47 protein-coding genes, 1 tRNA gene and 2 pseudogenes (2 of these 50 cut by a window edge) are annotated in these 57,074 nt (G+C 73.4%); 20 read left to right on the top strand and 30 right to left on the bottom strand.

The genetic code is table 11. The annotated features are described in order from the left end of the window. Together ACF09K_RS08235 and ACF09K_RS08240 are read right to left on the bottom strand one after the other, a co-directional pair. Window positions 1-1,037, bottom strand: partial view of a hypothetical protein gene (locus ACF09K_RS08235; RefSeq protein WP_392241703.1) — the 5' portion only. Its footprint begins 451 nt before the window's first position; 1,037 of the gene's 1,488 nt are visible here — the first part of the coding sequence; its start codon is at window positions 1,035-1,037; the stop codon falls past the left edge of the window. 122 nt (window positions 1,038-1,159) lie between these two features. Further along, complete coding sequence (locus ACF09K_RS08240) at window positions 1,160-2,314, bottom strand: alpha/beta hydrolase (RefSeq protein WP_392241704.1); 1,155 nt, start codon at window positions 2,312-2,314, stop codon at window positions 1,160-1,162. Window positions 2,315-2,543: 229 nt separating this feature from the next. Here ACF09K_RS08240 and ACF09K_RS08245 point away from each other — a divergent pair, with 229 nt between their 5' ends. The 6 genes and pseudogenes from ACF09K_RS08245 (at window position 2,544) to ACF09K_RS08270 (ending at window position 8,032) form a co-directional block, all read left to right on the top strand. Further along, complete coding sequence (locus ACF09K_RS08245; RefSeq protein ID WP_392241705.1) at window positions 2,544-4,370, top strand: phosphatidylglycerol lysyltransferase domain-containing protein; 1,827 nt, start codon at window positions 2,544-2,546, stop codon at window positions 4,368-4,370. Window positions 4,371-4,575: 205 nt separating this feature from the next. Next, window positions 4,576-5,436, top strand: a pseudogene (folP, locus tag ACF09K_RS08250) (dihydropteroate synthase); the annotation flags it as partial. 236 nt (window positions 5,437-5,672) lie between these two features. Continuing rightward, a complete protein-coding gene (locus tag ACF09K_RS08255; protein WP_392241706.1) occupies window positions 5,673-6,221 on the top strand; it encodes a nuclear transport factor 2 family protein in 549 nt (182 codons plus the stop codon). Between the two features lie 264 nt (window positions 6,222-6,485). Continuing rightward, window positions 6,486-6,845: a dihydroneopterin aldolase gene (gene folB, locus ACF09K_RS08260; protein WP_392241707.1), complete on the top strand. Its 360-nt coding sequence runs from the start codon at window positions 6,486-6,488 to the stop codon at window positions 6,843-6,845. Beyond that, window positions 6,842-7,453: a 2-amino-4-hydroxy-6-hydroxymethyldihydropteridine diphosphokinase gene (gene folK / locus ACF09K_RS08265; RefSeq protein WP_392241708.1), complete on the top strand. Its 612-nt coding sequence runs from the start codon at window positions 6,842-6,844 to the stop codon at window positions 7,451-7,453. Before folB ends, folK begins: the two co-directional genes overlap by 4 nt. A gap of 93 nt (window positions 7,454-7,546) precedes the next feature. Beyond that, complete coding sequence (locus ACF09K_RS08270) at window positions 7,547-8,032, top strand: DUF3180 domain-containing protein (RefSeq protein ID WP_392241709.1); 486 nt, start codon at window positions 7,547-7,549, stop codon at window positions 8,030-8,032. Between the two features lie 86 nt (window positions 8,033-8,118). Here ACF09K_RS08270 and folE read toward each other — a convergent pair whose 3' ends face one another. The 6 genes from folE to dacB all read right to left on the bottom strand — a co-directional run bounded on the left by folE (window position 8,119) and on the right by dacB (window position 15,896). Beyond that, on the bottom strand, window positions 8,119-8,724 hold the full coding sequence (gene folE / locus ACF09K_RS08275; RefSeq protein WP_392241710.1) for a GTP cyclohydrolase I FolE: 606 nt from the start codon (window positions 8,722-8,724) through the stop codon (window positions 8,119-8,121). Between the two features lie 143 nt (window positions 8,725-8,867). Further along, complete coding sequence (gene ftsH / locus ACF09K_RS08280) at window positions 8,868-10,907, bottom strand: ATP-dependent zinc metalloprotease FtsH (protein WP_392241711.1); 2,040 nt, start codon at window positions 10,905-10,907, stop codon at window positions 8,868-8,870. A gap of 183 nt (window positions 10,908-11,090) precedes the next feature. After that, entirely contained in the window at window positions 11,091-11,651 is a 561-nt protein-coding gene (gene hpt / locus ACF09K_RS08285; protein WP_363092831.1) for a hypoxanthine phosphoribosyltransferase, read from the bottom strand. Between the two features lie 51 nt (window positions 11,652-11,702). Then, window positions 11,703-12,728, bottom strand: a complete 1,026-nt coding sequence (gene tilS, locus ACF09K_RS08290) for a tRNA lysidine(34) synthetase TilS (protein ID WP_392241712.1) — start codon at window positions 12,726-12,728, stop codon at window positions 11,703-11,705. Between the two features lie 235 nt (window positions 12,729-12,963). Then, complete coding sequence (locus tag ACF09K_RS08295) at window positions 12,964-14,055, bottom strand: zinc-dependent metalloprotease (RefSeq protein ID WP_392242411.1); 1,092 nt, start codon at window positions 14,053-14,055, stop codon at window positions 12,964-12,966. Window positions 14,056-14,240: 185 nt separating this feature from the next. After that, window positions 14,241-15,896 carry a D-alanyl-D-alanine carboxypeptidase/D-alanyl-D-alanine-endopeptidase gene (gene dacB, locus ACF09K_RS08300; protein ID WP_392241713.1) on the bottom strand — a complete coding sequence of 552 codons (1,656 nt, stop codon included), beginning with the start codon at window positions 15,894-15,896 and terminating at the stop codon, window positions 14,241-14,243. A gap of 79 nt (window positions 15,897-15,975) precedes the next feature. Here dacB and ACF09K_RS08305 point away from each other — a divergent pair, with 79 nt between their 5' ends. Continuing rightward, complete coding sequence (locus ACF09K_RS08305) at window positions 15,976-16,467, top strand: inorganic diphosphatase (RefSeq protein ID WP_007452023.1); 492 nt, start codon at window positions 15,976-15,978, stop codon at window positions 16,465-16,467. Window positions 16,468-16,674: 207 nt separating this feature from the next. Next, window positions 16,675-18,336, top strand: coding sequence for a threonine/serine exporter ThrE family protein (locus tag ACF09K_RS08310; RefSeq protein WP_392241714.1), 1,662 nt, complete (start codon window positions 16,675-16,677; stop codon window positions 18,334-18,336). Window positions 18,337-18,381: 45 nt separating this feature from the next. On the opposite strand, the gene ACF09K_RS08315 is transcribed toward ACF09K_RS08310, so the two are convergent. Continuing rightward, a complete protein-coding gene (locus ACF09K_RS08315) occupies window positions 18,382-19,422 on the bottom strand; it encodes a DedA family protein (protein ID WP_392241715.1) in 1,041 nt (346 codons plus the stop codon). Window positions 19,423-19,561: 139 nt separating this feature from the next. On the opposite strand from ACF09K_RS08315, the gene ACF09K_RS08320 reads away from it, so the two are divergent. The 3 genes from ACF09K_RS08320 to ACF09K_RS08330 all read left to right on the top strand — a co-directional run bounded on the left by ACF09K_RS08320 (window position 19,562) and on the right by ACF09K_RS08330 (window position 23,025). Beyond that, window positions 19,562-19,927, top strand: a complete 366-nt coding sequence (locus tag ACF09K_RS08320; RefSeq protein ID WP_392241716.1) for a YbjQ family protein — start codon at window positions 19,562-19,564, stop codon at window positions 19,925-19,927. Between the two features lie 231 nt (window positions 19,928-20,158). Next, window positions 20,159-21,442 carry an ion channel protein gene (locus ACF09K_RS08325; protein WP_392241717.1) on the top strand — a complete coding sequence of 428 codons (1,284 nt, stop codon included), beginning with the start codon at window positions 20,159-20,161 and terminating at the stop codon, window positions 21,440-21,442. A 182-nt stretch (window positions 21,443-21,624) separates the two neighbouring features. Beyond that, the gene (locus ACF09K_RS08330) at window positions 21,625-23,025 is read left to right on the top strand and encodes a glutamate decarboxylase (protein WP_392241718.1); all 1,401 of its coding nucleotides are present in this window, start codon (window positions 21,625-21,627) and stop codon (window positions 23,023-23,025) included. Between the two features lies 1 nt (window position 23,026). Here the strand turns inward: ACF09K_RS08330 and ACF09K_RS08335 are convergent, their stop codons facing one another. From ACF09K_RS08335 to ACF09K_RS08355, 5 genes are all read right to left on the bottom strand, one after another. Then, window positions 23,027-23,785, bottom strand: coding sequence for an ABC transporter permease (locus tag ACF09K_RS08335; protein ID WP_392241719.1), 759 nt, complete (start codon window positions 23,783-23,785; stop codon window positions 23,027-23,029). After that, complete coding sequence (locus ACF09K_RS08340) at window positions 23,782-24,738, bottom strand: ATP-binding cassette domain-containing protein (RefSeq protein WP_392241720.1); 957 nt, start codon at window positions 24,736-24,738, stop codon at window positions 23,782-23,784. The genes ACF09K_RS08335 and ACF09K_RS08340 overlap by 4 nt, the downstream gene beginning before the upstream one ends. Window positions 24,739-24,821: 83 nt before the next feature. Further along, window positions 24,822-25,463: a PadR family transcriptional regulator gene (locus tag ACF09K_RS08345; RefSeq protein ID WP_392241721.1), complete on the bottom strand. Its 642-nt coding sequence runs from the start codon at window positions 25,461-25,463 to the stop codon at window positions 24,822-24,824. A 170-nt stretch (window positions 25,464-25,633) separates the two neighbouring features. Further along, on the bottom strand, window positions 25,634-27,094 hold the full coding sequence (locus tag ACF09K_RS08350; protein ID WP_392241722.1) for an aldehyde dehydrogenase family protein: 1,461 nt from the start codon (window positions 27,092-27,094) through the stop codon (window positions 25,634-25,636). Between the two features lie 148 nt (window positions 27,095-27,242). Then, window positions 27,243-28,067, bottom strand: coding sequence for a helix-turn-helix domain-containing protein (locus ACF09K_RS08355; RefSeq protein WP_392242413.1), 825 nt, complete (start codon window positions 28,065-28,067; stop codon window positions 27,243-27,245). A 375-nt stretch (window positions 28,068-28,442) separates the two neighbouring features. Between ACF09K_RS08355 and ACF09K_RS08360 the strand changes: the two genes are divergently transcribed. After that, entirely contained in the window at window positions 28,443-28,925 is a 483-nt protein-coding gene (locus ACF09K_RS08360) for an ATP-binding protein (protein WP_392241723.1), read from the top strand. 96 nt (window positions 28,926-29,021) lie between these two features. Here the strand turns inward: ACF09K_RS08360 and ACF09K_RS08365 are convergent, their stop codons facing one another. From ACF09K_RS08365 to rpmG, 5 genes are all read right to left on the bottom strand, one after another. Beyond that, on the bottom strand, window positions 29,022-29,282 hold the full coding sequence (locus ACF09K_RS08365) for a DUF397 domain-containing protein (RefSeq protein ID WP_392241724.1): 261 nt from the start codon (window positions 29,280-29,282) through the stop codon (window positions 29,022-29,024). 796 nt (window positions 29,283-30,078) lie between these two features. Further along, on the bottom strand, window positions 30,079-30,312 hold the full coding sequence (rpsR, locus tag ACF09K_RS08370; protein ID WP_392241725.1) for a 30S ribosomal protein S18: 234 nt from the start codon (window positions 30,310-30,312) through the stop codon (window positions 30,079-30,081). Window positions 30,313-30,316: 4 nt separating this feature from the next. Beyond that, on the bottom strand, window positions 30,317-31,561 hold the full coding sequence (locus ACF09K_RS08375; RefSeq protein ID WP_392241726.1) for a CobW family GTP-binding protein: 1,245 nt from the start codon (window positions 31,559-31,561) through the stop codon (window positions 30,317-30,319). Further along, window positions 31,558-31,812 (bottom strand): type B 50S ribosomal protein L31, encoded by a 255-nt coding sequence (locus tag ACF09K_RS08380; RefSeq protein ID WP_392241727.1) that lies wholly within the window; start codon window positions 31,810-31,812, stop codon window positions 31,558-31,560. The genes ACF09K_RS08375 and ACF09K_RS08380 overlap by 4 nt, the downstream gene beginning before the upstream one ends. 6 nt (window positions 31,813-31,818) lie before the next feature. Further along, window positions 31,819-31,983, bottom strand: a complete 165-nt coding sequence (rpmG, locus tag ACF09K_RS08385) for a 50S ribosomal protein L33 (RefSeq protein ID WP_030573688.1) — start codon at window positions 31,981-31,983, stop codon at window positions 31,819-31,821. A gap of 62 nt (window positions 31,984-32,045) precedes the next feature. Here rpmG and rpmB point away from each other — a divergent pair, with 62 nt between their 5' ends. From rpmB to ACF09K_RS08405, 4 genes are all read left to right on the top strand, one after another. Beyond that, a complete protein-coding gene (gene rpmB, locus ACF09K_RS08390; RefSeq protein WP_392241728.1) occupies window positions 32,046-32,282 on the top strand; it encodes a 50S ribosomal protein L28 in 237 nt (78 codons plus the stop codon). Then, window positions 32,282-32,587, top strand: a complete 306-nt coding sequence (gene rpsN, locus ACF09K_RS08395) for a 30S ribosomal protein S14 (RefSeq protein ID WP_392241729.1) — start codon at window positions 32,282-32,284, stop codon at window positions 32,585-32,587. The genes rpmB and rpsN overlap by 1 nt, the downstream gene beginning before the upstream one ends. Before the next feature lie 258 nt (window positions 32,588-32,845). After that, entirely contained in the window at window positions 32,846-33,391 is a 546-nt protein-coding gene (locus tag ACF09K_RS08400) for a hypothetical protein (protein WP_392241730.1), read from the top strand. A gap of 95 nt (window positions 33,392-33,486) precedes the next feature. Continuing rightward, a complete protein-coding gene (locus tag ACF09K_RS08405) occupies window positions 33,487-34,020 on the top strand; it encodes a DUF4232 domain-containing protein (protein ID WP_392241731.1) in 534 nt (177 codons plus the stop codon). 82 nt (window positions 34,021-34,102) lie between these two features. Here ACF09K_RS08405 and ACF09K_RS08410 read toward each other — a convergent pair whose 3' ends face one another. Then, window positions 34,103-35,209 (bottom strand): DUF2786 domain-containing protein, encoded by a 1,107-nt coding sequence (locus tag ACF09K_RS08410; protein ID WP_392241732.1) that lies wholly within the window; start codon window positions 35,207-35,209, stop codon window positions 34,103-34,105. Window positions 35,210-35,294: 85 nt separating this feature from the next. Here ACF09K_RS08410 and ACF09K_RS08415 point away from each other — a divergent pair, with 85 nt between their 5' ends. Together ACF09K_RS08415 and ACF09K_RS08420 are read left to right on the top strand one after the other, a co-directional pair. Further along, window positions 35,295-36,059 carry a Clp protease N-terminal domain-containing protein gene (locus tag ACF09K_RS08415; protein ID WP_392241733.1) on the top strand — a complete coding sequence of 255 codons (765 nt, stop codon included), beginning with the start codon at window positions 35,295-35,297 and terminating at the stop codon, window positions 36,057-36,059. Window positions 36,060-36,194: 135 nt separating this feature from the next. After that, complete coding sequence (locus ACF09K_RS08420) at window positions 36,195-37,883, top strand: bifunctional 3'-5' exonuclease/DNA polymerase (protein WP_392241734.1); 1,689 nt, start codon at window positions 36,195-36,197, stop codon at window positions 37,881-37,883. Window positions 37,884-38,029: 146 nt separating this feature from the next. Here the strand turns inward: ACF09K_RS08420 and ACF09K_RS08425 are convergent. After that, window positions 38,030-40,171, bottom strand: a pseudogene (locus ACF09K_RS08425) (BTAD domain-containing putative transcriptional regulator); the annotation flags it as partial. Between the two features lie 542 nt (window positions 40,172-40,713). Here ACF09K_RS08425 and ACF09K_RS08430 point away from each other — a divergent pair. Continuing rightward, window positions 40,714-41,118 (top strand): hypothetical protein, encoded by a 405-nt coding sequence (locus ACF09K_RS08430; protein WP_392242414.1) that lies wholly within the window; start codon window positions 40,714-40,716, stop codon window positions 41,116-41,118. Between the two features lie 92 nt (window positions 41,119-41,210). Here ACF09K_RS08430 and ACF09K_RS08435 read toward each other — a convergent pair whose 3' ends face one another. After that, complete coding sequence (locus ACF09K_RS08435; RefSeq protein WP_392241735.1) at window positions 41,211-41,885, bottom strand: response regulator; 675 nt, start codon at window positions 41,883-41,885, stop codon at window positions 41,211-41,213. Further along, window positions 41,882-44,254 carry a histidine kinase gene (locus ACF09K_RS08440; protein WP_392241736.1) on the bottom strand — a complete coding sequence of 791 codons (2,373 nt, stop codon included), beginning with the start codon at window positions 44,252-44,254 and terminating at the stop codon, window positions 41,882-41,884. Before ACF09K_RS08440 ends, ACF09K_RS08435 begins: the two co-directional genes overlap by 4 nt. Window positions 44,255-44,520: 266 nt before the next feature. On the opposite strand from ACF09K_RS08440, the gene ACF09K_RS08445 reads away from it, so the two are divergent. Further along, window positions 44,521-44,973: a DUF5707 domain-containing protein gene (locus ACF09K_RS08445; protein ID WP_392241737.1), complete on the top strand. Its 453-nt coding sequence runs from the start codon at window positions 44,521-44,523 to the stop codon at window positions 44,971-44,973. A gap of 324 nt (window positions 44,974-45,297) precedes the next feature. On the opposite strand, the gene ACF09K_RS08450 is transcribed toward ACF09K_RS08445, so the two are convergent. The 7 genes from ACF09K_RS08450 to ACF09K_RS08480 form a co-directional block, all read right to left on the bottom strand. Continuing rightward, window positions 45,298-45,371 (bottom strand) — tRNA-Thr (locus ACF09K_RS08450). A gap of 118 nt (window positions 45,372-45,489) precedes the next feature. Then, a complete protein-coding gene (locus ACF09K_RS08455) occupies window positions 45,490-47,061 on the bottom strand; it encodes an alpha/beta hydrolase (RefSeq protein WP_392241738.1) in 1,572 nt (523 codons plus the stop codon). Window positions 47,062-47,315: 254 nt separating this feature from the next. Further along, a complete protein-coding gene (locus tag ACF09K_RS08460; RefSeq protein WP_392241739.1) occupies window positions 47,316-48,521 on the bottom strand; it encodes a DNA polymerase III subunit delta' in 1,206 nt (401 codons plus the stop codon). Between the two features lie 191 nt (window positions 48,522-48,712). Then, window positions 48,713-51,925, bottom strand: a complete 3,213-nt coding sequence (tmk, locus tag ACF09K_RS08465; RefSeq protein ID WP_392241740.1) for a dTMP kinase — start codon at window positions 51,923-51,925, stop codon at window positions 48,713-48,715. A gap of 124 nt (window positions 51,926-52,049) precedes the next feature. Next, on the bottom strand, window positions 52,050-54,908 hold the full coding sequence (gene topA / locus ACF09K_RS08470; RefSeq protein WP_392241741.1) for a type I DNA topoisomerase: 2,859 nt from the start codon (window positions 54,906-54,908) through the stop codon (window positions 52,050-52,052). A 279-nt stretch (window positions 54,909-55,187) separates the two neighbouring features. Next, window positions 55,188-55,385, bottom strand: a complete 198-nt coding sequence (locus tag ACF09K_RS08475; protein WP_392241742.1) for a hypothetical protein — start codon at window positions 55,383-55,385, stop codon at window positions 55,188-55,190. Between the two features lie 553 nt (window positions 55,386-55,938). Next, on the bottom strand, window positions 55,939-57,074 hold the 3' portion of the coding sequence (locus ACF09K_RS08480) for a methyltransferase (RefSeq protein ID WP_392241743.1). It continues 382 nt past the right edge of the window; 1,136 of the gene's 1,518 nt are visible here — the last part of the coding sequence; its start codon lies off the right edge, out of view; the stop codon is at window positions 55,939-55,941.

The following is a 57,074-nucleotide window of genomic DNA, read 5'->3' on the forward strand; positions in this document are numbered from 1 at the left end:
GTCGCGGTCGCCTCGTTCGTCCCGGTCGCCTCGGTGGGCGTGGCGTCCCCGGTCCTCGTCCGTGCGGCGGGCTCCTGCGGGGCGGCTTCCCGCGAGGCGGCCTCCGTTCCCTCCGGGGTGCCGTTCGCCTCGGCGGTCGAGTGGGCGGCGGTCGCGCGCGCGTGCTCGTCGACCGCCTCGGGCTTCCCCTCGGCCTCGTCCTCCCGCGCGGCCTCCGCGTCGCCGCCGGACTCGGCGGGAGCGGCGGCCGGGGCGGGTCCGGCCCCGGCGGGCCCGTCGTCGGTGGCCGCGCTCCTCACCGGCTCCGGCCCCTCGGCGCCGAAGCGGTCCAGCGCCGCCTGTGCCCGCAGGAACAGCCGGGACCCGGACGGGGAGAAGACCGCGGGGGCCTGCGGCTCGTCCTCGACGGAGCCGGCGTCCGCGCGCGCGGTCCCGGACGCCTCGGACGCCTCGGTCTCCGCGGCCTTCGCGGCCTTCGCGGCGTCGTCCTCGGCGGCCCCGGGCGTCTCGACGGCGGCCTCGCGCGCCTTTGCCGTGTCGTCCTGCGCGGCCCGCGCGGGCGGCAGCGCCAGCGACGGGACGGATCCCTCTATCTCGAGCAGGCGGCGGCCCTCCAGGGCGCTCGCCCGCTCGGTCTCCGCGGTGGCGTAACGGCGCAGCAAGGACGCGTGCTCGTTGCGCAGGCCCGCCAGTTCGGCGCGCTTGGCCCGCAGCCGCTGCTCCAGTTTGACGCGCAGCTCGCGCGACTCCTCGAGGTCGCTCTCCAGTTCGGCGACCCGCTCCTCGTGGCGCCACTCGTCGCCGGCACGCGCGCGCGTGAGGTCGGCCACCTGCTTGCCGGCCTGGATGTCCCAGCGGCGCATGACGAACGCGCTCGCGACCGCCGTCGCCGCCGCGGCAGCGGCCAGACCTCGGAGCACCAGCGGCTCCGTGAACACCCAGGGGCCGAGCGCGCAGACGAGGGACACCCCTGCGATCGCCGAGGGAGGCAGCAGCCGGTGCAAAGGTGGGGAATGGCGGTGACGTCCACGTGGCATGGCCAGAAACTTACCGCGCGTAGGGGATTGTTGGCGCCCCGCCCCGTAAAAACACGGCCATAGCGAAGTCTTCACGGGACATCAGGAAACCGGCCGCTCGTCGAATTCCCCGGGAATCAAGATCATTTTTGGTCGACCGGGTGGTCCGCCGACGTCACCGGCCGCTCGGCGCCGCCCAGCCTCCCACTGATCCACTCGAGGGTCGGCGGGATCTCGCGCCGCCAGGTGTTGAAGTTGTGCCCGCCGCTTTCGAGGATGATCGACGAGATCCTCGTCCTGTGCGTGGCCTTCGCCAGTTCGATGAACTCCAGCGTGGCCTTGTAGTTGGATTCCCCCACCTTGCTGCTGGTGACGAGCAGCGAGGTCGCGGGAGCGGGCCGGTTTTTCAGGAACCACCGCAGATCGGCCTCGTCGCGCCGCGTCGCGTCGCCGTGGAAGAGGTCACCGGTCGTCGGGTCGCTCGGCGCCTTGTAGTACGCCGACAGGCCCGCGCCCGCCCCGTAGACCTCGGGGTGGTGCATCGCCAGTTTCAGCGCGCAGTAGCCGCCCGTGGAATCCCCTATGACGCCCCAGCCGCCCGGCCCCCTGTTCACCCGGTAGTGGGACGCCACGGCGGCGGGCAGGTCCTCGGCGAAGAAGGACTCGGTCTGCGGCCCCCCGGGGACGTCCACGCACTCCGTGTCCCGCGGCGGCGCCACCGTCGGCCGCATCATCACCAGGATCATCGGCTGCATACGGCCGTCCTCGGCGAGCCCGCGCGCGGTGCGCGGATAGTCCAGCTTGTCCACGAGCGCCTCCGCCGTGCCCGGGTAGCCCGTGAGGACGACGGCCGCCGGGAACGTGCGCCCGCGGTGAGCCGGGTCGAAGTACTCCGGCGGCAGGTACACGAAGGCGGGCGAGGCGAGGCGCGTCGTACGGCCGTCGACGACGACCTTCTGGATCCGGCCGCCGAACTCCGGCCGCCCGCCGCCGCCCTCCACGCGCCGGGTGTCGACCACCCGCAGCGGCCCACCGCCCGCGTGGTCGACGACGACGCCCTGCTCGGTCTCCTGGCCGAACAGGTCCGCCCAGCTGGCGTAGAACCCGAAGGCCCGGTTCGCGGCCAGCCCCACGGACGCGAAGAGGGCCAGCTGGGTGGCCAGCAGCAGGGCGACGCGCGCGCCGACGGCCCGCCGGCCCGGTCCGGCCAGACGCGGCCACTTCCACACGGTGCCGACGAACAGCAGTACGGCGGACAGGACCGCCAGCAGCAGCACGGTCGTACTCGTGAGACCCATCGGTGTTCCTGCCTGCGCTCTCCGTCCGGGTTCCCGTGGCCCCCGCTCCCCGCGAGGGCTTGTCCCGGACTTTCCCTGGCCTTTCCGGCGGCTTTGAAGAGATGAGTGAACCTCTCCCCCCGAGACATCGTCCTAGAGGGCGCAATGTCGCCGGATGCCCGATCGGCACCGGATTTCAAGGTCTCTCGCGGAACTACGGGATGCGATGTCTGTCAGGGAAGATGGGGAAATGTCGATCGGGGTTCCGAATCGATCAAGCCGGGTGCGGCAGCTGGTCAGGGGGCCTCGCCCCGAGGCCGTGCCCGTCCTCATCGGACGGGCCTGCGCCCTGGTGGGCCTGCTGGACGTGGCCGCCGGGGTCTTCCCGCGGTTCCGCCACAGCCGCATGCACACCATGGCCGAGGTGCTGCCCGGCGCGTTCGGTCCGTTCGCCGCGGCGCTGTCGCTGAGCGCCGGCGTCCTGCTGCTGCTCCTCGCGCACGGCCTCAAGCGCAGCAAGCGGCGGGCGTGGCGCGCGGCGGTCGCCCTCCTCCCCGCGGGCGCCGTCGCCCAGTTCACCTACCGGCACTCGCTCGTCGGCGTGCTGATCTCCGTCGCCCTCCTGGTGCCGCTGCTGCGCCACCGGAACCAGTTCGCGGCCCTGCCCGACCCGCGCAGCCGCTGGCGCGCACTGGCCAACTTCGTCCTCATGGGCGCCGGTTCCCTCGGCCTGGGCCTCGTCATCGTCAGCGCCCACCCGCGGCGCATGGTCGGCGACCCGAGCCTCGCCGACCGCATCACCCACGTCCTGTACGGCCTCTTCGGCTTCGAGGGCCCGGTCGACTACCAGGGCAACACCTCCTGGACGGTCGCCTTCTCCCTCGGGGCCCTCGGCCTGCTCACCGCCATCACCACCGTCTACCTCGCCTTCCGCCCGGAGCATCCGGCCGCGCGCCTCACCGAGGAGGACGAGGTCCGGCTGCGCGCCCTGCTGGCCAGGCACGGCCGCCGGGACTCGCTCGGCCACTTCGCGCTGCGCCGCGACAAGGCCGTCGTCTTCTCGCCCAGCGGCAAGGCGGCCGTGACCTACCGCGTCGTCTCCGGCGTGATGCTCGCCAGCGGCGACCCCATCGGCGACGTCGAGGCCTGGCCCGGCGCCATCGAGCGCTTCATGGACGAGGCCAGGGCCCACTCCTGGACGCCCGCCGTCATGGGCTGCTCGGAGACCGGCGGCGAGGTGTGGACCCGCGAGACCGGACTGGACGCCCTGGAACTGGGCGACGAGGCGGTGGTGGACGTCGCGGATTTCTCGCTGGCCGGCCGCGCGATGCGCAACGTGCGCCAGATGGTCAAGCGCATCGAACGCGCCGGTTACGAGACCCGGGTCCGACGTGTCCGTGACCTCGGCGAAGGCGAACTGGAGCGGATCCGGCGCGCCGCCGAGGACTGGCGCGGCACCGACACCGAACGCGGCTTCTCCATGGCACTCGGCCGCATCGGCGATCCCACCGACGGGGACTGCCTGATCGCCACCGCCCACAAGGCCGACGTCGAACCGGGTCCCTACGGCGACCTCAAGGCGATCCTGCACTTCGTCCCCTGGGGCCCGGACGGCGCCTCCCTGGACCTGATGCGGCGCGACCGCTCGGCCGACCCGGGCATGAACGAACTCCTGATCGTCGCCGCCCTCCAGGCCGCCCCCAAGTTCGACATCGCGCGCGTGTCGCTCAACTTCGCGATGTTCCGCTCGGCGCTGGCCCGCGGCGAGAAGATCGGCGCCGGCCCGGTGCTGCGCGCCTGGCGCGGACTGCTGGTCTTCCTCTCCCGCTGGTTCCAGATCGAGTCCCTGTACAAGTTCAACGCCAAGTTCCAGCCCCGCTGGGAACCCCGGTTCGTCGTCTACCGCGCCTCCGCCGACCTGCCCCGCATCGGCTTCGCCGCCATGCAGGCGGAGGGCTTCGTCACCCTCGCCCTGCCCCTGCCGCGCTTCCTGCGCGGCCGTACGTCCGCGGCACGCGCGTGTGCCCACAGGGTGGCCGAGCGCGCGGTGGCCGACAGGGACGTACGGGCCGCGTAGCCGGGCCTCCGGCGACGGGAACGGACCGGAGCGGAGAGGACCGGAGCGGAGAGGACCGGAGCGGAGGGGGCCGGAGCCCCGCGGAGACCGGCCCGGGCGGCGGCCCCGCCCCCCTCGGCCGAGGGGCCGCCCGGGCCACCCGGGCCACCCGGGCCACCCGGGCCACCCGGCAGGCCGGTCCCCCCACTGGGCCTACGCTGAACGTATGAGCAAGCAGAGCGGACGAGGGCGCGTCGCCGGCCTTCCGGACTGGGACCGCTGCGCGGTCATGGGGGTCGTCAACGTGACCCCCGACTCCTTCTCGGACGGCGGCCGCTGGTTCGACACGACGGCCGCCGTCAAACACGGGCTCGCGCTGGTCGCCGAGGGGGCCGACCTGGTCGATGTGGGCGGCGAGTCCACTCGTCCGGGCGCCACCCGCGTCGACGAGGCCGAGGAACTCCGGCGTGTCGTCCCCGTCGTCCGCGGCCTCGCCTCCGAGGGCGTCGTCGTCTCCGTCGACACCATGCGCGCCTCCGTCGCCGCCCGGGCCCTCGCCGCGGGCGCCGCCCTCGTCAACGACGTCAGCGGCGGCCTCGCCGACCCCGAGATGATCCCGGTCGTCGCCGACGCCGGCGCCCCCTTCGTCGTCATGCACTGGCGCGGCTTCCTCGAGGGCGGCAACGTCAAGGGCGTCTACGACGACGTCGTGCGCGAAGTCGTCGAGGAACTGCGCGAGCGCGTGGACGCCGTCCTGGCGGGCGGCATCGCCCCCGACCGGGTGGTCGTCGACCCGGGACTCGGCTTCTCCAAGGAGGCCGGCCACGACCTCTCCCTGCTCGCCCGCCTCGACCTGCTGCACGGCCTGGGCCACCCCCTGCTCGTCGCCGCCTCCCGCAAGCGGTTCCTCGGCCGGGTGCTGGCGGGGCCGGAGGGCGCGCCCCCACCCGCGCGGGAGCGGGACGCCGCCACGGCCGCCGTCTCCGCGCTCGCGGCGCAGGCCGGCGCATGGGCGGTGCGCGTGCACGAGGTGCGCGCGACGGCGGACGCGGTGCGCGTCGCGCGCGCCGTGGAAGGAGCACGCGAGGACCGTCACGCGCCGGACGCGGCCGCACCGGACGCGGTCGCACCGGCCCGGACGTCTTCCGCCACGGCCGCACCGGCCGCGCACGCACCCGCCACGCACCCGCCCGTGACGCCGGCACCCGGCGCGGGCGGGACAGCAGGGGCACGCGAAACGCCCGATGCGCCCGTCCATCAGGACACGCGCCCCCCACGCACCTCGCACACCCCGTATCCCCCGCACGGCGCAGAAGGAGCCCGGTGAGCGCCCCCCACACGGACGTCGAGCAGGTCGAGGCCGCCAACACCGCCTTCTACGAAGCGCTCGAACGGGGCGACTTCGACGAGGTGTCCTCGCTCTGGCTCACGCCCGCCGACCTGGGCGTCGACGAGGAGTTCCACGACCCGGCGGACGCGGGCGTGATCTCCTGCGTGCATCCGGGATGGCCGGTGCTCACCGGGCGCGGCGAGGTACTGCGGTCGTACGCGCTGATCATGGCGAACACCGACTACATCCAGTTCTTCCTCACCGACGTGCACGTGTCCGTGACCGGCGACACGGCCCTGGTGACCTGCACCGAGAACATCCTCAGCGGCGGTCCCGCCCCGGAGGCCGGCGAGGAACTGGGGCCTCTCGTGGGCCAGCTGGTGGTCGCCACGAACGTGTTCCGCCGCACCCCCGACGGCTGGAAGCTCTGGTCGCACCACGCGTCCCCGGTCATGGCCGAGAACTCCACGGACGACGAGAACGGCGAGAACGGTGAGAACGGCGAGAACGGCGAGGACCGGGACGAGGAGAACCCCTCCTGAGCGGGTAGGAGGCAGGGGCACCGGGCGGGCCGCCTGACCCGGGGCGTGGCGGGGATCACGGACGCGGGGGCGAGAACGGCCGCCGGCCCGTGAGCCACCGGGTTCCCCAGGGGGAAACACCCGGTGAATCCTCCCGTCCCCGGCCCGGCCGGCGCCCCCGCGACCCGGCCGGGCCGGTGCTCGCGGGTAGATTCGTCCGAGGCCGGTGTGCCGTCCGCACACGGTAGGGACCGGCCGTTCCCGACGACTGCAGGAGTGATTCGCGTGGATCGTGTCGCGCTGCGCGGCCTCAAGGCCCGCGGGTACCACGGTGTGTTCCCCCGGGAGCGCGAGGAGGGCCAGACCTTCCTCGTGGACCTCGTCCTGGGGCTGGACACCCGACCGGCCGCGGCCGACGACGACTTGACGAAGACCGTGCACTACGGCGTCGTGGCGGAGGAGGTCGTGGCCGTCGTCCAGGGCGATCCGGTCGATCTCGTCGAGACGCTCGCCGAGCGCATCGCCGAGACCTGTCTGAAGCACGAAGTGGTCCAGGAGGTCGAGGTCTGCGTCCACAAGCCCGACGCGCCGATCACCGTCCCCTTCGACGACGTGACCGTCACCATCACCCGGAGCCGAGTATGACCGCGTTCTTCACCGGGGGTCAGAGCGACCCGACCGTACAGCCGGTGCCCGCCTCCGTCGTCGAGCAGGTCGACGCCGCCGACACCACGCTCCACAACCCCGAGCGGGCCGTGATCTCCCTCGGCTCCAACCTGGGCAACCGTCTGGAGACCCTCCAGGGCGCCATCGACGCGCTGGAGGACACCCCCGGCGTGCGCGTCAAGGCGGTCTCCCCGGTGTACGAGACGCAACCGTGGGGCGTGGAGCCGGGCAGCCAGCCCTCGTACTTCAACGCGATCGTCGTCCTGAAGACCACCCTGCCCCCGTCGTCCCTCCTGGAGCGGGCGCACGCGGTCGAGGAGGCCTTCCACCGCGTCCGGGACGAGCGCTGGGGCGCGCGCACCCTGGACGTCGACATCGTCGCGTACGGCGACGTCGTCTCCGACGACCCGTCGCTGACCCTGCCCCACCCGCGCGCCCACGAACGCGCCTTCGTGCTCGCCCCGTGGCACGACGTGGAGCCGGGCGCCCAGGTGCCCGGGCGGGGTGCGGTCGCCGAACTGCTCGACACCGTCACCCGCGAGGGGGTCGCCGCCCGCGGGGACCTGGAACTCCGGCTGCCCGAGTAGTCGTTAAGGTCGAGAGGACGTGGTCGTCGAGATCAGGACGACGACCGTCCCACGGTCACCGGCCGTGGGACCCGGGGGAATCGAAGGGACACCGTGAGAGAGCTGCGCATCAGGACGCTGGCCGGCGTCTTCGTCGTCGCGGGCGTTCTGTCGTGGGCCGGCGCCCGCCTCTGGAACTCGGTCGGGACCCTGCCGAGCGTTCCGCTGGCCGCCCCCGTCGTCCTCGCCGTGATCGCCGTGGTGCTGCTGGCCACGGCGCTCTCGATCCGCGCCCGTCTCAAGGCACAGCGCGAGCGCCGTCCCGAGGCCAAGGGCGTCGATCCCCTGATGGCGGCCCGCGCGGTCGTCTTCGGCCAGGCCAGCGCGCTGGTCGCCGCCCTCGTCGCCGGGATGTACGGCGGCACCGGCGTCTTCCTGCTGGAATCCCTCGACATCCCCGCCCGCCGCGACCAGGCGATCTATGCCGGGTTCTCGGTCCTGGCCGGCATCGGTGTCATAGCGGCGGCCATCTTCCTGGAGCGCGTCTGCAAGCTCCCCGAGGACGACGACGACACCTCGGGAGCGGCCCCGGCGGCGTGAAGGCCGCATGAGAGCGGCGTGGGGGCGCCGCCGACCGCCTCACCCCGGTCTCGCCCCGTCCCGCCGCAGCCGCCGTGGTGACGGTCTCAGCGCGCCATGATCAGGCTCATCGCCTCGTTGCGCGTCGCCGCGTCCCGCAGCTGTCCGCGCACCGCCGACGTGAGGGTCTTGGCACCGGGCTTGCGGATCCCGCGCATGGACATGCACATGTGCTCGCACTCCACGACGACGATGACTCCGCGCGGCTCCAGGATGTCCATCAGGGAGTCCGCGATCTGCGTGGTGAGACGTTCCTGCACCTGGGGGCGCCGGGCGTAGACGTCCACCAGGCGGGCCAGCTTCGACAGGCCGGTGATCTTCCCGCTGGTGGCCGGGATGTACCCGACGTGGGCGACGCCGCGGAACGGCACCAGATGGTGCTCACAGGTGCTGTAGACCTCAATGTCCTTCACGAGCACCATCTCGTCGTGCCCCAGGTCGAACGTCGTCGTCAGCACGTCCTCGGGCTGCTGCCACAGACCCGCGAAGATCTCCCGGTAGGCGCGGGCCACCCGCGCGGGCGTCTCCCGCAGACCCTCCCGGTCAGGGTTCTCGCCGACCGCGATCAGCAGCTCGCGTACGGCGTTCTCGGCCCGCTTCTCGTCGAACTCGCCGACGGGGCCCTCGCCGTCCAGCGTCACGGGGTCGGTCATCCTGGTGCCTCGTTCCTGTACGGGTCGCGTGCGTTTGACGCGTGACGGGTGCGGCCGCAACCGAAATGCCGCGCCCCCCAGGCTAGAACCTGGGGGGCGCGGCATGCATTCCGGGCCTGGTGGGAGCACCGGGACCCGGAGCGTCAGCTCTCCGGACGCTCCTCGGGGGCCGGCTCGGCCATCGGGGAGGGGTCCACCGCCGAGGACTTGGCGGTGCTGATCGCGGGCGTCGCGCCGTTGGCCCCGTTGGTCAGCGCCAGCTCCCGGGGGGAGAGCACCGGCGGACGGGTGGACGGCGTGCGCCGCGAGGAGCCGGTCCACGCGGGCCGTGCCGGGCGCTTGACGATGGCGGAGAAGATCTCGGCGATCTCCTCCTTGTTCAGCGTCTCCTTCTCCAGCAGCCGCAGCACCAGGTTGTCGAGGACGTCGCGGTTCTCGACCAGGATCTCCCAGGCCTCGTTGTGCGCGTTCTCGATGAGCTTCTTGACCTCTTCGTCGACCAGCGCGGCGACCTCTTCCGAGTAGTCGCGCTGGTGGGCCATCTCACGGCCGAGGAACGGCTCGGTGTTGTCGCCGCCGAACTTGATGGCGCCGAGACGCTCGGTCATGCCGTACTGGGTGACCATCGCGCGGGCCGTGGCGGTGGCCTTCTCGATGTCGTTCGCGGCACCGGTGGTCGGGTCGTGGAAGACCAGTTCCTCGGCGGCGCGACCGCCCAGCATGTAGGCGAGCTGGTCGAGCATCTCGTTGCGGGTGGTCGAGTACTTGTCCTCGTCCGGGAGCACCATCGTGTAGCCGAGCGCGCGGCCGCGGGACAGGATGGTGATCTTGTGCACCGGGTCGGAGTTGGGAGAGGCCGCCGCGACCAGGGCGTGGCCGCCCTCGTGGTACGCGGTGATCTTCTTCTCCTTGTCCGACATGATCCGGGTCCGCTTCTGCGGGCCCGCGACCACACGGTCGATCGCCTCGTCCAGCATCTGGTTGTCGATCAGCTTCTTGTCCGAACGGGCCGTGAGCAGCGCGGCCTCGTTCAGCACGTTGGAGAGATCGGCACCCGTGAAGCCGGGGGTGCGGCGGGCGACGGCGGACAGGTCGACGTCGGACGCGACCGGCTTGCCCTTCTGGTGGACCTTGAGGATCTCCAGACGGCCCTGCATATCCGGGCGGTCGACCGCGATCTGACGGTCGAAGCGGCCGGGACGCAGCAGCGCCGGGTCGAGGATGTCGGGCCGGTTCGTGGCGGCGATGAGGATCACGCCGCCCTTCACGTCGAAGCCGTCCATCTCGACGAGCAGCTGGTTCAGCGTCTGCTCGCGCTCGTCGTGACCGCCGCCGAGGCCGGCGCCGCGGTGGCGGCCGACCGCGTCGATCTCGTCGACGAAGACGATCGCCGGGGCGTTCGCCTTGGCCTGCTCGAACAGGTCACGCACGCGGGAGGCACCGACACCGACGAACATCTCGACGAAGTCGGACCCGGAGATCGAGTAGAAGGGGACGCCCGCCTCGCCGGCGACAGCGCGCGCGAGCAGGGTCTTGCCGGTGCCGGGAGGCCCGTACAGGAGCACGCCCTTGGGAATCTTGGCGCCGACGGCCTGGAACTTCGCCGGTTCCTGGAGGAACTCCTTGATCTCGTGGAGCTCCTCGACGGCCTCGTCCGAGCCGGCGACGTCCGCGAACGTCGTCTTCGGCGTGTCCTTGGTGATGAGCTTCGCCTTGGACTTGCCGAAGTTCATGACCCGGGAGCCGCCGCCCTGCATCTGATTCATCAGGAACAGGAAGACGACGACGATGAGGACGAAGGGGAGCAGGGACAGCAGGATCCCGACGAAGGCGTTCTGCTTCGTCGGAGAGACCGTGTAGCCGTCCGGAATCTGCTTGTCCTGGTACTTGGTCTGCAGCGTATTGGCGATGGTCACGCCCTGATCGCCGATGTAGCTCGCCTGGATCTTCGAGCTGCCCTCGACCTTTGTACCGTCCTTGAGCGTGACCTTGATGGTCTGCTCGTCACCGGTGGTGAGTTTGGCCGACTCGACCTTGTTGTCGTTGATCGCTGCAATGACCTGGCCGGTGTCCACCGTCTTGTGACCGCCGGACGAGCCGACGACCTGCATCAACACGACCACGGCAAGGACGGCCAGCACGATCCACATGACCGGCCCACGGAAGTATCGCTTCACGTCCATCCATACGGAGCGGTGCCGCCCCGTCCCTCCTGCCATAGTGAGTTTGATAAGACAGTTCTTCTGACGGTACCCCAGCATTGTCGTGCGAAGCCGCACGGGAAGTCTGACGAACCCGTCTGCATGCTCCAACGGCGCGGAACCCGCTGGGGTTCCCGATCGTCCTACACAGGACGCTCTTGTGGCTCAGCCGCCGTAGACGTGGGGCGCGAGCGTGCCGACGAACGGCAGGTTGCGGTACTTCTCGGCGTAGTCGAGCCCGTACCCCACGACGAACTCGTTGGGGATGTCGAATCCGACCCACTCCACGTCGATCGCGACCTTCGCCGCCTCCGGCTTGCGCAGCAGCGTGCACACCTTGAGGGAGGCGGGCTCGCGCGAGCCGAGGTTGGAGAGCAGCCAGGACAGGGTCAGTCCGGAGTCGATGATGTCCTCGACGATCAGGACGTGCTTGCCCTTGATGTCGGTGTCGAGGTCCTTGAGGATCCGCACCACACCGGAGGACTGGGTGCCCGCACCGTAGGAGGACACGGCCATCCAGTCCATGGTGACGGGAGTGGACAGCGCCCGCGCGAGGTCGGCCATGACCATCACCGCGCCCTTGAGGACGCCGACGATGAGCAGGTCCTTGCCCGCGTACTCCGTGTCGATCTTCGCCGCCAGCTCCGCCAGCTTGGCGTCGATCTCTTCCTTGGTGATGAGCACCGTCTTGAGGTCGGCACCCATGTCTTTCGCGTCCACCCGCATCACTTTCGGTCGTCCCACCGGCCGCCGTCCCTCCGGATGGAGGGTCGGGATTCAGCCTTGCCGAATCACCAGTCTGCCACCCTGCCGCTGGGCGACGACTTTGCCGGGGAGGTTGATGACCCCCTGGCCGCGCCAGCCGGTGATCAGCCGGTCGATCTCCTCGATGTGCCGGGCGAAGAGCGAGCCGGCCGGGGCGCCCGCCTCGATGGCGGCACGGCGCAGGATGCGGCGGCGGACTGCGGGCGGCAGGGCGTAGAGCTTGGCGCACTCCAGCAGACCGGCGTTGTCCCGGACGGCGGCCTCGGCCTGGCCGGCCCAGGCGTCGAGGGCGTCGGCGTCGTCGCGGGAGAGCTGGGCCGTCCGGGCGAGGGCCTCGACGACGCCCTTGCCGAGGGCCTTCTCCAGGGCGGGCAGGCCCTCGTGGCGGAGCCGGGAGCGGGTGTAGGCCGGGTCGGTGTTGTGCGGGTCGTCCCAGACGGGGAGGGACTGGGCCATGCAGGCCTTGCGGGCGGTCTGCCGGTCGAGCTGGAGGAAGGGCCGGCGGTAACGGCCGCCGGCCCCCGAGACCGCGGCCATTCCAGAGAGGGAGCGGATGCCCGAGCCGCGGGCGAGGCCGAGGAGGACGGTCTCGGCCTGGTCGTCGCGGGTGTGGCCGAGGAGGACCGCGGCGGCGCCGTGGCGGTCCGCGGCCTCGTCGAGGGCGGCGTAACGGGCGTCGCGGGCGGCGGCCTCGGGGCCGCCCTCACGGCCGACGGTGACGGCGGTGGCCTCCACCGGGTCGAGGCCGAGTCCGCGCAGGCGCAGCACGACCTCGGCGGCGCGCAGGTCGGAGCCGGCCTGGAGGCCGTGGTCGACGGTGACGCCGCCGGCGCGGACACCGAGCTTGGGAGCCTCGAAGGCGAGGGCCGAGGCGAGCGCCATGGAGTCGGCGCCGCCGGAGCAGGCCACGAGCACGAGCGGCGAGGGCGGACGCTCCTGCGCCGGGGCGTCAGGGGTGCTGTGGTGGTCGGTGAGGATGTCGTGGAGGACGCGGCGGACCGCCAGGCGTATCGCCGCGACCGCAGGATGGGGACCCATGTCCGGCTCCCTTCATGAAATTTTCGGGGATTGACCCCGAGGCCTGTCACGCAGAGTGTGTAGATGGTGACAGAACCGGGGCGTTCCCCGAGCATTGCACGCCTGAGAGGGACTCACGGTCCCTCGGACGGGTGATTGCGGAGGCGTTCTCCTGCCGTCGGCCGATTTCGGTCCCGCTCACCGCCCGCCCGCCGTCGCGCCCGTCAGCGGTTCAGCGGTTCAGCGGTTCAGCGGTTCAGGACTCCGCCTTGCGGTGCACGCGGGCGACCCAGTCCGCCGGTTTCGCGATCTCGGCCTTGGTGGGGAGGGTGTTCGGCGAGGTCCACACACGGTTGAAGCCGTCCATGCCGACCTGGTCGACGACGGCCCGCACGAAACGCTCACCGTCCTTGTACTGCCTGAGCTTGGCGTCCAGGCCGAGCAGTTTGCGCAGGGCCATGTCCAGCCGCGAGGCGCCCTTGGCGCGACGCTGCTGGAACTTCTCGCGGATCTCGGCGACGGTCGGCACGACCTCCGGGCCCACCCCGTCCATCACGAAGTCGGCGTGGCCCTCCAGGAGGGACATCACGGCGGTGAGCCGGGCGAGGATCTCCCGCTGGGCGGGGCTCTGGACCAGTTCGACCAGGGAACGGCCGCCGTCGTCCTCCTCCCCCTCGGGGCGTCCGCCGACGAGGGACTGGGCCGCTTCCCTGATCCGCTCCAGGAACGTCATGGGGTCGACGTCCGTCTCCGCCAGGAACGACTGGATCTCACCCTCCAGGTGGTCGCGGAGCCAGGGCACCGCGGAGAACTGTGTGCGGTGCGTCTCCTCGTGCAGGCACACCCAGAGGCGGAAGTCGTGGGGGCTCACGTCGAGTTCGCGTTCGACGTGGACGATGTTGGGCGCGACGAGGAGCAGCCGCCCGCCGCCGTCGGCACCGGCGGGCAGTTCGCGGGTGGCGGGGGCGAAGGTCTCGTACTGGCCGAGGACGCGGGAGGACAGGAACGACAGCAGCATGCCGAGTTCGACGCCCGTGACCTTGCCGCCGACCGCGCCGAGGACCGCGTTGCCGCTGCGGCGTCCCTCCATCTTGTCGAGGAGGGGCTTGAGGAGTTCCCGGAAGCCGGCCACGTTCGCCCGGATCCAGCCGGGACGGTCGACGACCAGGACGGGGGTGTCGTGCATCTCCTCGGTGTCCAGGCGGGTGAAGCCCCGGACGTGTCCTTCCGAGGTCTTGGCGTGCCGGCGCAGTTCCGCGACGACGGCGCGGGCCTCGTCGCGGCTCACCTCCGGGCCCGGCCGTACGAGGCGGGTCGCGGTCGCGACCGCGAGGTTCCAGTCGACCATCCCGGAAGAGGCACCACCGATGCTCGTCATGCGTCAACCGTACGTGAGGGGTGCCGTCGCGGGCAGGGCGTGGGGCGGGAGTGGGGGATGCCTCAGGGTCGGAGCGGGGGCGGCGTCCGGGTCGGCCCGGCCCTCGGCCGGGGGCGGGGCGGGCGCGCGACCGGACGCCGGACGGGCCGCCGGCCTCAGTCGCAGCCGCAGGCCGCCAGGGCCGTGACGGCTCGGTCCAGGGCCGTCTGGGCCGCGGTCGGATCGGTGGTGTCCGCGGCGAGGACCGCGAAGGCCAGGAGGTGGCCGTCGCGGTCGACGACCGTGCCGGCGAGGGTGTTGACGCCGGTCAGGGTGCCGGTCTTGGCGCGGACGACACCCGCCGCGCCGGCCGCGCCGTCCGTGTAGCGGGCGCTGAGGGTGCCGGTGAAGCCGGCGACGGGCAGGCCGGTGAGGACGGGACGGAGGCCGGGGCGGGCGGGGTCGCCGGCCTTGACGAGGAGCGCGGTCAGGAGGTTCGCCGTCAGGCGGTCGTTCCGGTCGAGGCCGCTGCCGTCCCTGAAGTCGGCGCCGTCCAGCGGCAGTCCGAGCCGTCCCAGCTGGGTGCGGATCGCCTTGCCGGCGCCGGCGAAGTCGGCGCGCACGCCGGTCGCGAGGGCGGTCTGGCGGGCGAGCGCCTCGGCGATGTCGTTGTCGCTGTTGGTGAGCATCCGCTCGACGAGCGCGGCGAGCGGGGGCGAGGCGACCGTGGCGAGCGTCTCCGCGCGCGCGGAGGCCTTCGACGGTCCGGGCGCGGACGTCTTGATCCCGTGCGCCTCCAGGAAGTCCGCGAACTTCCTCGTCGCGTCCGCCGCCGGGTCGGGCACGCGGGGCGCCGGTCCGCTCGTCGAACCGTCCGCGCGGCCCTCGTCGGCGGTCAGGGCGGTGACCCTGGCCAGGTTCGGGTTGACTCCGATCGGGTGAACTTCGGTGCCTGCGTACAGCGTGGTGTCGTACGACAGCGTCGCCCGGGTGATGCCGCGCTTCTTCAGGGCCGTGGCCGTGGAGGCCGCGAGGGTGCGCAGGCCGGCCCAACCCCCGGGGTTCTCGCGGGCGGTGAGGGTGGGGTCGCCGCCGCCGACGAGGACGACCTCCCCGGTGCCGGGTTCCAGGGCGGTGCGGGTGGTGAGGCGGTGGTCGGCGCCCAGCGCGGCGAGCGCGGCGACCGCGGTGGCGATCTTCGTGGTGGAGGCCGGGGTGAGCGCGTCGTCGGCCGCGCTGCCGTAGAGCCGCTTGCCGGTGGTCACGTCGACGACGGCGGCCGTGCGGCGGGTGCCGAGGGCCGGGTCGGCGAGGAGGGGACCGAGGACGCGCGTGAGGGCGGCGGAGCCCGGCGCCGACTTCACGGTGGTCGTGGTGGTGCCGAGGCCGGTCAGGACGGACGCGGCGCTGGGCGCGGGCCGCGGCGCCCCGGCCGCCGTACCGGACGTACCGGACGCTTCGGTCCCTCGGCCGTGATCTGCGCCACCCGTCCGCCCCAGTGCGGCGGCCCGGTCCCGCTCGGCCGTACGCTGACCGGAGGAGTCCCAGGGGCCGGCGGCGGTCGCCACGCCGACGGCCAGGGCCAGTCCGGCGGTCGCCGCACCCGCGGTGTACTGCCAGGCCCGGCCGGGTCTCGGCCTCGTGATCCGCGCGAGCTGCGGTTTCGCCGCCCGCCCGAGCCGTGCGACCCGCGGCCCGGCGGCCGCCGCCGCGCGCGCGAGACGTGGCCGTACGACCCCTGCGACCCGCGCCAGACGCGGTCTCACGGCGTCCGCGGCCCGCACCACGTGCGGTCTCGCGGCCCGCCAAGGCCTCAGCTCGGGCACGATCACCAGCCCCTTTCGCGATCACACACCTGCGTGAGGGACACTTAACCACCAGAACTATGTGCTGATCATGGAGGAGCCACCGGTGGAGTTCGACGTCACGATCGAGATTCCGAAGGGTTCGCGGAACAAGTACGAGGTGGACCACGAGACCGGTCGGATCCGCCTGGACCGTCGACTCTTCACCTCGACCGCCTACCCGACCGACTACGGCTTCGTCGAGAACACTCTCGGCGAGGACGGTGACCCGCTGGACGCGCTGGTCATCCTGGACGAGCCGACCTTCCCGGGTTGCCTCATCCGCTGCCGTGCGATCGGCATGTTCCGCATGACCGACGAGGCCGGCGGCGACGACAAGCTGCTGTGCGTCCCGTCGACCGACCCGCGCGTGGAGCACCTGCGGGACATCCACCACGTGTCGGAGTTCGACCGGCTGGAGATCCAGCACTTCTTCGAGGTCTACAAGGACCTGGAGCCCGGCAAGTCCGTCGAGGGCGCCGACTGGGTGGGCCGCACCGACGCCGAGGCCGAGATCGAGCGGTCGTACAAGCGCTTCAAGGACCAGGGCGGTCACTGAGCCGTTCGGCCCCCGGGGGCCGTGGAGGGCCGCACGCACGCGTGCGGCCCTTCGGCGTGCCGGACGCGGATGTCGGCAAGTCCGTGTCCCTGGGCATACGTCAGTACGCGCACCTCGGTACGCATACCTCGGGCACGTACGTCGAGGCGCGTACTCCGGTGCGCATACTGAGGTCTACGGAATGTGTCGTTCAGGGAGCGTTGCCCAGTGACGGAGGCGGAGGACCGCAAGCCGCAGTCGGACGAGGCGAAGGGCACGTTCGATCCGGAGATCACCTCCGAGTTCGCGATCCCGCGGGGGCTGGCCGTCCCCAGGGGCGGGGGCGAGTCGGAGACCACGTCGGAGTTCGCCGTCCCGGTCGGCCTGGACGTCGCGCAGTCCGCCGGCGGCGAGTCCGGGGGGTCGGCGTTCAGTCCGCCGAGGACGTACAGCTCGCGGCAGGCCCCGCCCGCCTTCACGCCCGCCGAGGGCTTTCCCGTGGTCAGTCTGACCAAGGACGTGCCCTGGCAGGACCGGATGCGGACGATGCTGCGCATGCCGGTGGCCGAGCGGCCCGCGCCGGAGCCGCCGCCCAAGGCGGAGGAGGGCGGCCCGGCCGTCCCGCGCGTGCTCGACCTGACGCTGCGCATCGGCGAGCTGCTGCTGGCGGGCGGTGAGGGCGCCGAGGACGTGGAGGCCGCGATGTTCGCGGTCTGCCGCTCCTACGGGCTCGACCGCTGCGAGCCGAACGTCACCTTCACCCTGCTGTCGATCTCGTACCAGCCCTCCCTGGTCGAGGACCCGGTGACGGCCTCGCGGACCGTGCGGCGCCGGGGCACCGACTACACCCGGCTGGCGGCGGTCTTCCACCTCGTCGACGACCTCAGCGACCCCGAGACGCACATCTCCCTGGAGGAGGCGTACCGGCGGCTCGCCGAGATGCGGCGCAACCGGCACCCCTATCCGACCTGGGTGCTGACCTCGGCGAGCGGACTGCTGGCCGGCGCGGCCTCGGTGCTCGTCGGCGGCGACCTGGTCGTGTTCATGGCGGCGGCGATCGGCGCGATGCTCGGCGACCGGCTGGCGTGGCTGTGCGCCGGGCGCGGGCTTCCGGAGTTCTACCAGTTCCTGGTGGCCGCGATGCCGCCCGCCGCGATAGGCATCGCGCTGACGCTCGGACACGTCGACGTGAAGGCGTCCGCCGTCATCACCGGCGGGCTGTTCGCGCTGCTGCCCGGACGGGCCCTCGTGGCGGGCGTCCAGGACGGTCTGACGGGCTTCTACATCACCGCCGCCGCGCGTCTGCTGGAGGTCATGTACTTCTTCGTCGGCATCGTCGTCGGCGTGCTGGTCATGCTCTACCTCGGTGTGCAGCTGGGCGCCCATCTCAATCCCGACGCCTCCCTGGGCATCACCAAGCGGCCGCTGTGGCAGATCGGCGCGTCGATGCTGCTGTCGCTGACCTTCGCGGTGCTGCTCCAGCAGGAGCGGTCCACCGTGCTGGCCGTGACGCTGAACGGGGGCGTCGCCTGGTCGGTGTACGGCGCGATGCGCTATGCCGGTGACATCTCACCGGTGGCCTCCACCGCCGTCGCGGCGGGGGTGGTCGGGCTGTTCGGGCAGCTGCTGTCGCGGTACCGGTTCGCGTCCGCGCTGCCCTACACGACCGCGGCGATCGGCCCCCTGCTGCCCGGTTCGGCCACGTACTTCGGGCTGCTGGCCATCGCGCAGAACGAGGTGGACGCGGGACTGGTCTCCCTGACCAAGGCGGCCGCGCTGGCGATGGCCATCGCCATCGGCGTGAACCTGGGGTCGGAGATCTCGCGGTTGTTCCTGCGGATCGGGTCCGCGGAGAAACGGCGGGCCGCCAAGCGGACACGGGGATTCTGACGCCGGGATCGGCCTCGCCGGATCTCCCGTGCCCGCGGTCGCGTCTCAGTAGCCCTGGTTGTGCGGGTACTGGCCGTTCTGCTGTTGCGGCTGCTGGGGCTGCTGGGGCTGGGACTGCCAGTCCTGCTGGGGGTACTGCTGCTGCGGGTACTGCTGTTGCTGGGGGTACTGCTGCTGGGGGTACTGCTGGCCGTAGTAGTCGGGCTGGTACTCGCCCTGGTACTGGTTCTGCCCCTGGTTGCCGCCCTGGTACTGGTGGCTGTCCTGGTACTGGTCGCTGCCCTGGTACTGGTCGCTGCCCTGGTACTGGTCGCTGCCCTGGTACTGGTCGCTGCCCTGGCCGCCGGCCTGGTCGCCGTACGCGTCGTGGCCCTCGACGCGGCGGAGCCGGGTGGTGGCGTCGTCCATGGCGGGGGCCGGGACCGGGGTCTGCCGGGCGGAGGGCTCGGCCTGCGGGGGGTTCTTCCTGGACTGGGAGCGGGCGCGCAGGAACTCGATGATGATCGGGACCACCGAGAGAAGGACGATCAGAAGCAGGATCGGCTCGATGTTCTTCTTGACGAAGTCGATGTTGCCCAGCCAGGAGCCGAGCAGGGTCACGCCCGCGCCCCACAGGACGCCGCCGATGACGTTGAAGACCAGGAAGGAGCGGTACCGCATGCCGCTGACGCCGGCGATGATCGGCGTGAACGTGCGCACGATGGGCACGAAGCGGGCCAGGACCAGGGACTTGGGACCGTACTTCTCGAAGAACTCGTGCGCCTTGGTGACGTTCTCCTGCTTGAAGAGGCGGGAGTTCGGGCGGGTGAAGAGGGACGGTCCCACCTTCTTGCCGAACATGTAGCCCGCCTGGTCGCCCAGGATCGCCGCCACGCAGATCAGGGCGATGGCCGCCCACAGCGGGAAGTCCAGCTGGCCCGACGTGATCAGCAGACCCGCGGTGAACAGCAGCGAGTCACCCGGCAGGAAGAAGCCGATGAGCAGGCCCGACTCCGCGAAGACGATGAGCAGCAGGCCCCAGATGCCGAAGCTGTCCAGCAGGTAATCGGGATCCAGCCAGCTCGGTCCGAGGGCAAGGGTCGTCACGGTTCCGGGCTCCTGACGGGGGTGAGGGAATTCAGCGTCCTTCTACGGCCGCACAAAGCTATCAACGTCATGTGTGCGCCCCAGGTTCCATGGGGGTCCCCAGGATGCACTGTGAGCCCGCCCGGGCAAACCTGTGAGCATGGGCATCGAAGATTACGGCGGCGGCCAGGGGCCCCGGCCGGACGTACTGGTCGTCACCACCAACGACGTACCCGGACACCGGGTCGAGCAGGTCATCGGCGAGGTCTTCGGGCTGACGGTGCGCTCGCGGCACCTCGGCAGCCAGATCGGCGCCGGGCTGAAGTCGATGATCGGCGGCGAGCTGAAGGGCCTCACCAAGACGCTCGTGGAGACCCGCAACCAGGCCATGGACCGGCTCGTGGAGCAGGCACGCGCGCGTGGCGCCAACGCCGTGCTCGCCTTCCGCTTCGACGTCGCGGAGGCGGCCGACGTGGGCACCGAGGTGTGCGCGTACGGGACGGCGGTGGTCGTGGCCCGGGAGTGACCGCGGCCGGGACCCCGTGCGGGCGTGTGCCGGGCCGCGTCGGCGGTGGCCGCCTCCCCGAGGCGCTCGGCGAGAGCCGGGCGGCCGGCAGGCCGAGCCGGCGGCGCGGGCGTACGCGCGGGTCCGTCCTCCACCCTGGGCCCTCACGCGACGAGAGGTGCGGGTCCGCCCCCTCCCCTCCCATGGCACCGTCACCGAGCGATGCCCTTTTTGTCCACTTATCGTGAGCTCGTGGCTCAGGACACCGCGTGGCAGGCGCCCCCCTCTCCGGCGAGACCCGCGCGCGCGTTGCTGCCCTCGGTCCTGCCCGCCCTGATCGTCGGCGTGCTGGCGGGCCTGCTCCTGCTGCTGGTGAGCGAGCTGGCCGGACGGTTGCAGGACGTGCTGTGGGAGAACCTGCCGGACGCCCTCGGGGTGGGCCGGTACTCGGTGCCGTGGATGCTGGTCGTGCTCACCGCCACCGGCGTCGCGGTCGGCCTGGTGGTGTGGAAGGTGCCTGGGCACGCGGGCCCCGATCCGGCGACCACCGGCCTGGACGCCCCCGTGCTGCCGCCCGTGGTGCTGCCGGGGCTGCTGCTGGCGACCATGCTGATGCTGGCGGGCGGGCCGAGCCTGGGCCCGGAGAACCCGGTGATCGCGGTGAACGTGGGGCTGGCGTACTGGCTGGGCCGTCGGCTGCTGCCGCGGGCGCCGGGCCGGGTGTGGCCGGTGCTGGCGGAGGCCGCGACGATCGGGGCGCTGTTCGGCACGCCGGTCGCGGCGGCACTGCTGATCTCCGAGGCGCTGGCCGGGCGGCAGGCCGAGGGGCCCCTGTGGGACAACGTCTTCGCGCCGCTCGTCGCGGCCGCGGCCGGCGCGATGACGACGACCCTGCTGGACCGTCCGAGCTTCGACCTCGACCTGCCGGCGTTCGGGCAGCCCGACTGGGACGATCTGCTGTCGGCGATGGTGATCGCCTCCGTGGGCGCGCTGCTCGGCATGGCCGCCGTGCGCGGCCTCCCGTACGTCCACGGCGCGTTCGCACGACTGCGGCACCCCATGCTGGCGCTGCCGGCCGGCGGGATCGTGCTGGGGCTGCTGGCGGCCCTGGGCGGTTCCGTGACGCTCTTCAAGGGGCTGGACGAGATCAGTGAACTGGCCCACGATCCCGAGGGCTGGACGGCCGGGGAGTTCGCCACGATGACGGTGGTGAAGCTGGCCGCGCTGCTCGTCGCCACGTCCTGCGGCTTCCGCGGCGGACGGATCTTCCCGGCGGTGTTCGTGGGCGTCGCCCTCGGGCTGACCGCTCACGCCCTCGTGCCCGCCGTGCATCCCGCGGTGGGGGTCGCGACGGGCGTGCTCGGGGTGCTCCTCGCCCTCACCCGGCAGGGCTGGGTGAGCCTGTTCGTCGCCGCCGTCCTGGTCTCCTCCCCCTCGATCATCGCGCTGCTGTGCATCGCCTCGCTGCCGGCCTGGCTGCTGGTGACCGGCCGACCGCAGATGCAGCTGCGGGAGGACGGGACGGCGATCCGGTGAACCGATCGGGCCCTTCGATCCGATGAACGAGCGGGGAGGACGCCGGCGCCGGTCCCGCACCCCGACCACCGACCACCGACCACCAACCACCGACCGCTGACCCCCGAGCCCCGAGCCCCGAGCCCCGAGCCCCGAGCCCCGAGCCCCGAGCCCCGAGCCCCGAGCCCCGACAGGAGAATCCCATGGCCCTGCACGAAGGCCCTGCCAAGGCCGACGAGCGCTCCCTGTCCGTGAACCCCTTCTACGGCGATGCGGACCCGGTCAGCGGTATGACCGAGGCGCCGCCCAAGCACCGGCTGCCGGACGGCCCGACCCCGCCCTCCACGGCGTACCAGCTGGTGCACGACGAACTGATGCTGGACGGCAACTCCCGGCTGAACCTGGCCACCTTCGTCACCACGTGGATGGAGCCGCAGGCCGGGCTGCTGATGGCGGAGTGCCGCGACAAGAACATGATCGACAAGGACGAGTACCCGCGCACCGCGGAACTGGAGCGCCGCTGCGTGGCCATGCTCGCCGACCTGTGGAACGCGCCCGATCCGTCGGCGGCCGTGGGCTGCTCGACGACCGGTTCGAGCGAGGCGTGCATGCTCGCCGGGATGGCCCTCAAACGGCGGTGGAGCAGGCGCACCACCGACCCGGCCGCCCGGCCGAACCTGGTCATGGGGGTCAACGTCCAGGTCTGCTGGGAGAAGTTCTGCACCTTCTGGGAGGTGGAGGCCCGCCTGGTGCCCATGGAGGGCGAGCGCTTCCACCTGGACCCGCAGGCCGCGGCCGACCTGTGCGACGAGAACACCATCGGGGTCGTCGGCATCCTCGGCTCCACCTTCGACGGGTCCTACGAGCCGATCGCCGAACTGTGCGCGGCCCTGGACGCCCTCCAGGAGCGGACCGGCATCGACGTGCCGGTGCACGTCGACGGGGCGTCCGGCGCGATGATCGCGCCCTTCCTGGACGAGGACCTCGTGTGGGACTTCCGCCTCGCGCGCGTGGCGTCGATCAACACCTCCGGGCACAAGTACGGCCTGGTCTACCCCGGGGTCGGCTGGGCCCTGTGGCGCGACAAGGACGCCCTGCCCGAGGAGCTGGTCTTCCGCGTCAACTACCTGGGCGGCGACATGCCGACCTTCGCGCTGAACTTCTCGCGGCCCGGCGCCCAGGTCGTCGCGCAGTACTACACGTTCCTGCGGCTGGGCCGCTCGGGTTACCGGGCCGTGCAGCAGTCCACGCGGGACGTCACCCGGGAACTGGCCGACCGGGTGGAGGCGCTCGGCGACTTCCGGCTGCTGACCCGGGGCGACCAGTTGCCCGTCTTCGCCCTCACCACCGCCCCGGGTGTCGAGTCGTACGACGTCTTCGACGTCTCCCGGCGGCTGCGCGAGCACGGCTGGCTGGTGCCGGCGTACACCTTCCCGCCGAACCGCGAGGACCTGTCCGTCCTGCGGATCGTGTGCCGCAACGGCTTCTCGGCGGACCTGGCCGACCTGTTCGTCGACGACCTGACGCGGCTGCTTCCGGAGCTGCGCCGGCAGCCGCACCCGCAGGTCCGGGACAAGGAGGCGGCCACCGGCTTCCATCACTGAGTCAGCGGCTCATGCGCCCGAACCTGTGTACCGCCCACGGGAAGAAGACGGCGAGCAGGACCAGCGGCCAGACGACGGCCGGCCAGAGGTCGTCGGTCGCCCCGGCCGGCCCGAACAGGTCGCGTACGGCGGTCGCCGTCCTGGACATCGGGTTCCACTCGACGACCGTGCCGAGCCAGCCGGGCATGGACGCGGGGGTGGCGAGGGCGTTGGAGAGGAAGCCGACCGGCCAGATGAGGATCTGCACGGCCTGGACCATCTCCGGCTTCCCGGCCACCAGCGCCAGCAGGATGCCGATCCACAGCATCGCGAAGCGGAACAGCAGGAGGAGACCCACGGCGCCCAGGAAGGCGCCGGCACCACCCTGGGCGCGCCAGCCGAGGGCGTACCCGACGCCGATCAGCACCGCGAGGCCCAGTGCCGACTGCAGCATGTCGGCGGCCGAGCGGCCGACCAGGACCGCGCCGTCGGCCATCGGCATCGAGCGGAAGCGGTCGACGACGCCCTTGCCGAGGTCCTGGGTGACGGCGAGCATCGTGCCCTCCAGGCCGAAGGCCATGGTGAGCGCGAGCATGCCGGGGATCAGGTAGTCCAGGTAGTCGCCGTCCACCTCACGGCCGCCGCCGACGAGATAGGCGAACATCAGCAGCAGCATCACCGGGAAGACGAGCCCGACGACCAGCCGGCCCGGCTGCCGCGCCCAGTGGGCGAGTTCACGCCGGGTCATGGTCCAGGAATCGGTCAGCGCGTACGTGCTCACACGGCCTCCTTCGTACGGTTCCTCCGGCCGGTCAGGTGCAGGAACGCCTCGTCCAGCGTGGGGCGGCGCAGGGCCACGTCCTCGGCCTGGAGGCCGGCCTCCTCCAGGGCGTGGACGACGGCGGAGAGGGCGGCCATGCGGTCGGTGACCGGGGCGCTGAGCAGCCTGCGGTCGGGATCGACGGTGATCTCCTCCCGGGCCATGGGCAGCAGGGCGAGCGCGGCGCCCAGCAGGCCCGCGTCCCGCAGGACGACGTCGATGCGGTCGCCGCCGGTGAGCGCCTTCAGCTCGTCCGCGGTGCCGTCGGCGACGACCCGGCCCCCGTCCACGACCGAGATGCGGTCGGCGAGCTGGTCGGCCTCCTCCAGGTACTGGGTGGTGAGCACGACCGTCGTGCCGCCGCCGGCCAGGGAACGGACCGCGGACCACACCTCGGCGCGGCCGCGCGGATCGAGCCCGGTGGTCGGTTCGTCCAGGAACAGCACCTCCGGTTCCGTGATCAGGGACGCGGCGAGATCCAGGCGGCGCCGCATGCCGCCGCTGTAGGCGCGCACCGGCTTGCGGCCGGTGTCGCCGAGGTCGAAGCGCTCCAGCAGTTCGTCCGCGCGCGTGCGCGCGCGGCGGGCGCCCAGATGGTGGAGACGGCCGAACAGCTCCAGGTTCTGGCGGCCGCCCAGCCCTTCGTCCAGTGCCGCGTGCTGGCCGAGCAGGCCGATGCGCAGGCGGACCTCGCGGGCCCGGCGCACCACGTCGTACCCGGCCACCTCGACCCGGCCCGAGTCGGGCCGCAGCAGTGTGGACAGGATCCTGACCAGCGTCGTCTTGCCGGCGCCGTTGGGACCGAGCACCCCGTGCACCGTGCCGCGGGCCACGGTGAGGTCGAGCCCGTCCAGTGCCGGCCGGTCGCCGTACCTCTTGCGTACGTCCTCGACGGTGATCGCCGCGTCGGTCATGTGACGAGCCCCCACATTCTCTCGTTAGTCAAATTTGACTACCTGTCCAACGTAACGCGCCCGATCACACTCGTCAAACTTGATCAGTGACCGTCCCCGGGGTGCCGCTCCCCCGTCGCGTACGGGTTCTCCGCGTCGTCCGCGAGGACACCGACGAACGGTTCGCCCTCACCGGAGAAGGTGTACGCCCCGCGTTCGATCCGCGTGATCAGGCCCAGGGTCCACTCCGCCTCGGCGTTCGCCGTGTGGATCCAGAGGTTCATGATCTCGCCGATGTGGCCGAGCTGTTCCGGGCCCTGTTCGGGCACGTAGTGCTCGGTGACGGCCGATCGCCACTCCTCGATGCGCCGGATCCGCTCCTTCAGCAGCGACACCGCCTCGGTGCGCGGCAGGTCCACGATGAAGCCGATGGCCGCCGACTTGACGTCCATCTTCTGGTCGTAGGCGGTCAGCGACTCGCGCACCAGCCGGAAGTACTCCTCGGTGCCCCGCTCGGTCATCTCGTACTCGGTGCGGGGCGGGCCGCCGGCGGTGGACGGGGCGGTCTCGTGCGCGTGCAGCAGTCCCTGCTTCGCCATCTGCTTCAGGGCGTGGTAGATCGAGCCCGGTTTGGCGGTGGACCACTCATGGGCGCCCCAGTACTCCAGGTCGTTGCGCACCTGGTAGCCGTGGGCCCGCCCGTGCTGGCGCACCGAGCCCAGCACGAGGAGACGGATCGCTGACATGGCGTCCAGACTAGGCCGCCCGGAAACCGCCGGGAGAACCGGCCGGAAGCGGCGGTACGGCCCGGCGGGCAGGACCGGCGGGCGAAACCGGCGGGCAGGACCGGCGGAACCGGCCGGGCCCCGAGGAGGGAACCGGCCGGGCCCCGCGGGCCGGGAGGGGAGGGGAGGGCCTAGAAGGGGAACCCGCTGCGCCCGTGCTGCACCGAGATCCACTTCGTCGTCGTGAAGGCCTCCAGGGTCGTCTCCCCGTTGAGGCGGCCGACGCCGGAGTTCTTCTCGCCGCCGAACGGCACGATCGGCTCGTCGTGCACCGTGGCGTCGTTGACGTGGAACATCCCGGTGACGATCTGCCGGGCGAAGGCGACGCCCCGCTCGATGTCGCCGGTGTGGACGGCGCCGCTGAGCCCGTAGGGGGTGTCGTTGACGAGGCGTACGGCCTCCTCCTCGCCGTCGAAGGTGTCGAGGAAGACGACCGGGCCGAAGACCTCCTGCCGGAGCAGGGCGGAGTCTGCGGGCAGGCCGCTCAGCACGGAGGGCTCGACGAGGTTGCCGGTCGTCGCGCCGTGCAGGAGGGCGGTCGCGCCCTCTCCGACGGCCTGCTCGACGACTCCGGAGAGGGCCTCCGCCTGGGAGGAGTTGATGACGGGGCCGATGAGGGTCTGCGGGTCGCGCGGGTCGCCGGCCTTGAGCGTCCTCACCTTGGCGACGAACTTCTCGGTGAACTCGTCGGCGAGCGAGCGGTCGACCAGGATGCGGTTGGCGGCCATGCAGACCTGGCCCTGGTGGACGAAGCGGCTGAAGACGGCGGCGTCGACCGCGTAGTCCACGTCGGCGTCGTCGAGGACGACGAACGCGCTGTTGCCGCCGAGTTCGATGATGGACCGCTTGAAGTGCGAGGCAGCGACGGTGGCGACGTGCCGGCCGACCTTGTCGGAACCGGTGAAGGAGATGACCCGCGGGACGGGGTGCTCGAGGAAGGCGTCGCCGATCTCGGCGATGTCGGTGACGACGACGTTCAGCAGGCCCGGGGGCAGACCCGCGTCCTCGAAGAGCTTGGCGATGACGGTGCCGCCGGCGATCGGGGTGTTCTGGTGCGGCTTGAGCACCACGCCGTTGCCGAGGGCCAGCGCGGGGGCGACCGACTTCAGCGACAGCAGGAAGGGCACGTTGAAGGGGCTGATCACGCCCACGACGCCGACCGGCTCGCGGTAGACGCGGTTCTCCTTGCCGTCGATCGGCGAGGGGATGATCCGGCCCTCGGGGCGCAGCGACAGGTGGACGGCCTCGCGCAGGAACTCCTTGGCCAGGTGGAGTTCGAAGGCGGCCTTGCCGAACGTGCCGCCGGCCTCGTCGACGAGGATCTCGCTGATCTCCGCCTCGCGCTCCTCGACCAGCCGCAGCACCTTCTCGAAGACCGAGCGGCGGGTGTAGGCGTTGGTCGCGGCCCACTCCTTCTGGGCGCGGGCGGCGGCGTGGTAGGCCTCGTCGACCTCGTCGACGGTGGCTATCGTGATCGAGGCGAGCTTCTCGCCGTCGTAGGGGTTGAAGTCGATGATGTCCCAGGACCCGGTCCCCGGACGCCACTTACCGTCGATGTACTGCTGGGCCAGGTCCGTGAAGTACGACGACATGTGATCCCTCAATCCCCTGCTGCCACCGGCTGCGATCGGTACAACGATCTGATCACACGTCATCGTATGTGTGTTTCAAGGGAGTTGGGGCGAAAGTCGGCGCACTCACGGGGTCACCCGAGGGGAAACCCCGTGTGCGGAGGGGACGCTAGGAGAGCTGGAGCAGCCCGCGCAGCAGGTCCCGGCTCTCGTCGGGTCCGGGGCTGTCCTGCTGGAGTTCCTTCAGCGCCTGCTCGTACTGGGCGACGTCCTCGCGCTTGTCCAGGTAGAGGGCGCTGGTGAGCTGCTCCAGGTAGACGACGTCGGACAGGTCGGACTCCGGGAAGCTCAGGATGGTGAAGGCGCCGGACTCGCCGGAGTGCCCGCCGAAGCTGAACGGCATGATCTGCAGCCGCACGTTGGGCCGCTCGGAGATCTCGATCAGGTGCTGGAGCTGCTCGCGCATGACCTCGCGGTCGCCGTACGGGCGCCGCAGGGCCGCCTCGTCGAGGACGATGTGGAAGTCGGGGGCGTTCTCGGCGACGAGGTACTTCTGCCGCTCCAGGCGCAGGGCGACGCGCCGGTCGACGTCGGCCGCGCTCGCCCCCTTCATCCCGCGCCGCACGACCGCGTGCGCGTACGCCTCGGTCTGGAGGAGGCCGTGCACGAACTGCACCTCGTACGCCCGGATGAGGGCGGCGGCGCCCTCCAGGCCGACGTAGGTGGGGAACCAGTTGGGCAGGACGTCGGAGTAGCTGTGCCACCAGCCGGCCACGTTGGCCTCGCGGGCGAGTCCGACGAGCGCCTGGCGCTCGGCGTCGTCCGCGATGCCGTACAGCGTCAGCAGGTCTTCCACGTCACGTGTCTTGAAGCTCACCCGGCCCAGCTCCATCCGGCTGATCTTCGACTCCGACGCCCGGATCGAATATCCCGCCGCCTCGCGCGTGATGCCACGAGCCTCACGCAGTCGCCGTAGTTGCGAGCCGAGCAGCATCCGCCGCACCACCGATCCGGGCTCTCCCGCGCTCACGTTCGCCAGCCTCCCCAGCCGTCCTCAGGGCCCGCAGTCTGCCACTAAAACACTTCGAGCAGTACTCGCCCGATTACAGAGACGGAAAAGAGCCAAAGGGTACCCCCGCCGCGACACCGGGGAAAGGGGAGGGGAAAGCAAGGGGAGTGCCCGCCAACTGCAAGAAGATGGCGGAAAAAATGGCCAAGAAGCGGTACGGGCGGGTCTATTTCGGTCACGTGCACGTGCATCTGCCCTTGCATCTGCCCTTCGCATCGGAAACCATGGTGCCGCGCCACCGCTGCATCGCAACGACCGCGAATCCCGGGAGTGCCTCGCATGGGGACGAATGGATCGACCATGCTCGAGCCGTTACGGCAGGGCCTTCCGCCACTCGATCTCGCGGACGTGTCCGACGCGGCCTCCTGCGCCCTGCCGGCCCGCCTCGAAGCGGTGCGCGAGGCACGGCGGTTCACCAGGAGAACCCTCGTCCAGTGGAAAACGGACGAGCGGTCCGACGACATATGCCTGGTCGTCTCGGAGTTGGTGACCAACGCCCTGCGGCACGGGATGTCCCCCGACGACGCGCCGGGACCGGCCGGGCAGCATCCGCCCGTGCGGCTGCACCTGCTGCGGTGGACCGGGCGGCTGGTGTGCGCGGTGCGCGACCCCAGCCGGGACAGCCCCCTGCCGCGCGAGGTGGACGACTTCGCGGCGGAGTCGGGGCGCGGCCTGTTCCTCGTCGACTCCTTCACCGAGGGCTGGGGCTGGCAACCGCTCTCCCCGACCCTGGGCGGCAAGGTCGTCTGGGCGCTGTTCCGGCTGCACGCGCCGGCCGGGTGACGGACCGCGGCGCCTTCCGGTGCCGCGGTTCTACGCGCGTCGCAGCCCCTGGCGCGCGGAATTTCCCGGCGCGTCACACTCCGGATCCGGCCTCCGTCAGCCGACGATCAGGTGGTCGAACTCGCCGTCCTTGATGCCGAGGAGCATCGCCTCGATCTCGGCCCGCGTGTAGACGAGCGCGGGACCGTCCGGGAAGCGCGAGTTGCGCACGGCCACGTCCCCACCCGGCAGTCGCGCGAACTCGACGCAGGATCCCTGGCTGTTGCTGTGCCGGCTCTTCTGCCAGGCAACCCCGGACAACTGTGTGGCCGCCATGCCGTTGTACACGTCGTGCCCCCCGTCAACGTCGTGGTCCACAGGTCGCTCCCTGATGGTGCACTGGCTGGTGTGGCCATGGATGCCATGGTCAACTGTTCCGGATCATAGCTCCGTTCACGTGCGCCTGCATGAGCAGATGCACGTGCACGGGCGGTGCCCACGCGGTTACAGCTGTGACGCCTGCTTTACCGAGCCCGGACAGTCCAGGGGCCTGTTCCCGCGTCTGCCCCGAAGCCCGTTCCCCATGCGCCACCTGCCCTTTCCGACGGTCCGCGGCGGTGCGGGCGTATGAGGTGGTACGGATCGAACCACTCGTGCACAGGAAGAGACGCGTCGGGTGCCCCCGATGTTCCGCCGTCCCGACCACTGTTCGGCGGACCGGATCCGGAGCGGGTCGCGGCGCACGGCCGGATCGTCCCCGCCCGGGCGGACGCCGACCGTCCGCTCGGTACGCCGGCCGGCCCGCGGGCCGCGTCCGACGGCCCCGGCACGGGGGCCGTCGGAGCCGCCGCGCCGTCGTCACCCCGGCCACGAGCAGGCCGTGGGGCCCCGGCCTCCGGGCTCCCCGCGCGAAACGGACCCGCCCCCGTGGCGACGCGGGCGTCGTCCACGGGGGCGAGGTCCTCCACCTCTCCGGCAGGCCCGCGAAGGCGGTCGGCCGGCGGACATCCGGGCGGTACGCCCCGCCGTCCCGACCGGACGAGCGGCGCACCTTTCGTCGTCCGAACGGCGACCGGCTCCTACGGCGCCCGGGGGAGGCGTCGTACGGCAGGGACCAGGTCCGCCGGGGAGTCACGGGAAGCGCCGTACGGCAGGGGCCGGGTCCGCCGGGAAGTCAGCGGGTGGCGTAGGGCAGGAGCGCCATCTCGCGGGCGTTCCTCACGGCCCGCGCCAGACGGCGCTGCTGCCGGGCCGAGACGCCGGTGACCCGGCGGCTGCGGATCCTGCCGCGGTCGGAGAGGAACCTCCGCAGCAGGTCGGTGTCCTTGTAGTCGATGTAGGTGATTCCGGCCCGCTCCAGCGGATCGGGCCGGTCCTCGGCGGGCCGGCGTCGGCTCGTGCGGGGCACGGGGTCAGACCTCCAGGAGGGTGTCGAAGGCGGGCGGCAGCCGCTTCCAGGCGTCGCGCCCGGCGGCGTACTCGGCGTCGGTGAGCAGGCACGACTCCAGCAGTTCGTGGAGTCCGTCGCGGTCGAGGCCGGGCGAGGTGAACACCAGGTGCTGGCGGCGGTCGCCGTGCTCGGGGTGCCAGTCCAGGGCGGCCGCGGCGCGGCGCACCGGCGGGAGCATCTCCCAGGCCGCATCCGGCAGGGAGGCCAGCCAGGGACCGGCGGACTCCACGCACAGGGCTCCGCCGGCGGCGTCCCAGTGGAGCAGCACGTCCGGCTTGTCGGCGAGCCAGAACCTGCCCCGGCTGCGGACGGCGGCGCAGGTCAGGTCCTCCAGCGCCGCGTACAGCCGCTCCGGGTGGAAGGGACGGCGGCGGCGCCAGACGAAGGTGGTGACGCCGTGCGCGTCGGCCTCGGCGGGCAGCAGGGCGCAGGCCGGGTGCTGGGCCGCGGCGGCGGCCTCGGCGTCGAAGCCGGCGAGAGCGGCGGCGACGAGCGGGGAACCCGCCCCCGAGACCGGCTCCGGCTCCGGCTCCGGCACGGGTTGCCGCACCGGCTCCGCCACCGGCTCCGGTGCGTCCGCACGTGCGGAGGCGCCCGCCGGGTCCCCGAGGTGGCCGCCCCGGACGGGGACCCGGCGGGCCGTCGGGTGGAGCTGGGCGAGCAGCTCGCGGTCCTCGTCGTCGGCCTCCGGGGAGTCGGCCACGGCCAGGACGGGGGCGTACTCCAGCTGCCGCGCGAAGGTGTCCGCGACCGTGCGCCGGTCGGTGGCGGCGGCGGCCAGGCCGCGCTCGGCGAGGTCGTCGCCGTTGCCGAGGTACGGCAGCAGGAGCGCGGGGTCGACCGCGGTGATCACGCCGGTGACCGTGAGGCCGCCGGCGACGATCACCTCGGCCATCGCCCTGGGCTCGACGGAGTCCCACAGCTCGACGACCGCGAGCCGGGTGGCGGGGTCGTCGGCGAGACGGAGCAACTCGGGCACGAGGTCCTCGCGCAGGGCGCAGCAGGCGCAGTCGTCGACCAGCGGGGCCTCGCCCGCGGAGAGGACGCCCTCGGCGTCCCTGATCGTGCGGACGACCGTGCCGGCCGCGGCCGTCGCCAGGTCGTGGTGGAGCGCCACGCTGCCGGGGACGTCGGCGAGCAGCCGCGCGACCGTCGTCCGGCGGGCCTCGGCGTGCAGCCCGCAGACGATCACCACCGGCAGACTCACGCGCCGCCCCGCTTCCCGAACCGGCGCTCGAAGCGCTCCACGCGGCCGGCCGTGTCCAGGACGCGGGCGGTGCCGGTGTAGAAGGGGTGGCTGACGTACGAGATCTCGACGTCCACGACGGGGTAGGTGTTGCCGTCCTCCCACTCGACGGTCTTGTCGCTGCTCATCGTGGAGCGGGTGAGGAAGGCGTGGCCCGCGGCGCGGTCACGGAAGACCACGGGGCCGTACGACGGGTGGATTCCCTTGCGCATGGCTGGTCAGCGCTCCTCTCGGAAGTCGACGTGGCGGCCGGCGACGGGGTCGTACTTGCGCAGGGTCATACGGTCCGGGTCGTTGCGGCGGTTCTTGCGGGTGACGTACGTGTAGCCGGTCCCCGCGGTGGAGCGGAGCTTGATGACCGGGCGCAGTTCGTTGCGTGCCATGCTGCTACCTTACTGAAAATGAATTCCATTAACATCAAGCTTCGAGGAGAGGTACGTCACTCATGTCCGCGCACTGCATGCTGACCGGCGCCCGGCCGGGCTTCGGCAACCGCATCTCCCACTCCCACCGGCGCACCTCGCGCCGCTTCGACCCCAACATCCAGACCAAGCGGTACTGGCTGCCGGGCGAGGGCCGTCAGGTGCGGCTGCGCCTCAGCACGAAGGGGATCCGGACGGTCGACGCCATCGGCGTCGAGGCGGCCGTCGCCCGGATCCGGGCGCGGGGGGTGCGGGTCTGATGGCGAAGAAGAGCAAGATCGCGAAGAACGAGAAGCGGCAGGAGGTCGTCGCCCGGTACGCCGAACGGCGGGCCGAGCTGAAGGAGATCGTCCGCCGGCCGTCGTCCACGGACGCGGAACGCCTGGCCGCTCAGCGGGAACTGCGCCGGCAGCCGCGGGACGCGAGCGCCACGCGCGTGCGCAACCGGGATCAGGTGGACGGGCGGCCGCGCGGGTACTACCGGGCGTTCGGGCTCTCCCGGGTGGGTCTGCGGGGGCAGGCTCACGCGGGGTACCTGCCGGGAGTGCGCAAGGCTTCCTGGTGAGGTGAAGGCGGACGGGGCCGGGGCCGCCGGTGCGCGCCGGACTCCACGGCGAACGCCCGGCCCTCCGGCGGGCTCCGGGGCCGCCGGTGCGCGCCGGGCCTTCCCGTGAACGCCGGGAGGGGCCCTCGGTTCCCGCGGGGGTCCCTTCCCGGGGCGGGTCCTCCTTGTTTCCCGGCTGGTAGCTTGCTGCCGGTCCTTCCGGTTCTCACCGGTCCTTCCGGGCGACCCGGCCGTCCGGCTACAGCTTGGGAGCCCGCAGTGACTTCGGCGAACCTCTCGCGTCCCTCGCCCCTCCCGCGCCCCGCGCGCGGGGCGTCCCGCCGGAGGGTGCGGGCCGCCGCCGCGGCCGGCGCGCTGGCGGGGGCGCTCGCACTGGCCGGGTGCGGCGACGGCGGCGGGTCCGGCGCCCCCGCGAGCTCGTCCCCGGCCACCCCGGGTGCCACGTCCGGCACGGGCAGCGGCGGCGGCACGGGCGGTTCGGTGACGGCCTCCGGTGAGCTGGAGGGCAGCTGGCTCACCACCGCGGACGGCCGGGCCGTCGCCCTGATCGTCACCGGTGAGCAGGCCGCCCTCTTCGCGACCGGCGGGACCGTGTGCAGCGGGACCGCCGGCAAGGAGTCGGAGATGACGATGATCCGGCTCACCTGCCCGAGCGGGAAGAAGGACCGGACGACCGGCACGGTCGACTCCGTCGACGGCGAGAGCCTCGAGATCACCTGGGACGGGGCGGCCGGCGGGGAGACGTACACCAAGGCGGAGGGCGGGCAGTGGCCGTCCGGGCTGCCGACGGCCGGTCCGGGGTAGCGAAGCGGTCACCGGGGCGGGGGCGGCGCACCGGGAGGGGTCGTGCATGCGTGATGATCCTCCCGAGCACCGTCACGCCACCGTAGGGACCCTTCATGCGCGCCGTTCCGATCACCGTCACCGCCCTCGCCGCCGCCTTCCTCCTCACCGCCTGCGGCGGCGGGGACGACAGCGCCTCCGGCGACGGGAAGAGCACCGCCTCCGCCGCCGCCGGCACCGCCTGCGCCGCCGGTGACCTGACCATGGCGGCCGGCGCCGTGAACGCCGCCCCCGCCGCCGGTGACACCGGCAACCTGACCGTGACGGTCACCAACGGCGGCAAGGAATGCACTCTGGAGGGCTTCCCGAAGGTCGGGCTGGAGGCCGACGGGACCACCGTCCCCGTCCCCCACGACGAGGCCGCCGAGGCGCAGTCGCTGCCCCTCGCCGAACAGGCCACCGCCTCCTTCACGATCACCTACGTCCGCGGCGAGGACGGCGAGGGCAGCCTCGCCGCCAAGACCCTCACGTGCGGCCTCGCGGACGCCCCGGCCACCGAGAGCCTGGACTGGTCGTACGGCGCGGTCGCCCTCAAGGACGGCGACGAGCCGGACGCCTCGGTGAGCGCGTTCCAGGTGGCGGGGGACTGATCCCGTCCGGGGCCCCACGGCAGGGCGGCGCCGGGCGGTCGCGGGGCTCGGGAGCGGACGGGGCGCGGGCACGCGCCCCGGGTCACGGGAGATGTGGCCGTGAGCGGACCTGCGCCCGGTCCGCCGCGTCCGCGCCCTCGGTCCAGCCCGCTTCGTCGGTGACGCCCCGCAGGCGGGTGGTGGTCGTGCGGGGGAAGAGGCGGTCCGTGGCCGCGGTGACCGCCACCTCCCGGGAGGCCAGGACCGGGAGGAGGTCGGCACCGACCGGGGTCTCGGCCGCGGCGGCCAGGCGGCTGCCCACCCGGTGGGCGTAGGCGGCCAGGAAGGACTGCCGGAAGGTCTTCGTACGGCGGCGGCCGCCCGCCCGCTGTGCCGCCTCCGCCTTCGTCATGGCGGTCCCGGCCTGCACGAGGAGCGAGGTGTAGAGCAGTTCCACCGCCTCGAGGTCGGCCTCGAAGCCGACGACCGTGGAGAAGCAGAAGGGTTCGTTCCACACGGCCCGGCAGTGGTTCGCGCCGGCGACCGCGTCCAGCAGCACCGCCTTGGCCTGCTCGTACGGCGGCTCGACGCCGACGCGGCGGGCGCCCGGCGCGTCCGGCGCCGGAGCCGCCGCGTCGAGCAGTGCCTCGTCGACGCTGTGCCGCGCCATCAGCTCCTGCGCCTTCGCGGTCAGCGCCTCCGCCTCCTCGGGGAACCCGGTCGCCTCCGCCTTGGCGAGCAGCGCGCGGATGCGGGTGAGCATGCGGGAGTCGGAGCGCGGCTGTCCGCTCGCCTCCCGGAGGGGTTCGAGGGTGGGCAGCCGCAGCAGCAGCCGGTACAGCTCCAGGACCGCCGTCGCGCGGGAGAAGCGGTCGGCGCCGCGGGGCGCGGGGCCCGTGGGCAGTTCCTCCAGCTGGGCCGACCAGCGCCGGCCGCGCGCCCGGTCGTGCGGCGCCTGCGCGCGGACCAGCGCCGCGAGCAGGCGTACGTGCGTGTCCTCCAGGTCGCGGCGCACGAGCCGTACGAGGTCCGCGGGCTGCCAGCCGCGGTGCCAGGCGGCGGCCAGGAACTCCTGGCCGCGCCGGTCGAGTTCGGCGTCCGCGGCGGGATCGGCGGCCAGCAGGGACGCGCCCGTGTCGAGGGCGGTGTCGGTGTCGTCGTAGAGGGCTGCCCGGAAGGCGCGTTCGACGGTACGGGGCGTGCTGCTCACCCATGGATCGTGCCATGCGCGCACAGCGGCACGAGATCGTCAACCAAAGGTTGACAGTCGCCAGCTGTCAACTTACGGTTGACGCATGACCTCGCGACAGGATCCCTCCGCCGCCATCCGTCTCGACGACCTCATCGACGCCATCAAGAAGGTCCGCCCGGAGCCCCTCGAACAGCTCCAGGACGCCGTCATCGCGGCCGAACACCTCGGTGACGTGGCCGACCACCTGATCGGCCACTTCGTCGACCAGGCCCGGCGCTCGGGGGCGTCCTGGACCGACATCGGCCGGAGCATGGGCGTGACGCGGCAGGCCGCGCAGAAGCGGTTCGTGCCGAAGGAGTCGGCAGACCTCGACCCCAGCCAGGGCTTCAGCCGGTACACCCCGCGCGCGCGGAACGCCGTCATGGCCGCCCACAGCGCCTCCAGGACGGCCGGCAACCCGGAGGGCCTGCCGGCCCACCTGGTCCTCGGCCTGCTCGCCGAGCCGGAGGGTCTCGCGGTGAAGGCGCTGGCCGCGCAGGGCGTCACCCCGGAGGCCGTGCACGAGGCGGCGACCGCCGCGCTGCCGCCCGCCGCCGACGAAGTGCCCGAACTCGTCCCCTACGGCTCGGACGCCAAGAAGGTCCTCGAGCTCACCTTCCGCGAGGCCCTGCGTCTCGGTCACCACCACATCGGCACCGAGCACATCCTGCTGGCCCTGCTGGAGTTCGAGAACGGCGAGGGCGTCCTCGGCGGGCTCGGCGTCGGCAAGGCGGGCGTCGAGCGGTACGTCGAGGAGACACTGGCCCGGCTCCGGGACCCGCGGGAGCGGGGGGACGCGCAGGGGCCGGAAGACGCGCGGGAGGCCTGAGGACACGCCGGAGCCCGAAGCCGGGCGCACCGGCCGGTGCGCCCGGTCCCGGTGCGCCCGCTCCCGGTGCGTCCCGGCCGGTGTGCCCGGCTTCGCGCCCGGGCCGTTGTCAGACCTGCCTGCGACACTCGCGGCATGGCCGAACGCTGGGCACTCGCCCCGGCCGAGGGTGGCGGCGCGGAGCTGACCGCCCTCGGTCCGGACGGGCTGCCCGCGGGCCCCGTCGTCCGGGAACCGGACCTGGCGGCGGCGGTCCGGGCCCGGCCGGACGTGAGCCGGTGGGTGTGGCGCTCCACGGCGGAGGTGTATCCGCGTCTGCTCGCCGCGGGGGTGCGGGTCGAGCGGTGCTACGACGTCGAGGACGCCGAGACCCTCCTCCTCGGCCACGAGGGGCGGCACGGCGAGCCCCGCTCGGCCGCCGCCGCCCTGGCCCGGCTGCGCGGCGGCCCCGTCCCGCCGGACCCCCCGCAGCGCGCCGCCGAACCCGGCGCGCAGTCACCGCTCTTCGAACCGCAGGCCACCACCCTCCCCCTCGCCGACCTCCTCGCGGTCTACGCCGAGCAGCAGCGGCGGCACGACCGGGCGGAGCACCCGGAGCGGATGCGGCTGCTGACGGCGGCCGAGTCGGCCGGGATGCTGGTGGCCGCGGAGATGAACCGCGCCGGCCTGCCCTGGAGCGCCGACGTCCACCGCGAGGTGCTGCACGGCCTGCTCGGCGAGCGGTACCCGGGCGGGGGTGAGCCCCGGCGCCTCGCGGAACTCGCGGACGAGGTGTCGGCGGCCTTCGGGCGCCGGGTGCGGCCGGACCTGCCGGCCGACGTGGTCAAGGCGTTCGGGCAGGCCGGCATCAGGGTCAGGTCCACCCGCCGCTGGGAGATCGAGTCCCTCGACCACCCGGCCGTGAAGCCGCTGGTCGAGTACAAGAAGCTGTACCGCATCTGGGTCGCGCACGGCTGGTCCTGGCTCCACGACTGGGTGCGCGACGGCCGCTTCCGGCCCGAGTTCCTGGCCGGGGGCACCGTCACCGGCCGCTGGGTGACCAACGGCGGGGGCGGTCTGCAGATCCCCAAGGTGATCCGGCGGGCCGTGGTCGCCGACCCCGGCTGGCGGCTCGTCGTCGCCGACGCCGACCAGATGGAGCCCCGCGTCCTGGCGGCGGTCTCCCGCGATCCGGGGCTGATGGAGGTGGCCGGCCGGGAGAGCGACCTCTACCAGGCCGTCTCCGAGCGCGCGTTCTCCGGCGACCGCGCCCAGGCCAAGCTCGCGGTGCTCGGCGCGGTCTACGGCCAGACCTCCGGCGACGGACTCAAGAACCTCGCCGCGCTGCGCCGCCGCTTCCCGCGCGCGGTGGCGTACGTCGACGACGCGGCGCGGGCCGGCGAGGAGGGCCGGCTGGTGCGGACCTGGCTGGGGCGGACCTGTCCGCCCGCGGCCGGCGCCGGGGAGGACGCGGCGGAGGAGGCGGGCATCCCGACCGGGGACGAGAACCCGTCCGAGACCCGGCAGTGGGTGCCCGGGTACGCCTCCGGCGACGCCCGCGCGCGGGGCCGCTTCGCCCGCAACTTCGTCGTCCAGGGCAGTGCGGCCGACTGGGCCCTGCTGCTGCTCGCCGCGCTGCGGCAGGCCTGCGCGTCCATGGCGGCCGAGCTGGTCTTCTTCCAGCACGACGAGGTCATCGTGCACTGTCCCGAGGAGGAGGCCGAGGCGGTCGTCGCAGCGATCCGGGAGGCGTCGGAGCTGGCCGGGCGGCTGACGTTCGGGCCGACACCGGTGCGGTTCCCCTTCACCACGGCGGTCGTGGAGTGCTACGCCGACGCCAAGTGATCACTCCGCCCCGGCGAACAGTTGCCGCAGCTCCCCCACGACGTAGCCCTGGGGGCGGTGCTTCTCCGGGCGGTGGCGCTGTCCTCGCCGGCCCCGGGGGCACCGGCGCCGTCGTGGCCGACCCCGCCGGTGCCGGAGCTGTCGTCGTCCTCGCTCTCCGCCAGCTCGCGCGCGAAGTCCCGTACGAGATCGTGGGGGGCGTAGCGGCCGTACGCCGTCTCCTCCAGGAGGGCCACGTCGACGAGGCGGTCCAGGGCGGCCTCGGCGCGACGCTCGTCGGTGCCGGTGAGACGGGCCAGCAACGGCACGCCGTACGCGGGCAGGTCGAGGGCGCCGACCCGGCGGAGCGCGAGGGCGGCGTCGCGGTCGGCCTCGCGGTCGGAGGCGGCGAGCGCGTCGTGCGCGACCGCGAGGGACCGGCGCACGCTGAGGTCGTCGTACTCCAGGTGGTGCAGGCGGCCCCCGGTGGAGGCCAGTTGGCCCGCCAAGGCGTCCGGGGTGAGGGCCCGGCGGGCGGCGAGGCGGGCGGCGACGACGCGCAGGGCGAGCGGCAGGCGGCCGGTGAGGCCGACGAGGGGATGGCCGGGTCCGAGTCCGTCGCGCCCCGACGCGGCACGCAGCAGGGCCGCGCTGTCCTCGTCCGACAGGGGCGCGAGGGGGAAGCGGTGGGCGCCGTCGAGGGCCGTCAGCAGCGAACGGCTGGTGACGATCACCGCACAGCCCGGGCCGGCCGGCAGCAGCGGGCGCACCTGCGCGGCGTGCGCGGCGTCGTCCAGCACCAGGAGCGTGCGGGTCGGAGCGAGCAGGGTACGGAGCGACGCGGCGGCCGCGTCCGGGTGTTCGGGAATGTGCCGCGGGTCGGTGCCGAGGTCGCGGAGGAGCGCGGCGAGGGCCTGGCCCGCGGTGAGGGGGGTCATGCCCGGGGTGGCGCCGTGCAGGTTGATGTAGAGCTGACCATCGGTGAAACGTTCTTTCAGGGTGTGGGCCACATGCAGGGCGAGGGCGCTCTTGCCCACGCCGGCCATGCCGCTGAGGACGGCGAGGGGTCCCGCACCGGCCGGCGGCTCCGTGGTGAGGGTGCGGTACAGCGAGCCGAGGGTGGCGGTACGGCCGGTGAAGTGTGGTGGCGGTGGAGGGAGTTGGGCGGGCCGGTGGGCGGGGGCAGGGGCGGGTGCTGGGGCGGGTGCTGGGGTGAGAGGTGGGGTGAGAGGTGGGGACAGGGGTGGGGGTGAGGCTGGAGCGGGGGTCGGGTCCGGGACCGAGGCGGGGGTCGGGGCCGGGGCTCGGGTCGGGGTCCGGGGGGCCGCTCCCCGGCCGCGCAGGATCTCCATGTGGGCGTCGCGTACCGCCTGTCCCGGTTCGACGCCGAGTTCCTCCAGGAGGCGGGTACGCAGGTCACGGTGGACGGCGAGGGCCTCCGCCCGGCGGCCGCTCCGGTGCAGGGCGAGCATCAGCTGACGGTGGTAGGCCTCGCGCAGCGGGTGCTCCGCGGCCAGTGCGGTCAACTCCGGGACGAGGCGGTCGGGTCCGGCCTCAGGGTGGGGTCTGACCCCAGGGCCGGGTAGGGGGCCGGGTCCGGACGCGGGTGCGGGCGCGGTTGCGGCACCGGACGCGGGGCCGGACACGGATGCGGGTACGGCACCGGACGCGGGTGCGGTTCGCGTTTCGCCGAGTCCGAGTTCGGCGTCGTAGCGCCATTCCAGGAGCAGCAGACGCGCCTCCTTCAGGCGCCGGGTGAAGGCGTAGCCGCCCGGTTCGGCGGGGAGTCCGCCGAGGGGGGTGCCCCGCCACAGGGCGAGCGCCGCCGCGCACGCGTCGATCACGCGCTCCCAGTCGTGGACGGCATGCGCGCCGCGGGCGGTGGCGAGATGGCTTTCGAAGACGTGGACGTCGAGTTCGCCGTGCCCGATCCGCAGTTGGTAGCCGGGCGGCACCGTCCGCAGCCGCGCCGGGTCGTCGAGCATGCGCCGCAGCCGCGTGACGTGGTTGTGCAGCGAGGCCTGCGCGGAGGCGGGCTGCGCGCCGCCCCACAGCACCTCCTTGAGCGACTCGGCCGGGACGGTCCGGCCGGCGTCGAGGAGCAGTGCGGCCAGCAGCGCGCGCGTCTTGGGGCTGCGGATGCCACGGACCCCGTGAACGCCGTGAACGCCGAGGGGGACGGGAGCGGCGGTGGCGTGCAGGCCCGGGACGGTGCGGCCCGGGTCCGCGGAGGGGTCGTACCGCCCCGGGCCGCTGTCGTACAGGACCGGTGGGCCGAGCAGTCCGAACCGCAGCCCGTACTGCCGCATCACGCCGACCCTCGCCCTTCCGCGCGCCCGCCCCGGACGCGTTCCTCGGCGGGACCCCGCCGTCCTTGCCGATCACCGCCCCGGCAGGGTGACGTTTCCGCCACCCTGTCCCTGCCGGTTCCCGCGGGAGCCCACTGTCGTTCCGGCCGCCCTCCGCGCTCGCCCGGCGGACCTCACGCCGCCGACCTGCGACGACGGCCCCGCCGCCACGGAGAACCGTGGGCCACATGTTAGCGATTCGTTGGTGGAGTCTGATGTGATCATCACATCGAATCCGGCCCGACGGCGCGCGCGTGCTACGCGTTTCTCGGGGGAGTGTCGCCGCCGTGGCCGGTTCCGGACGCGTGTGGGGATCCCGGTCGGCGGAGGTGAGCGACCGGGATCCGCACCGCGCTCTCCCTCCCTCCTCCCCCGGCCGACGGAGATGATCACCGGCGACGCCCCGCCCGTGTCCCCGCCCGGAGGAGACCGCCATGCCCTTCCGCTGCGCCGTGCCGGACGACTTCCAGAACGCGGCGACCGCCGTCGCCGGCTGATCCCCGCTGGGCGACCGGGTGGAGGTCGTCCCGTTCCCGGAGCGTTTCGGCACCGAGGACGAACTGGCCTCCGTGATCACCGGCTTCGATCGCGTGATCACCCTGCGCGAACGCGTCGCCTTCCCGGCCTCGCTGCTGAACCGACTGCCGCGGCTGCGGCTCCCCGTCGCGTCCGGCACGCGCCACCCGGTGATCGACCACGCCGCCGCACGCGCCGACGGCGTCACCGTGTGCGGCACCGAAAGCTCCTCGACCCCGCCCGGCAACCACCCGCTGCGCACGGCACCGCGACTGCTGGCGACCCCGCACCTCGGGTACGTCTCGCGCGCCGACTATGCGCGCCACTACGGGCAGGCGGCGGAGGACGTCCAGGCCTGCCTGGCGGAAGCACCGGTGCGGGTGCCGGGCTGAGGGAGCCCGGCCCGCCCGACCTCCCGAGCCCTCTCACCGCGCCCCGCTCCCCTCACCCCGGCTCACGCCCTCCCGCTCCCCCTCACCGCCGGTCAGGCGGGGAAGGCGGGCGGGTTCGGGCGGGCGAGGCCGAGGTCGTAGGCGAGGATCGTCGCCTGCACGCGGTCGCGCAGCCCGAGTCCGCCGAGGAGCGCGTCGATGCGGGACCTCACGGTGCCGACGGTGAGCCCGAGGTGCCGGGCGATCTCCGCGTCGTCGAGCCCGGAGGCGATCAGGGTGAGGAGGTGCCGCTCGCGGCCGGCCGGCTCGCGGGGGCCGCTCCGGGACCGGGGCCCGGTGCCCGCTCCGGAGGCGTAGTGGCCGATGAGCCGGCGGGTCGCGGACGGGGCGAGCACCCCCTCACCGGCGGCCACCACCCGGATGCCGTGCAGGAGTCCGGCCGGGGACACGTCCTTGAGGAGGAAGCCGGAGGCGCCGGCGCGCAACGCGTCGAAGACGTGGACGTCGAGGTCGAAGCCGGTCAGTACCAGGACCCGGGGTGCGTTCGCCCGGCCGGTGATGAGCCGGGTGGCGGCGATGCCGTCCGGGTCCCGCATCCGCGAGTCCATGACGACCACGTCGGGCGCCAGCTCCCCGGCGAGCCGCACCGCCGTCGCGCCGTCACCGGCCTCGCCGACGACCGTCATGTCCGCCTCGGCGTCGATGACGGCGGCGAACCCCGCCCGTACGACGTCCTGGTCGTCGACGACCAGCACCCTGAGGCTCATCGCTCCCCCGCCCCCTCCTCGTCGCCCCGCTCGCGGACCGGCGCGCCCGCGAGCGGCAACCGGAGGCACCAGGGGCCCCGTCGTTCCGCGGTCAGGGTGCCGCCCAGCGCCGTGACCCGCTCCGCCAGCCGCTCCCGTACGGCGGTCAGGCCGGCGCCGGGCAGCCCGGTGGCCGTGAGGGTCAGCAGGTGGTCGTCGGCGTCGAGTTCGAGCACGGCGGGCTCCTCCCCGCCGGCCGCGAGCATCGTCTCGGCGGCGTGGTACGCGGCCAGGTCCACGGCCGTGGGCAGCCGCCGCGGCACGCGGTCGGTGAGCCGTATCTCCACCTCGCGGCCGGTGGCCCGGCACTGCCGGGCGAGCAGGTCGAGGGCCTGGAGGGTGGGCTGCGGCCGCAGTTCGGGCCCGGCCGGGTCCGGCTCCCCCTCCCGGACCGTGTCGAGCAGTGCGCGCATCGCGGCCAGCGCCTCGCGGGCACGGCCTGCGGTGGCGTCGAGCCGGCCCGCCTCCGCCTCCGCGACCATGTCGGCGGCGCGCGCCAGCACCGTGCTCTCCAGCCCCGCGGCGATCCGGCGCCGCTCGGCCCAGGCCTCCCGTACGGCCTCCTCGGTCCAGGCGGCGAGACGTTCCTCCCGCACACCGCGGTCGGCCCGGTACCGCCGCCCGCGCACGGCTCCGCCCCACCGGGCCGCACCGGCCGTCAGGGCCGCCCCGGCCGTCGCCGCCCCGGCGACCACCCAGCCGGGCAGGTCCGTGCCGCGGTGCAGGACGGCCGCGCTCGCCGCGACGGCGTGCACGGCGACGGCGGCCAGGGGGACGACGGCCAGGAGGCCGGCAGCCGAGGAGAAGGATCCGGGGCGCGGTCCGGGCCCGCCGGGGGACGGCCCGGCGGCACGGCGGGCCGCGTCGGCGGCGAGCGCCACGCAGGTGGCGACCATGCTCAGCGCGGGCGGCACGACGACGGGGCCCGTGTACCCGCCCACGGCCATCGCCACCGGCCACGGCACGGCCAGGCCGAGCAGCACGCCCAGGGCGGCGCGGGGCGCCCGCCGCAGCCACAGCAGCGCGACGGCCTGCGCCGCGGCCAGCAGCGCGAAGAGCACCCCCGCCGACACCTGAGACCCGCTCGACGTGCTCTCCGACCGGACGACCAGCACCGGCAGCAGCGGCTGCAGACACAGCCCGACCGCGGCCGTCACCTGCGCGAGACGGTATCCCCGCGGCACGGACGCCTCCATCGGCGCGGCGGTACGGCCGGGCAGGACCGCGCGCACCTCCCAGCCGCCGTCCGCCGTCGGGCCGCTGGTCAGCGTGCCGCCCGCCTCCCGCGCCCGGGACCGCAGGAAACCCTGGCCGCGCCCCGAGCCGAGGTCCGCGCCGTGCCCCGCCGCGCCGGCCGGCGGTGCCGCGCTCGCGACCACGACGTCGGTGCGGGTGTCGCCGTACCGGCAGCGCACCGTCGTGGCGGCACCGGGGGCGTGCCGGGCGACGTTGGTCAGCGCCTCGCGCACGATGCCGTACGCCGCGTCCGCGACGACGCCGTCCGGCAGCGGACCGATCTCGTACTCCACGCGCTGGTCCAGCCGGCGGAACCCGACGACGAGGTCACGCAACCGCTCCTGCGGGGACGGCAGTTCCTCCCGCGAGGGGGCCGGGGCCCGCACCGCGCCGAGCGCGCGGGTCACCTCGCGCCCGGTCTCGGCCGCGAACTCCAGTGCCTCCCGCGCCAGTTCGGGCCGTCGTTCGCGCAGCCCGAGCGCCGCGCCCGCCGTGACCACCACGGCGGTCAGGTGATGGGCGCTGACATCGTGCAACTCCCTCTCCATGCGGCGACGTTCGACCGCGGGCAGCCGGTGGCGCTCGGCCTCGGCACGCCGGAGCATCCGCTCGCCCGTCCGCCGTACGCGACGGGCGCGCCGCACCAGCAGGCCGGTGCCGCAGGCGGTGGCGTACAGCAGGGCGGTCAGGACGAGGTCGAGCCCGTCGCGTTCGCTGAGTCCGTGCAGGCTGATGTTCTGGAGCAACTGCCAGGAGGCGAGGGCGACCACGCACAGGACGGCGGTGAAGGTGTCGCGCTCGGTCGCCACCGTGTACAGGGCCAGCGCGACGCCGGCGGTCCCGAGGACCGCCATCGCGCCGGCGGGCAACGGCCCGGCGCCCAGCGCGCAGGCGGCGGAGACGAACAGGAGGGCGACGACGGGGCGCGCGCGACGGAGCGCGAGGGCGGCCGTCACCGGCCCGGCGACCAGCACGGACACGAGGAGTGCGGACGCGGGCGGTACGTCCCCGCGCACCAGCTCCGCCCCGGGCCACACCACGGCCTGGACGCAGATCAGCAGGACCGGAACCAGCCGGTCGTCGGTTCGCTTCATGACGCGGCAAGGCTATGGCCGCGGCCGCACGGCGTCCTCAAGCCGCAGGCGGATGCGGCTCTCCACCCTGGGATGCAGAAAGGGCGGCGGCGCGGAGCAGCCCTCTGCCTCCGGTTCGACCGGGCGATCATCCTGCTGCCCGAGGACCGCGCGTCGGCCCGCTCATAGGCTCGATCACATCGGGAAGGCGCTCTGCGGACGACCCGCTCGAGCACCTCTCCCGCCGTGTCCACCTCTCCTGCACGACCGATCCCAGGGGGATTTCCATGTCCAAGCGCATCATCGTGTCGTCGGTCATCGGTGTCGTCGTCCTCGGCGGAACCGCCGCCGGTCTCGCCGTGGCCTCCACGCAGACGGCCGGGAAGCCGGCCGTCGAGAACGCCTCGACCCGCTACGTCCCTCCGACCGGCACGCGGGCCGGCTCGCTCACCTTCACCGCGGACGTGAGCGACGACTCCGGCGTCCGGGGCCTGAGGGTCCTGGCCTGGCCCGCGAGTTCCGACCTGGACCCGACCGAGGCGGAGATGAGGTCCGTCGAGAGCGCGACCTGCCGGAGCACCTCGGCCGACACCTCCCGCTGCACCTACACCCTGAAGGTCACGCAGGCGGAGGCGGCCGAACTGGCGCCGGGCACCTGGCACGTCTCGACCCTGGCGACCGCGAAGGACGGGGACACGACGTTCACCCCGCGCACGTCGGCGTTCACCGTGACCCGCTGACCACACACGGCGCGCCCCGTCCCGGACTCCCGCCCCTTCCCCGCCGGCGACGGCGCGCCTGCGTGGCACCACCACCGGGCGCGCCCCTCACGGGGTTCGGCCCGGCCGGGCGAGCGGGGCCTCCTCGTCCTGCCCCGACGCCCGAAGCGTCGACCTTCGTCGAAGCCCTCGCCTTCCGCGGCCCGCCCTTCTCCCCCAGGTGAGGTCCGTTCCGCGGAGGCGAGCGGCCCTCGGGCGCTCCGGGAGGCGATCGCAGCGGAGCCGCCACATCCGGTCAAAGCGAAAGCCCCAGGTCACGGCGAGTGAGTCCTGGGGCTTTCACAGAGCCGCCTTCGGGATTCGAACCCGAGACCTACGCATTACGAGTGCGTTGCTCTGGCCATCTGAGCTAAGGCGGCGCGCTGTGCGCACCTATGGTGCGATCAGCAACGTCGGTAAGTCTACACAGTTTCCGAGAGTGCTCCGAACCACCCCGGGAGGCGGCCGCCCCGGGGTGACCTCAGGACGTCCGCGGGGCTACGAGCAGCGCTTTCCGTCCGCCGGAGGGGTGCCGCGGACGAGGTAGTCGTTGATCGCGGAGTCGATGCAGGTGCTGCCGCGGCCGTAGGCGGTGTGGCCGTCGCCGCGGTAGGTGAGCAGGCGGGCCGAGGCGAGCTGGCGGGCCAGGGACCGGGCCCAGCCGTAGGGGGTCGCCGGGTCGCGGGTGGTGCCGACGACGACGATGGGGGCCGCGCCCTCCGCCGTGATGCGGTGCGGTTCCCCGGTCGGCGCGACCGGCCAGTAGGCGCAGTTCAGAGAGGCCCAGGCGAGGCCCTCGCCGAAGACGGGGGACGCCTTCTCGAAGGCGGGCAGCGCCTTGCGCACCTCGTCGGGGCCGTCGAACGCGGCCGGCAGGTCGAGGCAGTTCACGGCCGAGTTGGCGAACATCAGGTTGGCGTAGCCGCCCTCGGCGTCGCGCTCGTAGTAGCTGTCGGAGAGGACGAGCAGACCGGCGCCGTCGTTCTCGCGCATCGCCGAGGTCAGTGCCTCGCGCAGCTGCTCCCAGGCGCTCTCGTCGTACATCGCGGCGATCACGCCGGTGGTGGCGAGGGACTCGGTGAGCCTGCGGCCGTCCGCGTCGCCGGTGGGCAGCGGGCGGGCGTCGAGCCGCTCGAAGAACGCCTTGAGGTTCTTGCCGACCTTCCCGGCCTCGGTGCCGAGCGGGCAGTCCGGCCGCCCGGCGCAGTCCTTCGCGAACGACCGGAACGCCGTCTCGAACCCCGCCGTCTGGTCCAGGTTCATCCGCCGGGCGGGCAGCGACGGGTCCATCGCGCCGTCCAGCACGAGCCGCCCCACCCGTTCCGGGAACAGCCCCGCGTAGGTCGCCCCGAGGAACGTCCCGTACGACGCCCCCACGTACGTCAGTCTGCGGTCCCCGAGGGCCGCGCGCAGGATGTCCATGTCGCGGGCCGCCTCGACGGTGGAGACGTGCCGCAGCACCCTGGCCGACCGGGCGCCGCAGCCCTCCGCGAACTTCTTGTAGGAACCGACGAGTTCGTCGGTCTCCCGCTGGTCGTCCGGCGTGACGTCGGTCTGCGTGTAGGCGTCCATCTGGCGCCCGTCGAGGCATTCCACGGGCTCGCTGCGGGCCACGCCACGGGGGTCGACGGCGACCATGTCGTAGCGGGCGCGGACCTGGGCCGGGTAGCCGACGCCGGCGTACTGCTGGAGGTAGCCGACGGCCGAGCCGCCCGGTCCGCCCGGGTTCACCAGCAGCGAGCCGAGCCGCTCGCCCGGGCCGGTCGCCTTCTTGCGGGCGACGGCGAGCCGGACGTCGCCCCCGCCGGGCCGGGCGTAGTCGAGCGGCGCCCTCATCGTGGCGCACTGGAAGCCGGGCACTCCGCAGTCCCGCCAGCTCAGCTTCTGCCCGTAGTACGACGCCAGCGCGGAGGGCGTGGCCTGCGGAAGCGCGGCCAGGGCCGCACGGGCGGCCGCCGGGCTGGCGGAACTCGTCGAGCTCCCGGAGGAGCAGGCCGACACGAGCAGGGCGGCGAAGGAGAGGAGCGCGACGCCGGTGCGGAAGCGGTGGGGGGAGCGCCTGGTGTGCATCCAGCGAGCGTAACCGTGTGCGACGGCGTGAACGCCGTGCGTACGCCAACTGCCACGGACGAGTGACCCCGTCCATCCGCTCGCGCCCACCGGTCCCGGACCGGCTCTCGGGCGCCCGCCGGTCGTCCCCCCGTCCGGCGCAGGTCGTCCCGCGCCGCCCCCAGCCCGTCCTCAGGCCCTCGAGCCCGGCCGCCCCAAGCCCGGCCGTCCCCCAGGCTGCCCCAAGCCCGGCCGCCCTCGGTCCGCCCCCGTGCTCAGCCCGCTCTCAGCGCCATCGTCATCGCCTCGACCGCCAGCAGCGGCGGCACGTTCCGGTCGAGGGCCACTCCGCAGGCGGCGATCGCCTCGATGCGGCGCAGGGTGGATTCGGGGGTGCCGGCGCGGGCCAGCCGCTCGAGGGTGTCCTCGGCGTCCGCGTTGGAGAGGGCGATGCGGGAGCCGAGCTGGAGGGCGAGGACGTCACGGTAGAAGGCGGTGAGGTCGGAGAGCGCGACGTCCAGGCTGTCGCGCTGCGTCCTCGTGCGCCGCCGCTTCTGCATCTCCTCCAGGTCCTTCATCACGCCCGCCGTGCCGCGCGGCATCCGGCCGCCCTGCACGGCGCCCATCGCCGCCTTCAGCTCGTCGGTCTCCTTGCCGTCCCGCTCCTCGGCGAGCTGCTTGGCGTCCTCGGCGGCGGCGTCGACGAGTTCCTGCGCGGCCTTGAGGCAGCCGCCGACGTCCTGGACGCGCAGCGGCAGCTTCAGCACGGCGGCGCGGCGCTCACGGGCCGCCGGGTCGGTGGCGAGGCGGCGGGCCCGGTCGACGTGTCCCTGGGTGGCGCGGGCGGCGGCCGCGGCGACGGCCGGCTCGACGCCCTCGCGCCGTACGAGCATGTCGGCGACCGCGTCCACGGAGGGGGTGCGCAGGTTCAGGTGCCGGCAGCGGGAGCGGATCGTCGGCAGGACGTCCTCGAGGGACGGCGCGCACAGGAGCCAGACGGTGCGCGGGGCCGGTTCCTCGACGGCCTTGAGGACGGCGTTGGCCGACTTCTCGTTCAGCCGCTCGGCGTCCTCGACGAGGATGACCTGCCAGCGGCCGGTCGCCGGGGCGGTGTAGGACTTGCGGACGGTGTCCCGCATGTCCTTGACGAGGATCTCCGCGCCCACGGCGGCGACCGTGGAGACGTCGGCGTGCGTGCCGACGAGGACCGTGTGGCAGCCGTCGCAGAAGCCGCAGCCGGGGACCCCGCCGAGCGGCCGGTCCGGGCTCACGCACTGGAGCGCGGCGGCGAACGCCCGGGCCGTCCGGATCCGGCCGGCGCCGGGCGGCCCCGTGAACAGCCAGGCGTGGGTCATGCTCGACGTCTCGGGCGGCGCGGTGCCGGCCGAGGCCGCGGTGACGAGCGCGTCGGCGTCCCGGGCGGCGGCGGCGAGCTGCTCGCTCACCTTCTCCTGCCCGACGAGGTCGTCCCACACGGTCATGGCCCACGCCGCCCTTCCGTCACGTACACGTCCCGCGGCGCCGGCCGAGCCGTGCCGCGGGCCATCCTGCGCCCTGCCGCCTCCATTGTGCGGGCAGCCACCGACAACGCGGCCCGGCGCCCACGGACGTGAGGGCCGGGCCGCTCACGGCAGGAGGGCCGGGCCCGCCGGGCCCGCCCGCGACACGGACGTCAGCGGCGCCGGCCCCGGCCCCGCCCGCGGCCCTCGTCGGAGTCGTCGTCGTCCTGGTGCGGGCCCAGCAGCTCGTCCGCCAGCGACGGCAGGTCGTCCAGCGGCGTCTCCTCGGCCCAGTCCGAGCGCGGCCGCCGGCGGGGCGCGCCCGTCTCGTCGACCTGCGGCAGCTCCCGCGTGCTGTCCTCGGTCCCGTCCGGCCGCGCCGCGCGCTCGTCACGGAAGTACCCCGGCGGCACCCGGTCGCCGGGCTGCTCCGCGGAGACCGCGGGCAGCACGGCCGTCTCGTCCTCGGTGCGCCCGCCGCGCACCGGCGGCAGCACGGCCGTCTCGTCGGCGGCCCCGGCCGGTGCCGGCGGCTGCGGCAGCTCGGTCGTCACCTCGGCGTCCGACACCCGCGCCGCGGACTTCCCGGTGATCGACGGCGTCGTGCCGGCCGCGCTCTCGACCGGATCCTTGTCCATCCGCACCGGGGGCAGCACGGCGGTGTCCTCGACCGGTCCGCCCGAGGCGTTCGTGGGGGTGACCACCGGCGTGGGCTCGGTCGGCGCGTCCGGGGCGACCACGGCCGCCGCGGGCGGAGTGGGCCGGAGCCGGGCCTGGGCCGCGGCGGCGGCCTGCTCGGCCGCGCGTCGCGCCTCCTCGGCCCGCAGCAGCGCCTCCTCGGCCTTGCGCTGCTTCTCCAGGCGCTGTGCCTCGGCCTCGGCGCGCAGCCGGGCCTCCTCCTCGGCCTGCTTGCGGCGCCGCTCCTCCTCCGCCTTGCGGCGGGCCTCCTCCTCGGCGCGGGCCTTCTCCTCCGCGAGGAGCCGCACCCGCTCCTCCTCGGCACGCCGGCGTGCCTCCTCGGCGCGCTGCCGGGCCTCCTCGGCCTGCCGCTCGGCCTCGCGCCGCTGCGCCTCCTCCAGCTCGCGCCGCTTGCGCTCCTCCTCCTCGGCGCGCAGCTTGGCGAGCTGCTCCTGGCGCTCCCGCTCCAGGCGCTCCTCCTCGGCCTTGCGGGCGGCCTCCTCCTCGGCCTTGCGGCGGGCCTCCTCCTCGGCCTTGCGCCGCGCCTCCTCCTGCGCCTCGATCTCGGCCTCGGACAGCGGCAGCATCCGGTCGAGCCGGTGGCGTACGACGGTGGTCACGGCCTCGGGCTCCTGGCCTGCGTCGACGACCAGGTAGCGGCCCGGGTCGGCGGCGGCCAGCGTGAGGAAGCCGGAACGCACGCGCGCGTGGAACTCGGCCGGCTCCGACTCCAGGCGGTCCGGCGCCTCCGTGAAGCGCTCGCGGGCGGTCTCCGGGGAGACGTCCAGCAGGATCGTCAGATGCGGCACGAGGCCGTCCGTCGCCCAGCGCGAGATCCTCGCGATCTCGGTCGGGGACAGGTCACGGCCGGCGCCCTGGTAGGCCACGGACGAGTCGATGTACCGGTCGGTGATGACGACCGCGCCGCGCTCCAGGGCGGGCCGGACGACGGTGTCGACGTGCTCGGCGCGGTCCGCCGCGTACAGCAGGGCCTCCGCCCGGTGCGACAGGCCGGCGCTGGAGACGTCGAGGAGGATCGACCGCAGCCGCTTGCCCACGGGCGTGGCGCCCGGCTCGCGCGTGAGGACGACCTCGTGGCCCTTGGCCCTGATCCACTCGGCGAGGGCCTCGGCCTGGGTGGACTTGCCGGCGCCGTCGCCGCCCTCCAGGGCGATGAAGAAACCGTTCGCCGCGGGTGCCTGCACCGGGTCGTCGCCGCCGAGCAGCGCGTCCCGCAGGTCGTTGCGCAGGGGGACGCCGGAGCGGTCGTCGACCTTGGCGAGCACCAGCGCGGCCACCGGCAGCAGCAGCGCGCCGACCAGCATGAGCGTGAAGGCGGCTCCGCCGTGGGCGAAGACGAACTTGCCGTTCTCCAGCCGGTGCGGCCCGATCAGCGCCGCCACCAGCGGGGCGATCAGGGCGCCGAGCGCCACCAGCACCCGTACGACCGCGTGCAGGTGCTCCGTCACGCGCGCGCGGCGCTGGTCCTCGGTCTCCTGGTCGAGCAGCGCGTGCCCGGTGTTGGCGGCGACGCCCGCGCCGACGCCCGCCAGGGCCGTGAGCAGCAGCACGGTGGTCACGTCCGGGACCAGCCCGGCCGCGAGCAGGGCCGCGCCGGTGAAGGCGATCGCCAGCGCGAGCAGCCGGCGCCGCGACAGCGTCACCAGCACCTTCGGCGCCGTACGGACGCCGACGGCGACGCCGCCGGTCAGCGCGAGCACGAGCAGGCCGTACAGCACCGGGCCGCCGCCCAGGTCCGTGGCGTGCAGCACCGCCACCGCGACGGCGGCGGCGATCGCCCCGGCCACGGCCGCGCAGGCCAGGACCAGCACCAAGATGGCGCCGGTGCGGCCGGCCTCGGCACCGGTGGCCGTCCGCGGGCGGCGCAGCCCCTCGAGCGGCGACCGCGCGCGGGGGGTGCGGGTGCCGGGCAGTTCCAGGAAGACCACGACGGACAGGGAGCCGGCGAACAGTCCGCCCGCGACGTACGAGGCGAGGGCCGCCTGGTGCTGGCCGAACCAGTCGACGCCGGCGCCCAGGAGGTTGTTGAACAGCGCGGCGGCGACCAGGGTGACGGCCGCCAGCGGGATCGCGAGGAAGCCGGTCCGCAGGGACAGCCGGCGCAGGGCGTCCATGTGGTCGGGCAGCGGCCGTACCGTCGCGCCCTCCAGGGGCGGGGCGGGCAGCAGCGCGGGGGCGGCGCCCTCGCGGGCGACCGTCCAGAACCGCTCGGCGACACCGGTCACGAAGACGGTGACCAGCAGCAGCGCCAGGGCGTCGTCGGGCGTCCAGTCGATCCACAGGGGCGCGACGATCAGCAGGGCGGCCCGCACACCGTCGGCGCCGACCATGGTCCAGCGGCGGTCCAGCGGTCCGTCCGGCGAGGTGAGGGATGTCAGCGGACCGAGGAGGACGGCCCCGAACAGCACGGTGGCGAGCACCCGGACCCCGAAGACGATCGCGACCGCGAACGCCACGCCCCGGTAGCCGCCGCCGAACGCGCCCTCGGCGATGGCCGCTTGGAGGGCGAGCAGGACGAACACGAGGAGGGCGAGGGCGTCGCCGACGCCGCTCACCAACTGTGCGCTCCACAGCCGCCTGAGCTGCGGCTCACGCAACAGTGCGCGTACGGCGCGCTCTCGGGAGTCCGCCACCAGGGCGTCGTCCGGGGCCGGCGGGTGGGCCGTTGGCTGCTCGGCTCGCGTCATGCTTTCAGCCTATCGGCAGCCACCGACGGCCCGGAGAGCCCGTCCGCACCTACGTCCGCCCCGACACCAAAGTGATGCCGGGGCGTGCGTTTTGTGAACGGCTTCCGGGGAACCGCGCCGCGGCTCAGTCCTCCGTGGCCGCCGTCGAGGCCGTCCCGGACGTCGTCGTCTTCTTCGCAGCGGTCCTGGTCGCGGTCTTCTTCGCCGCCGTGACCGTCTTCGCGGCGGTCTTCTTGGCGGCCGTCTTCTTGGCCGGCGCGGCCTTCTTCGCCGTCGCCTTCTTCGCCGTCGCCTTCTTCGCGGGCGCCTTCTTCGCCGTCTTCTTGGCGGGCCCCTTCGCCCGCTTCTCGGCGAGCAGCTCGTAACCGCGCTCCGGGGTGATCTCCTCGACGCTGTCGCCGGAGCGCAGGGTCGCGTTGGTCTCCCCGTCGGTGACGTACGGCCCGAAGCGACCGTCCTTGACGACGACCGGCTTCTGGCTGACCGGGTCCTGGCCCAGCTCCTTCAGCGGCGGCTTGGCCGCGGCCCGGCCGCGCTGCTTGGGCTGGGAGTAGATCTCCAGCGCCTCTTCGAGCGTGATCGTGAAGAGCTGGTCCTCGGTCTGCAGCGACCGCGAGTCCGTGCCCTTCTTCAGGTACGGGCCGTAGCGGCCGTTCTGCGCGGTGATCTCCACGCCCTCGGCGTCCGTGCCGACGACGCGCGGCAGCGACATCAGCCTGAGGGCGTCCTCCAGCGTGACGGTGTCCAGCGACATCGTCTTGAACAGCGAGGCCGTGCGCGGCTTGACGGCGTTCTTGCCGGTCTTCGGGGTGCCCTCGGGGAGCACCTCCGTGACGTACGGGCCGTAGCGGCCCGCCCGGGCGATGATCTGACGGCCCGTCTGCGGATCGGCGCCCAGCTCGAAGTCGCCGCTCGGCTTGGCGAGCAGTTCCTCCGCGTACTCGACGCTCAGCTCGTCCGGGGCGAGGTCCTCGGGGACGTCGGCGCGCTGGTGGTTCTCGGAGTCCTTCTCGCCGCGCTCGATGTAGGGGCCGTAGCGGCCGACCCGCAGCACGATGCCGTTGCCCACGGGGAACGACGACACCTCGCGCGCGTCGATCGCGCCCAGGTCGGTCACCAGCTCCTTGAGGCCACCGAGGTGGTCCCCGTCGCCGTTGCCCGCCTCGGCCGCTCCGCCGGAGCCCGTGCCCTCACCGAAGTAGAACCGCTTCAGCCACGGCACGGCCCGCGCCTCGCCGCGGGCGATGCGGTCGAGGTCGTCCTCCATCCTGGCGGTGAAGTCGTAGTCGACGAGCCGCCCGAAGTGCTTCTCCAGGAGGTTGACCACGGCGAAGGAGAGGAACGACGGGACGAGCGCCGTGCCCTTCTTGAAGACGTAGCCGCGGTCGAGGATCGTGCCGATGATCGACGCGTACGTCGACGGGCGGCCGATCTCGCGCTCTTCCAGCTCCTTGACCAGCGAGGCCTCGGTGTAGCGGGCCGGGGGCTTGGTGGCGTGCCCGTCGACCGTGATCTCCTCGGCGGTGAGCGCGTCGCCCTCGCCGACCTGGGGGAGGCGGCGCTCGCGGTCGTCCAGCTCGGCGTTCGGGTCGTCGGCGCCCTCGACGTAGGCCTTCAGGAAGCCGTGGAAGGTGATCGTCTTGCCGGAGGCGCCGAACTCGACGTCCCGGCCGTCGGCGGCGGTGCCGCCGATCTTCACCGAGACGCTGTTGCCGGTCGCGTCCTTCATCTGGGAGGCGACGGTCCGCTTCCAGATCAGCTCGTAGAGCTTGAACTGGTCGCCGGTCAGGCCGGTCTCGGCGGGGGTGCGGAAACGGTCGCCCGAGGGGCGGATCGCCTCGTGCGCCTCCTGCGCGTTCTTGACCTTCCCGGCGTACGTGCGCGGCTGCGCCGGCAGGTAGTCGGCGCCGTACAGCTGCGTCACCTGGGCACGGGCGGCGTTGACCGCCGTGTCCGACAGGGTCGTGGAGTCCGTACGCATGTAGGTGATGAAGCCGTTCTCGTACAGCTTCTGGGCCACCTGCATGGTCGCCTTCGCGCCGAAGCCCAGCTTCCGCGAGGCCTCCTGCTGGAGCGTCGTCGTACGGAACGGGGCGTACGGGGAGCGCCGGTACGGCTTCGACTCGACGGACCGCACCGAGAACCGGGTGTTCTCCAGGGCTGCGGCCAGGGCGCGGGCGGCGGCCTCGTCGAGGTGGAGGGTGTTCGCGCTCTTGATCTGTCCCAGGGAGTCGAAGTCGCGGCCCTGCGCGACCCGCCTGCCGTCGACGGTCTGGAGGCGGGCGACCAGCGACGACGGGTCCGACGAGTCTCCCGCCCGGCCGGTCAGGAAGGTGCCCGTCAGGTCCCAGTACTCGGCGGAACGGAACGCGATGCGCTCGCGTTCCCGCTCCACGACGAGCCGGGTGGCGACCGACTGGACACGGCCCGCCGACAGTTTCGGCATGACCTTCTTCCACAGGACCGGCGAGACCTCGTAGCCGTAGAGGCGGTCGAGGATGCGGCGGGTCTCCTGGGCGTCGACCAGCTTCTGGTTCAGCTCGCGCGGGTTGGCGACGGCGGCCTGGATCGCGGCCTTGGTGATCTCGTGGAAGACCATCCGCTTGACCGGGACCTTGGGCTTCAGCACCTCCTGGAGGTGCCAGGCGATCGCCTCGCCCTCGCGGTCCTCATCGGTGGCGAGGAACAGTTCGTCGGAGTCCTTCAGCAGGTCCTTGAGCTTCTTGACCTGGGCCCTCTTGTCGGCGTTGACCACGTAGACGGGCTGGAAGTCGTGATCGACGTCCACGCCGAGGCGGCGCACCTCGCCGGTGTACTTCTCCGGCACCTCCGCGGCGCCGTTGGGGAGGTCGCGGATGTGCCCGACGCTCGCCTCGACAACGTATCCGGGGCCGAGATAGCCCTTGATCGTCTTCGCCTTGGCAGGCGACTCGACGATGACGAGTCGGCGGCCGCCCTTCGCGGTCTCGCTGGTCGGGGACAACTTCGCTCTTCTCTCCGGTCGACGCTGGGGCCTCCCCAGGCCTTGCTCCCGGGGTCGGGTCATGGTGACGCTGCGGAGTGTGACGGTACATCCCGCCCCCGTGTCAAACGGGAAAAGCCCGCAACGGCCACTCGAACGGTAACCCGACTACCGCCATTCCTGCCGCCCGGAGTGGCCACCGGCTCTTTTTCCGCGTATCGGAGCGGCGTCCGCCGATCGCCCGCCGCGGACCCCTCCCGCGGATCCCGCCGGGGCGTCGGCAAGATCCCCGGAAGCGGTTCAGAGGCGGGCGAGGCACCATGCGCCGACGGCGAGCGCGACGACCGCGGCGAGTGCCGCGACGGTCGCCGATGCGACGGGGCTCACCCCCTGGGCGACGGGCAGGCGCTGCCGCACGCGCACCGCGGTCCACCCGAGCAGACCGCCTCCGAACAGCGCGAACACCGTTCCGGTGAAGATCGCCGGTCCACTCTCCATGATCGCCCGCGCTCCTTCTCTCCCACCCGCGCGTGTCCCGTCGTCCGGAGACTGGCACGCACGCGCGGCGTCCGGGCGAACCCCGGGTGAACGCCGGGCCCACGGGCGGGGGCGACGGGCCGCCGGCGGGGCGCGGCGGCCGGGCGTGCGGCGGGCGCGGACGGCGGACGGGACCGGTGGACGCGGGCGGCACGTGCGACGGGCCTCACACCGTCCCGGGCCCGCGGCCCCCGCGGCCCCCGCGGCCCACGCGGGCGGACCGGCGAGCGGGCGGCCGGGCGTGCGACGCCGCCCTCCGTGCCGGGCGAGCGCCCATGGCACCTCGCACTCGATGCCGCGGCTCCGCGACCACGGCTCCGCGGCTCCGCGGATCCCGGTGCCCCCGTCGCCGCGGATCTCGGTGTCCCCGTCGCCGCCGTCTCCCCCGGCGTTCTCGTTCCACCGCTTTTCGGCAATCCGTGAGCACGGCTCGAACACCTGTGATCACCGAGCGCCGACGGGAGAAAGATGTCGGCCGGTTTCCCTCTCGTCGGCTCAGCCGGTTCAGGGCAGCTCAGGCCGGCTCGAGGAACCCCTGTTCGACCAGCAACCTGATCTGCGCGGGCGTACGGTCGCGCAGCAGGACGGGGTCCTCGCCGACGAGCTGCGCAATGGCGTCCAGAATCCGGCCCGCGCTCAGCGAGCCGTCGCACACGCCGGCGAACCCGGCGCCCACCGTGTCCACCTTGGTGGCGCGGCGCATGCCGCGGTGCTGGCGCAGCACCACGTGCTCCGGGTCCTCGGCACCGGGCAGCCCCACCTGCTCCTGCACGACCTCCGCGGCGAGCCGGAAGTGCCCCGACAGCAGGGCCGCGTCGTCGTGCCCGCGCAGATAGTCGACCCTCTCGAAGTGGGCCCTGACCGTGTCGCCGAGCGGCTGCTCGATGGAGTGCGGCCACTCCTCCACGGTGACGGTGGGCTCGTCGGACGCCGTCCTGCGCAGGGTGATCCAGCCGAAGCCGACGGCCTTCACCTTGCGCGCCTCGAACTCCTCGAGCCACGCGTCGTACCGCGCGCGGTACTCCGCCGGGTCGTCCTGGTGGTCACCGGCGTCCCTGAGCCACAGCTCGGCGTACTGCGTGACGTCCTGGACCTCGCGCTGCACGATCCACGCGTCGCATCCGCGCGGCACCCACGACCTGAGTCTGTCCTGCCAGTCCTCCCCTTCCACGTGCTGCCAGTTGGCGAGGAACTGCGCGAACCCGCCCACGTTCAGACGTTCCCCCGCCCCCTGAACGAGCGAGCGGCACAGATCGTCCCCGCCCATCCCGCCGTCGCGGTAGGTCAGCCGGGTCCCCGGAGAGATGACGAACGGCGGGTTGGACACGATCAGGTCGAACGTCTCGTCGTCCCGGACCGGTTCGAACAGCGAGCCCTCGCGCAGGTCGGCGGCGGGCGCGCCGGACAGGGCCAGGGTGAGCGCGGTGATGTGCAACGCGCGCGGGTTGAGGTCCGTCGCCGTCACGCGCGTGGCGTGCCGGGCGGCGTGCAGGGCCTGGATCCCGGAGCCGGTGCCCAGGTCCAGCGCGGTCGGGACCGGGGTGCGGACGGTGATCCCGGCGAGCGTCGTGGACGCCCCGCCGACGCCCAGGACGACACCCTCGGCGCGGCTGCCGATGCCGCCGGCCCCGCCGACGGCGCAGCCGAGGT

Origin of the sequence: Streptomyces sp. NPDC014882 (assembly GCF_043081325.1) — a bacterium.
Lineage (GTDB): Bacteria > Actinomycetota > Actinomycetes > Streptomycetales > Streptomycetaceae > Streptomyces.

Bases quoted from the DNA above. Each gene is read 5' to 3' on its own strand.
- rpmG (WP_030573688.1), bottom strand. From the start codon at position 31,983: ATGGCACGCAACGAACTGCGCCCGGTCATCAAGCTCCGCTCCACCGCG.
- ACF09K_RS08360 (WP_392241723.1), top strand. From the start codon at position 28,443: ATGCTCGAGCCGTTACGGCAGGGCCTTCCGCCACTCGATCTCGCGGAC.
- ACF09K_RS08345 (WP_392241721.1), bottom strand. From the start codon at position 25,463: ATGTCAGCGATCCGTCTCCTCGTGCTGGGCTCGGTGCGCCAGCACGGG.
- ACF09K_RS08405 (WP_392241731.1), top strand. From the start codon at position 33,487: ATGCGCGCCGTTCCGATCACCGTCACCGCCCTCGCCGCCGCCTTCCTC.
- ACF09K_RS08295 (WP_392242411.1), bottom strand. From the start codon at position 14,055: ATGGTCGACTGGAACCTCGCGGTCGCGACCGCGACCCGCCTCGTACGG.
- hpt (WP_363092831.1), bottom strand. From the start codon at position 11,651: ATGCGGGTGGACGCGAAAGACATGGGTGCCGACCTCAAGACGGTGCTC.
- folE (WP_392241710.1), bottom strand. From the start codon at position 8,724: ATGACCGACCCCGTGACGCTGGACGGCGAGGGCCCCGTCGGCGAGTTC.
- ACF09K_RS08440 (WP_392241736.1), bottom strand. From the start codon at position 44,254: ATGAAGCGAACCGACGACCGGCTGGTTCCGGTCCTGCTGATCTGCGTC.
- ACF09K_RS08380 (WP_392241727.1), bottom strand. From the start codon at position 31,812: ATGCGCAAGGGAATCCACCCGTCGTACGGCCCCGTGGTCTTCCGTGAC.
- ACF09K_RS08330 (WP_392241718.1), top strand. From the start codon at position 21,625: ATGGCCCTGCACGAAGGCCCTGCCAAGGCCGACGAGCGCTCCCTGTCC.
- ACF09K_RS08415 (WP_392241733.1), top strand. From the start codon at position 35,295: ATGACCTCGCGACAGGATCCCTCCGCCGCCATCCGTCTCGACGACCTC.
- ACF09K_RS08355 (WP_392242413.1), bottom strand. From the start codon at position 28,067: ATGCTGCTCGGCTCGCAACTACGGCGACTGCGTGAGGCTCGTGGCATC.
- ACF09K_RS08420 (WP_392241734.1), top strand. From the start codon at position 36,195: ATGGCCGAACGCTGGGCACTCGCCCCGGCCGAGGGTGGCGGCGCGGAG.
- rpmB (WP_392241728.1), top strand. From the start codon at position 32,046: ATGTCCGCGCACTGCATGCTGACCGGCGCCCGGCCGGGCTTCGGCAAC.
- ACF09K_RS08435 (WP_392241735.1), bottom strand. From the start codon at position 41,885: ATGAGCCTCAGGGTGCTGGTCGTCGACGACCAGGACGTCGTACGGGCG.
- ACF09K_RS08475 (WP_392241742.1), bottom strand. From the start codon at position 55,385: ATGGAGAGTGGACCGGCGATCTTCACCGGAACGGTGTTCGCGCTGTTC.
- folK (WP_392241708.1), top strand. From the start codon at position 6,842: ATGACCGCGTTCTTCACCGGGGGTCAGAGCGACCCGACCGTACAGCCG.
- ACF09K_RS08455 (WP_392241738.1), bottom strand. From the start codon at position 47,061: ATGCACACCAGGCGCTCCCCCCACCGCTTCCGCACCGGCGTCGCGCTC.
- ACF09K_RS08460 (WP_392241739.1), bottom strand. From the start codon at position 48,521: ATGACCGTGTGGGACGACCTCGTCGGGCAGGAGAAGGTGAGCGAGCAG.
- rpsN (WP_392241729.1), top strand. From the start codon at position 32,282: ATGGCGAAGAAGAGCAAGATCGCGAAGAACGAGAAGCGGCAGGAGGTC.
- ftsH (WP_392241711.1), bottom strand. From the start codon at position 10,907: ATGGACGTGAAGCGATACTTCCGTGGGCCGGTCATGTGGATCGTGCTG.
- ACF09K_RS08320 (WP_392241716.1), top strand. From the start codon at position 19,562: ATGGGCATCGAAGATTACGGCGGCGGCCAGGGGCCCCGGCCGGACGTA.
- ACF09K_RS08340 (WP_392241720.1), bottom strand. From the start codon at position 24,738: ATGACCGACGCGGCGATCACCGTCGAGGACGTACGCAAGAGGTACGGC.
- tmk (WP_392241740.1), bottom strand. From the start codon at position 51,925: ATGACGCGAGCCGAGCAGCCAACGGCCCACCCGCCGGCCCCGGACGAC.
- ACF09K_RS08245 (WP_392241705.1), top strand. From the start codon at position 2,544: ATGTCGATCGGGGTTCCGAATCGATCAAGCCGGGTGCGGCAGCTGGTC.
- ACF09K_RS08445 (WP_392241737.1), top strand. From the start codon at position 44,521: ATGTCCAAGCGCATCATCGTGTCGTCGGTCATCGGTGTCGTCGTCCTC.
- tilS (WP_392241712.1), bottom strand. From the start codon at position 12,728: ATGGGTCCCCATCCTGCGGTCGCGGCGATACGCCTGGCGGTCCGCCGC.
- ACF09K_RS08350 (WP_392241722.1), bottom strand. From the start codon at position 27,094: ATGTCGTCGTACTTCACGGACCTGGCCCAGCAGTACATCGACGGTAAG.
- ACF09K_RS08240 (WP_392241704.1), bottom strand. From the start codon at position 2,314: ATGGGTCTCACGAGTACGACCGTGCTGCTGCTGGCGGTCCTGTCCGCC.